Here is a 56,722-nt window from a genome sequence, read left to right as displayed (position 1 = left end):
TGCCGCAGAGTACGCTGCTGATGCTGGTGTCGGCTTTGTCCAGCCGTGAAATCATGCTGGCGGCCTATAAAAAAGCGGTGGAGGAAAAATACCGTTTCTTTTCCTTTGGCGACGCTATGTTCATCAAGGACAGCAAAAAATAACGAAGGCCGCTTGCGGCCTTTAAGCTTATAAAGGAGGCTATATGCAGCACGCAGTAACCTACGAATTAATTAAGGAATGCAGCCGCAGCGGCGCGCGTCTGGGCCGCCTGCACACGCCCCACGGGACCTTTGAAACGCCAATGTTCATGCCTGTGGGCACGCAGGCGACGGTTAAAACTCTGTCGCCGGAGGAGCTGTACGAGATGGGCAGTCAGGTGATTTTGTCCAATACTTACCATCTGTTTTTGCGTCCCGGCCACGAGCTGGTGCGCAAGGCGGGGGGGCTGCATAAATTTATGAATTACCGGCGGGGCATGCTGACGGACAGCGGCGGCTTTCAGGTGTTTAGCCTGGGAGCGATGCGCAAAATTACGGAAGAAGGCGTTATGTTCCGCTCCCACATCGACGGCAGCAGGCAGTTCCTGTCGCCGGAGGTCAGCACGCAGGTGCAGGAGGCCCTAGGCGCAGATATTGCCATGGCCTTTGACGAATGCATTCCCTATCCGGCGGATTATGATTATGCCAAGCGCTCCACCGAACGTACTACCCGCTGGGCCAAGCGCTGCCTGGAAATCCACACCCGCGAGGACCAGTCGCTGTTCGGCATAGTGCAGGGCGGCATGTATCCCGACCTGCGCCGCCTGAGCGTGGAGCAGCTGACGGAGCTGGATTTCGCCGGTTACGGCATCGGCGGCCTGTCCGTAGGCGAGCCCAAGCCCATGATGTACGATATTTTGGGTCAGACCACGCATCTTATGCCTAAGAATAAAGCGCGCTACCTGATGGGCGTGGGCACGGCGGACTGCATCGTGGAGGCGGTAAATTTGGGCGTGGATATGTTCGATTGCGTGTTCCCGACCCGCGTGGCTCGTAACGGCACGGCCATGACCCACACCGGGCGTTTGGTAGTACGCAACGCCGTTTACGCCGAGGACTTCCGCCCGATTGAAGAGGGCTGCCAATGCTACGCCTGCCGCAACTTCAGCCGCGCCTATATCCGCCATTTATTCAAGGCGGAAGAAATTTTCGGCCTGCGGCTGTTATCCATCCATAATCTGTACTTCCTGCTGCACTTTACCAGGCAGATTCGCGAGGCTATCGCTAACGATACTTTCCCCGAATTTAGAGAAAGATTTTTAGAAAACTATCGCGGATAAAGGATTTTTGGAGTATAATAGAGAATATACTATTGTTATTATAGTTAAAATGGAGGTGCGATTATGCAAGGTGGAGATACAATGGCATTGTTGAATTCCTTATGGCCGTTTTTCCTCATGGGCGGCATTTTCTACTTCATGCTGTGGCGGCCGCAAAAGAAGGAGCAGCAAAAACGCCAGAACCTGCTTAACGGCTTAAAGGAAGGCGACGAGATTATCACTATCGGCGGCATTTACGGCATGATTACTGCTATTTCTGAAAAGCGCGTGAAGATAAAAGTCGCTGAAGGCGTGGAAATAGAAATGGCCCGTAATGCTGTCAGCGGTTACCAAAATCCCGCTAAAAACGCCTAATATGGTTGCGGAAACTGAAAAAACAGAGCTGCGCAGGCGTCTGCAAAGGCTGCGTGCCCAAATGTCCGGTGAGCAGGCAGCGTCCAGCAGTGTGCAGGTTTCCCGTCATATCCTGGCCTGTGATGCGTACCGTAAGGCTAAGTGCATCATGGGCTTTTTGGCTTTTGGCAAGGAGCTGTCCGTAGATTCCGTGCTGGAGCAGGCGTTGGCCGACGGCAAAAAAGTGGCTGTGCCGCTGATTACGTCGGGCGAGGAATTTGTGCCCGTGCGCCTGTGGGATATGCAGCATTTTGCGTTGGACCGTTATGGCATCCGCACAGCGCCGCAGCCTGTGCAGCTGGTGGAGCCTGAAGAAATAGATCTGGTTTTGGTGCCGGGGGTGGCCTTTGGCCGCGACGGCAGCCGTTTAGGTATGGGCGCAGGCTATTACGACAGGTTTTTGCTCAAGGCCGGGCGGGCAGTGCGCATGGGCGTAGCCTACGACAGCCTTTTGCAGGATACATTGCCGACGGACGCTTACGACGTCGGTATGCAGCTTTTAGTAAGTGAAAGCGGTTTACAAACTCTCACGCCGCTGTAACTGATATATTAAATCCAAAATTTAAGGAGGAAGTTATTTTGCGTTGGAATGAATTCGGGAAATTCCTGATTATCGCCTTGGCGATTATCGGCGGTTTCTGCGTATACATCTCCCCCCTGGCTAATTCCATCAAGCAGGGCCTGGATTTGCAGGGCGGCACTCACGTGGTTTTGCAGGCGGTGGATACGCCTGAATTAAAAGTTGACGACGACGCCGTCAACCGCAGCGTTAAAATCATCGAACGCCGCGTTAACGAGCTGGGTCTGACCGAGCCCGTAATCCAGCGTCAGGGCAAGGACCGTATTATCGTGGAGCTGCCCGGCGTTAAGGACCCGGAAAAGGCTATCGCTATGCTGGGCCGTACCGCTATGCTGCAATTTAAGGATATGAGCGGCAAGGTGGTGCTGACCGGTAAGGACTTGAAGGACGCCAGAGCGCAGGTGTCCCAGGGCAATCAGGCCGTGGTTGGCCTGGAATTCAGCGACGAGGGAGGCAAAAAATTTGCCGACCTGACCGCGCGTAATATCGGCAAGCAAATCGCTATCGAGCTGGACGGCGAGGTGCTGACCGCTCCCGTAGTACAGGAGGCCATTACCGGCGGCCGCGCACAGATTTCCGGCTCCCGCAGTGTGGAAGAGGCCGAGCATTTGGCAATTTTACTGCGCAGCGGCAGTCTGCCGGTTAAAATCGAGGTTATGGAAAACCGCACCGTCGGCCCCACTTTGGGCCAGGATTCCAAGGATAAGAGCGTCAAGGCGTTCAGTATCGGCATCGTTGGCGTATTCGTTTTCATGCTGCTCTTCTACCGTTTGGCGGGCGTAGTGGCGGATATCGCTTTGCTGTTGTACGTTATGCTGCTGCTCCTGGTAATGCGTTACCTGGGCGCGACGCTGACGCTGCCGGGCATCGCCGGTATCATCCTGTCCATCGGTATGGCGGTCGACGCCAACGTGTTGATTTTTGAACGCTTCAAGGAAGAGGTTAAACGCGGCAAAACATTGCGCAGCGCTATGGACAGCGGCTTCAGCCGCGCTATCGTCACCATTTTGGACTCCAATATTACTACCCTGATGGCGGCGGCAGTATTGTTCTATTTAGGCACCGGCCCCATCAAGGGCTTCGCCGTTACTTTGGCTTTAGGTACTTTGCTCAGTATGTTTACCGCCGTTACCGTAACCAAATTTCTGATGCGCTTTTTGGTTTACAGCAACCTTACGAAAAACCCCGCCTTCTTTGGCGCCAGCGCGCCCAAACCGGCTGACACTCAGGAGGTGGCTAAATAATGCGTAAATTTTCCATTGTTAACCATTATAAGATTTTCTTTTCTATAACTATTATCTTCCTGTGCGTCGGCATCGGCTCCATGCTCTTCCGCGGCTTTAACCTGGGCATCGACTTTACCGGCGGCAGCATTATGGATTTGTCCTTCCAGAAGCCCGTGGCCGTAGCCGAGGTGCGCGACGTGCTCAAGGAGCATGACCTGGGCAACAGCATTATTCAGCTGGAAAACAGCGACGGCGGCCAAACTTCTAAGGGCGTGCTGATTCGTACCGGCGTTATCGACGACGAGCAGCGCCGCGTTGTGATGGACGATTTGAAAGGCAAGCTGGGCGATTTTGACATTCAGCGTGTGGAAAACGTCGGCGCTACCGTCGGCGGCGAGCTGATTCAGCAGGCGATACTGGCAATCGTGCTGTCCTGGTTCCTGATGATCGCTTATATTACCATGCGCTTTGAGTTCAAATTTGCTATTGCGGCCATTATCGCTTTGATTATCGACGTAATGGTAACGCTGAGCTATTTCTCGCTGTTCCATATGGAAATGGATTCCTCCTTTGTAGCCGCGCTGCTGACGGTAGTAGGCTATTCCATCAACGGCACCATCGTAATCTTTGACCGTATCCGTGAAAACTTAAAGATTCATCGTCGCAGCGAAAGCATGAGCGAAATGATTGACAACAGCATTTGGCAGACCATGGGACGCAGCATCTACACGGTGGGCACGTCGTTGTTCGCAGTAGTGGCTATCTTCCTGTGGGGCGGCGACACCATCCGCAACTTTGCCTTCGCTATGCTGGTAGGCTTCTCCAGCGGCGCGTATACCTCCACCTTCCTGGCGGGACCCATGTGGCTGTTCCTGCGCGGCAAAAAGGCCGGCGAATAAGAATATCGTTTTTTGGCAGTCGTTAGGCTTTGATAGCCTGACGGCTGCTTTTTGGGTTATACGGACGATTTAGTAGCGATCGCTTTCGCGCTAATCCGCGCGCAGGGGTACATAGACGAAAATGTTCGCAGGCAGGCGCGGAATTTGCTAGCCGGACTATTCGGCGAGGAAGCGGTTAAAAAGCTGGGAGAGGACTGACGCGTTTATATTCCAAACGCCTTGTCATACTCCATTGTTCCGTGCAGTTTGGTTTGGCTTTTGCTAAAACATATTGCCATAAAGCTTTCGTCGTCCACGGCAAAGGGCGCTTTTATGCCGAATTGACTTGCCGGAACATAGCCTGCTTTCGGATAATATTTAGCGTGCCCTAAAACGACGGCATATTCATAGCCTAGTTCGTTTGCTGCTTGGTGGCCAGCTTCGATGAGCGACAGGCCTATGCCCCGGTTTTGATAATCAGGCAATACCGCAAGCGGGGCCAGCGCAAGGACTTCGACGCCATGAACGAGAGCTTTGGTAAAAATAATATGTCCCACAATTTTTTCTCCGTCCACCGCAACAAGCGATAGTTCTGGAATAAAGGATTCGCTTTTGCGCAATTTGACGACTAAGTTTGCTTCATTGCCGTCCGTATGCTCGGCTTTGGCAAACGCTTCTTTTATAACGCGGTATACCGCCTCATAATCTTCGGGTCGTTCTTGTCTGATAAGCAAAGTATGCACCTCCGCAAATGTTGATTTATTGTTCTAACGTTTTCATTCTATCATAATTTCGAGAGCGTGGAAATATTTGCTTTTGCTGGCAGCTGAGGTAGATACGAGATGCGGAAATAAGTTCGGAAAAAAGCTATTTATACGCTCTCAGAATTGTGCTACAATAAAAAAGAATTTTGGAAAAATTGGACTTACTGAAAAATCCAAACCCACAGCGGGAGGGAGTATATAAGGAAAGGACAAATAAGAATTTAATGAGGTGCGCTATGACTAAGGGCAATATGTGGAATAAGTTCTTTTCCAAGGGAAAGCCATATAGAATCAACCTTTCGTAAATATTAAAATCAAAAACGAAAGGAAATGAATAAAATGGACTATGTAACATTGAACAATGGTATTAAAATGCCAATGGTAGGATTCGGAGTATTTGAAATTTCGAAAGAAGAAACGGCAAGATGTGTGTATGATGCACTGGAAGTAGGATATAGACTTATAGATACAGCACAGGCTTATTACAACGAAGAAGAAGTTGGTATAGGTATTCAGCAGGCAATGCGGGAGTTTGGTATTAAACGTGAGGATATTTTCCTTACTACAAAGGTGTGGGTGACAGAATTTGGATATGAAAAAACCAGAGCGTCCGTTGAAGAATCATTGAAGAAGTTAAAGACTGACTATTTGGATTTAGTGTTGATTCATCAATGTTTATCTGATTATTATGGTGCGTATCATGCATTGGAAGATTTATATGATGAAGGGAAAATTCGTGCAATCGGCATTTCTAATTTTTCGGCAGAACGTATGGCGGATATTGCCACTTTTAAACGTATTGTTCCGACCGTAAATCAGGTGGAAACGCATATGTTCTGGCAACAGTACTATTTGCATGAATGGATGGAAAAATATCATATTCAGCATGAGGCATGGGGACCATTGGCACAACACAGGCTGAAAGAAATCATAGCGAATCCAATCGTGAAGGAGATTGCCGAAAATCATGGGAAAACACCTGCTCAAATTGCACTCCGGCAGCAAGTGCAGAGAGGAATTGTTGTTATACCTAAGAGTACACATAAGGAAAGGATGAAGCAGAATCTGGATATTTTTGATTTTGAACTGACCGAAGATGAAATGGCACGACTAAAGCTGTTGGACGAAAACAAGTCTATGTGGGCAGAATATGATGATCCAATGATTGTGCAATACGCAATGGCGGAAGATTAACTTCCAGTTTGTCAGTGATATAGCAAAGTCAGCTGAGACAGTCAACGGCAAGATAAACGGCGCAAATGTGTCGCCGTTGACAGTTCCGCCTGCTGTCGGTCGCTTCCGGCAGTTTGTGCTCAACGATTGCCGCAAACTGGCCAATAAAACGCTTTAGCGCGCCGCTTGCGGAGATGTTAACAAGAATGTCACCGTTTATATCTTGACTTGAACGTAACTTCAGCTGTTATACTATATAAAAATTCAACAAAGCGGGTGAACCTATGTATAGAAAAATTTTAGCGCTGTGGCTGCTGGCATTGGCTATGGCGCTGCTGGGCTGCGGAGGCCAGGCTGCTGATAATAAAGAGGCGCTCGGTAGCGACAGCGCGACAGGCGTTAAATATGTACGCCAGCTGGTGGCGGAGGATAATAAAACAGGCAGGATGCTGGCGTGGCAGAGCGACGTAAAGCAGCCCTATACGGTGGAATACCGTTTGCAGGGCGGAAGCCAAAGCAATACGGTACAGGCCGAGGATTGCTCATTTACGGACGCGAAGGCAGATTACATTCAATACCGCGCCCCGCTGCGCAGCTTGCAGCCTGATGCAGTTTATGAGTACCGCATTAACACCGAAAAAAACAAAGGCGACTGGCATACCCTGCATACCGATGGCGGCGCAGGCTTTACGGCGCTGATTTTCCCGGATTCGCAAAGCAGCGATTACAGCGGCTGGCAGCAGCTGGCGCGGGAGGCCTACAAGCGTCATGGTGACGTCAACTTTTATGTCAATATGGGCGATTTAGTGGATAACGGGCAGGACGCCAGCCAATGGCGCGCCTGGCTGAACAGCGTGGAGCCCTTCAGCGCCGATATTCCCCTTGCTCCCCTGATAGGCAATCATGAGGCATATTCCTTGCAATGGCAGGTAGCGCTGCCCCAAAGCTATGTGCATCTCTTTCCAACGCCGCTGAATGGCTTGAAGGATTACCCGCATCAGTTTTACAGCTTCGATTACGGCCCGGTGCATTTTACCGTGCTGGACAGCAATTTCCCGGAGATGGAGCAGTTCCAGCCCCAGCTGTTGGAGGACGAGCTGCGGTGGTTGGAAGGCGATTTGGCTGCCAGCAAGGCGAAATGGAAGGTAGTGCTGCAGCATCGCGACGTGTTTATTTACGGCTTCGGGCCGGAGTCGGGACGCGAGCAGACGCAGACTCGTTTTCTGGATTTCAGCTACCGCTTGATACCGGTGTTTGAGAAATATCAGGTAGACGCTGTGCTGACCGCTCATTTGCATACCTATCGCCGCAGAGTGCCGCTGCGCAATTTTGCGCCTGCGGAAAACGGTATTACCTATATTTTGACAGGCGTGGCGGGCAGCGTGCGTTACCCCAGGCTGTGGGGAGATTTTGCCTGGGATGCGGCGCGGGCTCCGCAGCTGGAAACGGCAAACTATATGACGATGCAGGCTGACGAAAATAAATTGGTTTTCAAAGCCTTCCTGCCGGACGGCAAACAGTTTGACGAGGCCGTTTTAAGCAAATGATTACGCCGCAGGAGCTACTGAGGCATAATTTCTTGTAAAATTTAGCTCTAACGGCAGCAGATGTAGTAGTAAGCTCTTGCCATAGGCGCAGGATAATGTTATAATAGCAATAGAAAATATAAGTATTCTTTGAGAAAGAGTGGGTGCGATACCCGCTCTTTCCGCTTATTATGCAAAAAACTAAATATGGAGGTGAAGCTGATGCAGGCTAAAGAGGTTGAAGCGCTGATCGCCGAAATGGTGGAGCCTATTTTGCAGGATACCGAGATGACCTTGGTGGATGTGGAATATGTGCGCGAAAAGGACTGGTATCTGCGTATCTTTTTGGACAAGCCGGGCGGCGTGGAAATTGACGATTGCCAGCTGGTCAGCGAAAAGCTTACGGCTGTACTGGACGCAAAGGACCCGATTCCTGAAAAGTATTTTCTGGAGGTGTCTTCGCCCGGCATTGACAGGCCGCTGAAAAAGGATAAAGATTTTATCGCGGCGTATGGCAGCAAGGTGGACATTATGTTCTTTGCTCCGTGGGAAGGGCTCAAAAGCCTGGTCGGGGTACTGGTATCCCATGACGACGAGGCAGTTTGGGTGAAAAAAATTATTAAAGGTAAGGAATTTAAAAATCCGGACCGCATTGAACGCAGGCTGATAGCTAATATCAGACCGCATATTGATTTTTAAAAATACAAAAACTAGGAGGCGTACTAAGTGAACGCAGATTTTATCTCAGCTGTTCAAGAATTGGGAAAGGAGAAGGGCATTGAACCCGAGCTTCTGTTCCAGGCCGTTGAGGATGCTTTGGTTGCTGCTTATAAGAAAAATTCTAATTCCAACCAGAATGTCAGGGTGGATATGAATAAGGAAACTGGCGAAATTCACGTTTATGCTCAGCATACTGTAGTAGAAGGCGAGCCTGCCGACGATACGGAAATGTCCTTGACCGAAGCGCAGGTTATCGACCCGCGCTATGCCGTAGGCGATATCGTAGAGGTGGAGGTTACTCCGAAAAATTTTGGCCGCATTGCGGCGCAGAACGCCAAGCAGGTTGTTGTGCAGCGCATTCGCGAGGCGGAGCGCGGACAAGTTTACGAGCGTTTCCAGAGCCGCAATCAGGACATCGTGACCGGCATTATCCAACGTATGGAAAACAAAAACGTGTATATCGATTTGGGCAAGGTAGAGGCCGTGCTGACTCCCAACGAGCAGATTCCCGGCGAAATTTACCAGTACCATGACCGCATGAAAACCTTTATCGTAGAGGTTAAGCGTTCCAGCAAGGGACCGCAAATCATGGTTTCCCGCACGCATCCGGGTTTGCTGAAGCGTTTATTTGAGCTGGAGGTGCCTGAAATTCACGACGGCATCGTGGAAATTAAATCGGTGGCCCGCGAGCCGGGTATGCGTTCTAAAATCAGCGTGTATACCGAGGATGAAAACGTCGATCCCGTAGGCGCATGCGTAGGCCATAAGGGTATGCGCGTGCAGACCATCGTCAACGAGCTGCGCGGCGAAAAAATCGATATCGTCAAATACAGCGAGGACCCCGCTCAGTATGTGGCTAACGCTTTGAGTCCGGCAAAGGTTGTCAGCACTACTGTTAATGAAGAAGAAAAAATCTGCCGCGTGGTAGTGCCTGATTACCAGCTGTCCCTGGCTATCGGTAAGGAGGGGCAAAACGCGCGCCTGGCAGCTAAGCTGACCGGCTGGAAGATCGATATTAAGAGCGAGTCTCAGGCTAAGGAAGAGGCCGCTGTAGCGGAACAAAAGCAATGATGAAGGTAAAGAAAATACCGCAGCGCAAATGTGTGGGCTGCAATGAAATGAAGGATAAAAAGGCTTTGCTGCGCATTGTCCGTTCTCCCGAAGGTGAGATAAGCCTTGACCTGACGGGTAAGAAGAACGGCCGCGGCGCGTATGTGTGCCCCGATAAGGCGTGCATTACCAAAGCCGTAAAGGAGAAGCGTTTAGAGCGGGCTTTGGAAAAGCCTGTCAGTGAAGAAGTATATCGTCAGCTGCTGGAGGACTTGGAACATGGGCAACAATAAAGCGGCCTTTGCTTTAGGTCTGGCCCAAAAGGCGGGCAAAGCCGTTTCGGGAGATTTTGCCGTGCGCGGCGCTCTCAAGAGCGGTACTGTCGAGCTGCTGGTGCTGGCGCAAGACGCGGCGCCTAATTCCAAAAAGGATTTGTATTACCTGGCGGAGCAGGCGGGCGTTCCCGTGCTGGAGCTGCTGAGCCGCGCAGAGCTGGGCGGCGCTATCGGTAAAGCGCAGCGGGCTGCGGTGGCGATTACGGACAGTAATTTTGCCGGTATGCTGATGAAAAAATAATCCCCTTATATCTAGTCTGGAGGTGGATGCATGGGTAACAAGAGAATATACGAGGTTGCTGCCGATTACGGCAAGCATGTAAATGAAGTACTTGAATTATTAAAGAAGCATAATATTGATAAGAAAAATTTCAGCGGCGCAGACGAACAGGTAATGGCCGTTATCCGCAAGGCCTATGATAAAAAGCCGGAGGCTCCGAAGGCAGCTCCCAAGGCTGCCAAGCCGGAACCGGCAAAGCAGGCGGCTCCTGTAAAAAAGGAACAGCCGCAAAAAAATATGAAGGCTAATACTAACGGACAGAGGACTATGCAGCAAAATAATCAGAACCAACGCACCAATAATGGTCAAGGAGGCCGCGGGGACAGCCGTCCCGGCAATAACCAGCAGAACGCGCGTCAGGATAACCGTCCGCAGCAGAGCCGCGGCGGCCAGCAGAGCGCGCGTCAGGATAACCGTCCGCAGCAGAATCGCGGCGGCCAGCAGAACGGTCGCGGCGATCGTCCACAGCAAGGCCGCAGCGGCCAGCAGGGCGGGCGCAGCGATAATCGCCAGGGCGGCAGCCGTCAGGGCGGCAACCGCCAGGGAGGCATCTTCATAGGACCGAAGGGACAGCAGCCGGGACAGTCAGCACATGGCGAAAGCCGTTCCATGGCTTCGGCGCGTCCGGCAGGCGGCAGCAGCCGCAGCGAGAGCGCTCGCGGCGATAACCGTCAGGGCAGCCGCAACGCAGGCAAGAGCCGCAAGGAAAAGCCGCAGATTAAGGGCTCCTATGCTACGAAGGAAAGCCGTCCTAACCGTAGCGCAGGCCATCAGATGCCGGTTAACCGCAACCGTAAGCCGACCAATGCGCCTAAGGCTCCCGCCGCTCCGGTAGAAATTGTGCGTCCTACCTATGTAGAGGTGGGCGAGTCCATCAATGTACAGGAATTTGCTAAGCTGATTAAGCGCGAGGTCAACGAGGTTATTAAGGCTCTCTTTATGCTGGGCATGATGGTTACCATCAATCAGGATATTGATTTTGATACGGCGCAGCTCATCGGCGATAATTTCGGCGTTGAGGTAGGCCAGAAGGCGCCCGAAGAAGACCCGACGGAAATTCCGGAGGTAGAGGATCCGCCTGAAAAGCGTCTGCCGCGTCCGCCCGTTATTACGGTTATGGGCCACGTAGACCACGGCAAGACCTCTCTGCTGGACGCTATTCGCAAAACCAATGTTACGGCGCGCGAGGCCGGCGGTATTACGCAGCATATCGGCGCTTATAAAGTAAATTATCAGGGCAAGCAAATCGTTTTCCTGGATACTCCCGGTCACGAAGCCTTTACCGCTATGCGCGCCCGCGGCGCTCAGGTTACCGACGTGGCTATTCTGGTAGTAGCAGCCGACGACGGCGTAATGCCCCAAACCATCGAAGCAATTAACCACGCCAAGGCCGCTAAGGTGCCCATTATCGTGGCTATCAATAAAATGGACCGTCCGGGCGCTAACCCCGACCACGTTAAGCAGCAGCTGGCAGAGCAGGAGCTGATTCCTGAGGATTGGGGCGGCGACACCATTATGGTGCCGGTTTCCGCTCACCAAAAAACAGGCATCACCGACTTGCTGGAGATGATCCTGCTGGTTGCCGAAATGCAGGAGCTGAAGGCTAACCCCAATCTGCCCGCTCACGGCACCATCATCGAAGCGCAGCTGGATAAGGGTCGCGGCCCCGTCGCTACCGTTTTGGTACAGCGCGGCACGCTGCATATCGGCGATACCATTATCGCAGGTACGTCCTACGGTAAGGTGCGCGCTATGATCAACGACCGCGGCGAAAAGGTGAAGAAGGCGCTGCCGTCCACTCCTGTTGAGGTACTGGGCTTGAACGATGTGCCCCAGGCCGGCGATATTTTGGACAGCACGGACGAAAAAATCGCCCGCAGCGTTGCTGAAAAGCGTATCGCTAAGAAGAAAGAAGAGGAAATCAAGCTCAACGCCAAGGTTTCTCTGGACGATTTGTTCCAGCGTATCCAGGAGGGCGAGCTGAAGGAGCTGGACATCGTCGTTAAGGCCGACGTACAGGGCACTATCGAGGCTTTGAAGGCTTCTCTGGAGAAGATTAAAAACGACGAGGTTAAGGTAGTTGTCGTTCATGCCGGCGTAGGCGCTATCACAGAGTCCGACGTTATGCTGGCTTCCGCCGCTAACGCACTGATTATCGGCTTTAACGTGCGTCCCGATGCCAACGCCCGCAAGGCCGCTGAAATGGAAAAGGTCGACGTACGCACCTACCGTGTAATTTACGACGCTTTGAACGATGTAGAAGCGGCTATCAAGGGTATGCTGGCTCCTAAATTCAAGGAGGTCGTACAGGGACGCGTAGAGGTACGCCAGCTGATTACTATTTCCAAGCTGCTTATCGCAGGCTGCTATGTACTGGAGGGCAAGGTTACCAACAGCTCCAAGGTGCGTATTGTGCGCGACGGCATCGTGCTGCATGAGGATGTAATTGAATCTCTGCGCCGCTTTAAGGACGACGTTAAGGAGGTTGCCCAGGGCTTTGAATGCGGTATCACGTTGGAAAAATACCGCGATATCAAAGAGGGCGACGTCTTTGAGGTCTACGACATGGAAGAGGTTGCAGTAGAATAGCTTGAGGATATAAATATGGCAAGATTAAGAGTAGAGAAGGTTCAGGAGGCCATCCAGCATGAAATCAGCAAGATGCTGCTGCATGACGTTAAGGACCCGCGCATCCAGTTCGTTACCGTTACCGGCGTAGAGCTGACTGACGATATGAGCTATGCCAAGGTTTTTATCAGCCTTTACGGACCTCAGGATAAACAGGAGGCAACCTGGCAGGCACTGAATAAGGCGCTGGGCTTTATGCGCACGGAAATCGCCAAACGCATCCGCCTGCGCTTTGCGCCCACGCTGATATTGCAAAAGGATACCTCCATGGAATACAGCGCCCATATCCAGAGCATCCTGGACAAGATTAAAAAAGAAGAAAAGCCTGCGGCTGAGGAAGGGCAAGATGAGTAAAAACCTTTCTTTGCAGGAAACAGGCGCGCTGCTTTTGCAGGCTGAAAAAATAGTTCTGTGTACCCATGTGAGCCCGGACGGCGATACGCTGGGCTCCGCCTTGGGCCTGGCGCGTTTTTTGCGGCAGCAGGGCAAGGAAGTAACCGTATACTGCGACGACCAGATTAACGCCAGCTTCGGCTTTTTGCCGGGAATAAAGCTGGTGCAGCGTCCTGCGGCCGACGTTGTGGCAGAGGCCGATATGCTGGCCGTAATCGACGCCAGCTCCTTTGACCGCATTGGTCTGGCGGCGACGCAGGTGCGCTATAAAACTCTGCTGAATATCGACCATCACATTTCCAATACCCGCTTTGCCGATTATCTTTATCTTGACGCGGAGGCTGCGGCCACGGGCGAGGTAATGTGCGATTTATTCGCGGCTATGGGCTGGCAGCTGGATCATGAGATGGCGGTATGCTTTTACACTGCTATAACTACGGACTGCGGCTCCTTCCGTTACGGCAATACTACGCCCAAAACCATGCGCCAGGCGGCTATGCTGTTGGAGTACGGCGTGCACCCTGACGAAATCAGCGACTGTCTGGATATGCGTTCGCGGGCCACGGTGGAGCTGCTGGGCAAGGTGCTGCCGTCGCTGACCTTTGAGCATGACGGCAGGATAGCGTACCTGACAATCACCAACGATTTATACAATAAGGAAGCCAATACGGACAGCTTTGTATCCTATCCGCGCTATATTGAAGGCGTAGAAATTGCCGTGATGTTTAAGGCGGTGGAGCCGGAGGTGACCCGCGTCAGCATGCGCTCCCAAAGCGTGGACGTAGCGCAGGTAGCGGTGCGCTTCGGCGGCGGCGGCCATCTGCGGGCCGCAGGCTGCACGATTTACGCGCCGGTGGAGGAGGCTCGGCGGCAGCTTTTGACTGAACTGGGCAGGCTGGTGTAATGGACGGGATTTTTAATGTGTTGAAGCCGCCCGGCATGACCAGTCACGATGTGATCGGCTTTTTGCGCCGGGCGCTGCAAACGAAAAAAATCGGACATGGGGGAACTCTTGACCCTGACGCGGCAGGAGTTCTTCCTGTTTTTGCAGGCACGGCTACCAGACTGCTGGAATTTGCCGTGGAGGGACGCAAGCAGTATATTGCCGAATTTACCCTGGGCCAACAAACTGACACCGGCGATGACAGCGGCAGAGTGATTAAAGAGCTGCCTGTGCCGCAATTAACACAGGCAGGCTTAGAAGCGCTGTTGGCGCGGTTTACCGGACCGCAGCTGCAGCTGCCGCCCATGTACAGCGCCTTGAAGGTCAATGGCCATAAGCTGTACGAGCTGGCACGGCGCGGCGTGGAGGTAGAACGCCGGCCGCGGCCTATCGAAATCTATAAGCTGGAGCTGCTGCACTTTACGCCTGCTTCCTTTACTGTGGCGGTGGAATGCAGCAAGGGAACCTACATCCGCGTCTTGGGCGAGGATATGGCGGCGGCGTTGGGAACCTGCGGCACGATGAGCTTTTTGCTGCGTACCCAGGTGGGCGCTTATACACTGAACCAGTCCCATACCTTGCAGGAAATTGCGGCTGACCCGGAGGGCTGCGCTGCCGCGCCGGTGACGGCGGTGGCGCATTTGCCGCGTTTGCCGCTGAGCGCCAGACAGGCGGCGCGCATTACCAACGGCGTGCGCACCACTATGGCGGGTGTTGCTGCAGGGCAGTATGTGCTGCTGGGTCCAGCGGAGGAGTTTTTAGGTATCGGCCGCTGTCTTGAGGGAAGGGTACAGGCGGAAAAAATTTTTGCTCACTATAAAATGCCAGAGGATTGCTGATGGAAATAATCACTGCTTTAGGACAATTACATAAATTTAATGTTCCCTGCGTAGTGGCTTTGGGTACCTTTGACGGGCTGCACCGCGGCCATGTGGACGTTATCCGCACGGCCAGGGAGCAGGCGCTGAAAACGGGGGGCAAGCTGGCTGTGTTTACCTTCAGCAACCACCCCTATGCCTGCTTTCGTCCGGACAGGGTGCCGCCGGCCTTGATTACGCCCCAGCAGAAGCAGGAGCTGCTGCGGGATTTAGGCGTCAACGTGCTGGTGGATATTCCCTTTGACCTAAGCGTAGCGCGGTTGGAGCCGGAGCAGTTTTTGCAGCGCCTGCAAGCATTGGGCTATAGCTGCCTGGTTGTGGGCAGCAATTTTACCTACGGCATCAGGGGCGAGGGTACGGTAGCTACGCTGAGAGCGTCCGCCGCTAAGCTGGGCTTTACGCTGCTGGTGCGCAGTCTGGTCAGCGACGGCGCAATGGTTATCAGCAGTACGGCCATCCGCCGTTTGATTGCCGAAGGCGATATCGTGGAGGCCAACAGAATGCTGGGCCGTAGCTACAGTATCAGCGGCACGGTGGCTCACGGCAACGAACGCGGCAGGCTGTTGGGGTATCCTACGGCGAATCTGGAGCTGGAGGACAACCGTTTGGCTGTTCCCTTGGGCGGGGTTTATGTGGTGCGTGTGCTGCTGGGCGATAAAATCTACGGCGGCATGGCGAATATCGGCAAAAATCCTACCTTTGGCGATGTGGAAAAGCCGCGGCTGGAAACGCATATTTTTGACTTTGCAGGAGATATTTATGGACGGCAGCTGACGGTGCAGTTTGTGCAGCGCGTGAGAGGCGAGGTTAAATTTACTTCTTTAGCTGCGCTGAAAGCGCAGCTTGCTCAGGATAAGGCTGCCTGCCTGGAATGCCTGCAATCCTTTTGAGGTTATTTTCAAGAAAGCTCTTGCCTTGAGCGCGGGAGTATGATATACTATCACAGTATGTGAACCAAGGCTTGGTGGTGCGCCTCTCCAGCGGCTACTATGCTTTTGGCAATTTAAAATTTAGGAGGAAACAACAATGTTAACTAGCGAAGCTAAAACTGCCGTAATTCTTGACAATGCCCGTCACGAGGGCGACACCGGTTCTCCGGAGGTACAAATCGCCGTTCTGACCGAGCGCATTAAATACTTGACCGAGCATCTGAAAGAGCATAAAAAAGACCATCATTCCCGTCGCGGCCTGCTGAAAATGGTAGGTAAACGTCGCGGTCTGCTCAACTACCTGCAAAGCAAGGACATCGAGCGTTATCGTGCCATCATCGCTAAACTGGGTATCCGTAAATAATAAGCGACAGCTTTCAGAGCGCATCCGGAAGGGTGCGCTCTTTTTGTATGCTTTGACAGCGTTCAGCGTTCGGGGTTTTGCTGGCTTTAGTTAAGGCAGCCAGCGCGTGAGCGCTGCAACACAAAAGTCGCTCGACACGACTTTTGTTTGACAGGGGGGGGACAAGCGTATATAATGGAATTGATATTAAGCTGTTGTTATAAGTATCGCTTAGGCGTTAAACATTTGTCAGAAAGCAGGTGTTTTAAAAATTACCGATGCTTGGCAAAGCGGCGGCTGGCGGTAAGTACAGCGGCAGCAAAAAAGAAAGGCGGAGGCTTATGAAAAAGACGGTGTTGAAAAGAAGTTTAGCTTTAGGCGCGCTCATGGCGTTTGTGATTACGGGCAATGCGTTGGCGGCAACAGCAACTCATTATTATTTTCAAGGAGATCTTGCGAATGGTTTTGAAATAATTACAACGATGGATCATTCTAATCATTTAATTAACGGGCAAAATTATAGTTGCTATAGCGTTGGTGGATATTATTATAATGGGGAGAAAGTTATTGATAATGATGTAAATTACAAATTTACTATTAATAGTGGTACATATACTACTAATTCAGGCATTAGTGGATTAATGATTAATAGTAATACTGCTGACTTAACTTTCAACAAAAGTGTAGGAATTAGCGTATCTACAGATTTGACTGGTACAGGTAATAACGCTATTAATGGCTTAGCCATGGATAATGGTAAAATTACTTTTAACGATAATCTTTTGGTGGATGTTACTACGACTAATGAAAATGGTAAAGCCGCATACGGCATATCTGCTGGCGGAAATACTTTAACAAGTTTTAATGGTTCTTTTGTTGATATTAATGTCAATACTGCTACGACAAGAAATGAACAAAAACTTCGTACTGAGACTATGGGTTTAACTACTTATACTGAGAATGCTAAAATTGTTGCTTCTGCAAATACCGTGGTTGATATTGACGTAATTGGTAGCGCTACTGGGGATTATGCTTCGCCTGTTTATGGTATAGTAGCGGAGATGGGTAATATTGATATTAAAGGTACTGCTGATATATATGTAGAATCTAACGGTAATATTAGTAAACCTTTATTGAAAGATAATAAAGATAATCTTAATGGTGATCAATTCGGCCTTGCTGTGGGTATAAAAGCTATTGATGGTTACTCTAATTCTTCTGTGACTGATGAAGGTATAGCTAATATTAAAATAAATAATAGCAATATTGTAGTAAAAAATAATGCTATTGGTGGTAAAGCTGTAGGCATTATGACTAATGATTTTGATGGTACGACAGCTAATACAACACTTGTAAACACAGAAGGAGATTTATCTATTGACGTTATTGCAGATATTGCTAGAGGTGTAGAAGTAAAAAATGGTACGTCAGTAAAACTTGGTAGTGATAAAACGGAAAATATTATCATTAATACTGCTTCTAATAATCCTGATAATAAAGAAACAATAAATGTAGGTATTTGTGCTGTAAAAGGTTCTACTGTTGATATCAATACCAAAAATTTAACAGTTAATACGAGTGCTACTGGCGCAGGATGGGCTTATGGTATTTCTGCTCAGAACAATAGCGTTCCTGCTGATAATGCTGAAAAATTTGCAACAATAAATATTAAGGCAGATAATATTTTGGTCAATAGCACAGCAGAACAAGAAGGGCATTCGACTGGCTTAGTGACTATGAGCCAAGGGCGAATGAATGTCGACGGTAATATTGAAGTTAACGCTGATGACGCTATTTCTGCTCGCGGTGATTCTGTATTAAAAGTTAATACTGGTGCAGACAATACTAATGTTACTAAATTGAATGGCGATATTAATTTCTCTTATGATGGCAATACTTCTGGGACACGTATTGATACGACCGTAGAAGTTAAATTAACTGGTGCTGAATCTGTATGGAATGGCAATACTAAGGTTACATGGGATGCTAAAACTGATAAAAACGGAAATGTAACTCATCGCCCTGACGCTGAAGAACTAAAAATTGAAAACTTTAGTTTAACACTTGCCGATAACGCTCAATGGAATGCTCAAAAAGTTTCAATAGAAGGCGAATATAATGAAGATGGCAGTTCTAAGAGCGATTCTGGCGTTCAATCTACTGCTCTAAACAATTTGACTTTGGACAAAGGTATAGTAAATTTAACCGATGCAGAAGAACAAGCTGTACAAGTAGAAAATATTTCTGGTGAAGGCACTGTTATTGTTAACGATACCGAGAATAAAATGCAAATTATCGAAAAGAACGATTTGCAAAAATTGAATGTTGCTACAACAAGAGCTTATGCTGAACGGTTGGTACAACAGTACGATATGAATGACGCCTTGCAATTGATAGCAGACCAGGTAAGTGATGAAACTGTTGATAGAGCAAAAGATTCTGCTGCAACTGATGTTGAGATGGCAGAAACTGCTGTTACCGGTTTAGCTACAGCGAGTGTAAAAGATGGTTTAGTTGTACTGAACACAATTAAAGAAGCCGTCAACACCTCCAACGCAGGTATCAGCAACATGGGCGCTATTGCGCTGATGACTTGGCGTCAGGAAAATAACGATATGAACAAGCGCTTAGGCGAGCTGCGCGACAGCAGCGGCGAGCACGGCGTGTGGGTGCGCATGACCCGCGGCGAAGGCAAGTACAAGAGCATTAAGAACCAGTACAACAGCTACCAAATCGGTTACGACGAAAAGTTGAGCGTGAATAAGAACTGGACGGTGGGCGCGGCCTTCACCTATACTGACGGCGAAAGCAGCTTTAATAAGGGCACTGGCGAAAACACTCATAAGGGCCTGGCTCTGTACGGCAGCTACTTGGGCGACGACGGCAGCTTTATCGATTTAATCGCTAAATATGCGCGTTTGGACCATGAATTTGACGTAACCGGCGGCGCAGGCAAGGGCGATTATGATACCAACGGCTACAGCTTGAGCGCGGAATATGGCAAACGCTTTACGAAGGACAACGGGCTGTGGATTGAGCCACAGGTAGAACTGACCTACGGCAAAGTAGGTAGCGCCGATTATCTGACCTCGAACGGCGTCAGAGTGCGCCAGGACGGTATGGACAGCTTCGTAGGTCGTTTGGGCTTTGCGCTGGGCAAGGATTTGGCAAAGGATAAGGGCAATGTATATCTGCGCGCATCCTATTTGTACGACTTTGACGGCGATACCAGCATGAGCTTCGCTAAGGGCAGAGTAAGCAGAACCATCGAGCAAGACCTCGGCGGCGGCTGGTGGGAGGTTGGCTTAGGCACCAACATCAACTTCAGCGACGCGGCGCATTTGTACTTTGACGTAGAAAAGACCTATGGCGGCGACGTGGCTACGCCGTGGCAGTGGAACGTGGGCATGCGTTGGAGCTTCTAATTTAATATTTGCAGGGCGGCGTCTTTCTTTGGAGGGGCGCCGCTTTTGTTTTGCCCAATAAAAATGGCCAGCGTCAAGCTGACCATAAGAGCGGTAAGAGCATTAGCGCTTGCCGGTAAAAAGCAGGCTTAATGTATGGCTGCGCCGGAACATTTTTTGCAGCAGCAGGCTTGCCAGCAGCGAAGCGGCCAGCAGCAGCACATAGGACAGGCAGACTTTTTTCACGGTCATCACGATGCCGAATTTATTATAAAAGCTTGTCAGCCAGTCCAGCAGCAGGGGATGGATAAAATAAATGAGCATGGAATTGGCGGCTAAAAGCTCGACGCCGCGCTGTAAATAAACGGCAGCTTTAGGGGCGCCGCCGCTTTGCACACGGCGCTCCAGCCAATCCAGCAGCAGGCAGAAGCACAGCAGGGAGGCTATGGTGTACAATAATCCTTGGGGGCTGAGCTGATGATAGGTGTTAGCCAAATCGATGAGGGTATAGCCCTGATAGTGAAAGGCGTAGTAGGCGCTGCCCGCGTCGTAAACGACGCTCGCCAGGTAAAGAGCGAACACCGGCAGAGGATAAGCGCGCAGCCAGACTATGAATTTATCCCAATAGACGGCAGCTAGAGCGCCGCCCATAAAAATCAGCAGGTAATGCAGGGGCAGGTAGTTTAAGCGGTAAACGAAAAAGTTCTTCGCCAGCGGGCTCCATTGGCTGGGGTCGACGCCGGGATGGGTGGTCCACCAGTTGAAGGCCAGCTGGAAAAGCAGGAGCAGCGCCAGTCCCGCAGTCGCGCCGTGCTTGATGATGACGCGCAGCAGGGAGCGCCATAAGGGATAGGAAGCGTAGAACCACAGCAGGATAACCATAAAGTACAAATGGTAGCAGCCCAGGCCGAAGAAAAGCACGAAGGCCACATGCAGCGGCTGCCAGCTGACGAAGCCCGGCGGCAGAATAAGCCAGAAGTACAGCATATAGAATAGCGACCAGCTCAAATAGGGCAGCCCTGCGCCGCGCAGCCGTTTCTGCATAAAGTTCGCATAGGGCAGAGCGCCGCCGCTGAGTAAAGTTTTATCCGTATAGCACAACCCGTAGCCGGAAATAAAAAAGAAGGCGGGGACGCTGTAGCGGCTTAAAATTTCCAGCAGGCAGTAGAGGGTGAAATCGTTGGGGGTCAGCGCCAGGCTGCCGGTGTGGATGCCGATAACGCCCAGCATACAAAGCGCCCTGATATTATCTATTATCGTATTTCTCATATTATTATCCTTTCGGAAGCTTGCGTTAATAAGGGAAGATAATGTTTATTATACACCTAAAGGCTGCGTTAAGGCCAGTCCGTCTTTATGATTAAAAAGGCGTAAAATTTTGCGCGAAATATTTGACGGATAGTGCGCGTGGGTGTAAAATATATACAATCAAATGCACCTTTAAATTGGTCCCGTGAGACTGCAAGGTTAAGCTACTGTTGACAAGCAAGGGCCTTCTTGTACCTACATGGGACGAGAAGGCTTTTATTTTTTATTCATTCAAGAGCATATATTATACAGGAGGTAAAGCTAATGGCTAAATCAAATGTATCTCTGGGAGGCAGAGATATACTGGATCTGGAAAGCCTCAGCGTGGAAGAAATCGAATTGATTTTAAAGACAGCTGAGGAAATGAAGAAGGTTATGAAGAGGGATATTAAGAAGCTTCCTTCTCTGCGCGGCAAATCCATCATCAATTTGTTCTATGAGCCCAGTACCCGTACCCGCACTTCCTTTGAGCTGGCAGGCAAGTACCTGGGAGCCGACGTGGTTAACGTTACCACCAGCAGCTCCAGCGTGGTTAAAGGCGAATGCCTGCGCGATACTATTCTGACATTGCAGTCCATGGCTTGCGACGCTATCGTTATGCGTCATCCCATCGAAGGCGCTGCCGCTTACGCTGCGCAGGTTGCCGACCCGGTAATCATTAACGCCGGCGACGGCGCTCACGCGCATCCGTCCCAGGGCCTGCTGGATATGTTCACCATCCGCGAGCAGGGCAAAACCCTGAAGGGCTTGAAAATGGCTATTATCGGCGATATTCTGTACAGCCGCGTGGCGCGCACCAATATTGCCGCCTGGACTAAAATGGGCGCCGAGGTGCATGTGGCCGGCCCCATGACCTTGCTGCCCCATGATGTGGAATCTCTTGGCGTAACCGTACATAAACGTGTAGAGGACGCTATTGCGGACGCTGACGTTGTCGATATTCTGCGTATTCAGCTGGAACGCCAGAAAAAGGGCTTGTTCCCGTCTCCCCGCGAGTATGCCCGTATTTTCGGCATCAACGAGAGCCGCTTGAAGCTGGCTAAGCCCGATGTAACCGTACTGCATCCGGGCCCCATGAACCGCGGCCTGGAAATCTCCTGGGAGGTTGGCTACTGTGATAATGCCGCAATTCGTACCGAGGTACAAAACGGCGTGGCAGTACGTATGGCGCTCTTATTCTTGACTTTGACAGGAGGTAAACACATTGAAAACGTTGATTAAAAACGGCAGGGTCGTTGACCCCAGCCAAAAGCTGGACGCTGTAATGGACATCCTGGTAGAGGATGGTAAGATTAAGGCTTTGAGCGCAAATATCGCCGAAGCTGCCGACGAAGTATACGACGCTACCGGTCTTGTGGTAACGCCTGGTTTGATCGACGTACATACCCATATGCGCGAGCCCGGCCTGGAAGCGAAGGAAGATATTATTTCCGGTACGATGGCTGCCGCTGCCGGCGGCGTGACCACCGTGGCCTGCATGCCTAATACCAAGCCCGTTATCGATACCTCCATCGTAGTAAGCGGCATTAAGCAGCGCGCTGCGGAGGAAAGTTACGCTAACGTAGAGGTTATCGGCGCTATCAGCAAGGGCGAAAAGGGCGAGGAGCTGGCCGAGATGGGCGATATGGCGGAAAAAGGCGCTATGGGCTTTTCTGACGACGGCCATTATGTAAAGAGTTCCCGCTTGTTTACGCTGGCGGCTAAATATATTACGGCTTTCGACAAGCCGCTGCTGTGCCATGCCATCGACCCGGAGCTGAACGCCGAAGGCTATATGCATGAGGGCGCTGTTTCCGCGCGTATCGGCGTGCCGGGCATTCCGGCTATTTCCGAGGATATCGCCGTGGCCCGCGACTGCATTATTGCCGAATACACCGGCGCGCATGTGCATATCTGCCATGTAGCCTCCAAGGGCGCCATCGATATTATCCGTCAGGCCAAGAAGAAGGGAGTTAACGTTACCAGCGAGGTAACGGTGCATCATCTGACGCTGACTGACGAAGCCTGCGCCGGTTATAATTCCGCTACCCGCGTCAGCCCGCCGCTGCGGAGCTGGGACCATGTACAGGCTATGCGCGAAGCTGTGCTGGACGGCACGGTAGACTGCATCGTTACCGACCATTCTCCCCACGCGCCGGAGGAAAAGGATGTGGAGTTCCGCTATGCTCCCTGCGGCTTCTGCGGTTTGGAAACATCTCTGGGCGTGATGTTGACCGACCTGTATCATAAGAATATTTTCGACCTGAATATCATCATCAGTAAGATGAGCTGCGAGCCTGCCAAGCTGTTCAAGCTGCAAGGCGGCACCTTGAAAGAGGGCGGCGTAGCCGATATTACGATTATGGATTTAAATAAAGAATGGACTGTTGACAGCTCCAAATTCTATACCCGCGGCAAGTTCACCCCCTACGAGGGCAAGGCCTGCAAGGGCAAAGCCGTCGCAACTATGCTGCATGGTAAATTTGTGATGAGAGATGGTGTAGTATGCACAAAACAATGAGAAAAGGCAAATTAGTGCTCAAGGACGGCAGCGTGTACGAGGGAACGCTTTACGGCAAGCGCAACGCCGTGGGCGAGGTCGTTTTTACCACCGGTATGAGCGGCTACCAGGAAACGCTGACGGATCCGTCTTTTTGCGGGCAGATAGTAGTTATGACCTATCCGCTGGTAGGCAACTACGGCTGCAGCCCGTTGTTCAACCAAGGGCGTAAATGCTTCTTCCAGGGCTATGTTATCGGCGACCTGTGCGATTGTCCCAGCAACTGGCGCAACGAGCAAAGCCTGGAGGCGTTTTTGGAGCAGCAGGATATTCCTACGCTGGTAGGCGTGGATACCCGCGCTATTACGCGCAAGCTGCGTAATTACGGCGTTCTGCAGGGCGTTATCGTTCCGGCGGAAATGCCTCAGGACGAGGTGGAGGCGCTGCTGGCTACTCCCGACGTTCACGACCAGGTGCAGCAGGTCACGACCAAGGAAGTATATTCCATGGGCGAGGGCAAGCTGAACGTCGCCGTTATGGATTACGGTATTAAGCAAAATATTCTTAATTACCTCGTAAGCTTCGGCTGCCATTTGACCGTTTTCCCCGCCGATACCAGCGCCGAAGAGGTGCTGCGCTATAATCCGGACGGCATTTTCCTGTCCAACGGTCCCGGCGACCCCAAGGATTTGCCGGAGGTCATCGAAAATGTTAAGAAAATGATTGGCCGCCGTCCTATTTTTGGCATCTGCCTAGGGCATCAGCTGATGGCTTTGGCCAACGGCGCCGATACCTATAAAATGAAATTCGGCCATCGCGGCATCAATCAGCCGGTTAAGGATCTGCGCAGCGGACGCATTTATATCAGCTCGCAGAATCACGGCTACGCGGTGGACGAAAAATCGCTGGAAGGCAAGGGCATTACCGTAACGCATATTTCCATGAACGACGGTACTATCGAGGGCGTAGAATACGCTAACCACCCGACGTTTACCGTGCAGTACCATCCGGAAGCCTGCCCCGGCCCCGGCGGTCATGAATATTTGTTTAAGCATTTTATTGATATGATGGAGGGTCGTTAATCATGCCGAAGCTCAGCAATATTAAAAAGGTTCTCGTGATCGGTTCCGGCCCCATCATCATCGGTCAGGCTGCGGAATTTGACTACGCCGGTACGCAGGCCTGCCGCGCTTTGAAGGAAGAAGGGCTGGAGGTTGTGCTGGTCAACAGCAACCCGGCGACGATTATGACCGATGTGCATATCGCCGACCGCGTCTATGTAGAGCCTATCAGCATTGAATTTTTGGAAAATATTATTAAACGCGAGCGTCCCGATTCCCTGTTGGCAACCCTGGGCGGCCAGGTGGGCTTGAATATGGCTATGGCGCTCGAAGAAAAGGGCATCCTGAACGAATACAAGGTGCGTCTTTTGGGTACGCAGATTTCCGCTATTAAACGCGGCGAGGACCGCGAGCTGTTTAAGGAAACGATGGAAAAAATACATCAGCCCATTCCCGAATCCACCATCGTAGAAACCGTTATGGCAGCCTGTGCCTTTGGCCGCCAGATCGGGTATCCTTTGATTGTACGTCCGGCCTATACCTTGGGCGGTACCGGCGGCGGCATTGCCGACAACGAGGACGAGTTGGTAGACATTGTGCAAAAGGGCCTGGGCTACAGCCCCATCGGCCAGTGCCTCATCGAGCGCAGCATTGCCGGCTGGAAGGAAATCGAGTACGAGGTTATCCGCGACGCCGCCGATAACTGCATTACCGTGTGCTCCATGGAAAACCTGGACCCCGTGGGCGTACACACCGGCGACTCCATCGTTGTGGCTCCGGCGCAGACCTTGAGCGACCGCGAGGTACAGCTGCTGCGTCAGGCTTCCATCGACATCGTGCGCGAGCTGGGCGTAGTAGGCGGCTGCAACGTGCAACTGGCCTTGGACCCCTATTCGGAAAACTATTACGTTATCGAGGTAAATCCCCGCGTAAGCCGCAGCTCCGCGCTGGCCTCCAAGGCGACGGGCTATCCCATCGCTAAAGTAACCAGTAAAATCGCCGTGGGCTATAATCTGGACGAGATTGAAAACGCCGTTACCAAAAAGACCAAGGCTTGCTTCGAGCCCACGCTGGACTACATCGTACTTAAATTCCCGCGTTGGCCCTTCGATAAATTCGTGACCGCCGACCGCACGCTGGGTACGCAGATGAAGGCTACCGGCGAAGTTATGGCGATCGAGCGCTCCATGGAAGCGTCCATGTTGAAGGCCGTGCGTTCTTTGGAAATCGGTTTGACCCATCTGGAGATGCCCGAACTCAAAGCCTTGAGCGACGAGGAAATCCACGACCGCATTAAGCTGATCGACGACGAGCGCTGCTTCGTTATCGCCGAGGCTATGCGCCGCGGTATTACCATCGACGAGATTCACAGCATTACCAAGATAGATAAATGGTTCCTGTCCAAAATTCAAAACATCGTCAAGATGGAGCGTGCTTTGGAAACGCACGAGCTGACCGCCAGCCTGCTGCGTAAAGCCAAGAAAATGGGCTTTGCCGACAGCGTTATCGGCGCGCGCGTAGGCAAGAGCGAATTTGCCATCCGCGACCTGCGCAAGAGCTGGGGCATTATCCCCACCTATAAAATGGTTGATACCTGCGCCGCAGAATTTGAAGCCGCTACGCCGTACTACTATTCCTGCTATGAAACGGAGGACGAGGTAGAGGTAACGGATAAGAAGAAGGTAGTCGTACTGGGCTCCGGTCCTATCCGCATCGGGCAGGGCGTGGAATTCGACTACTGCTCCGTGCATTGCGTTTGGGCGTTGAAAGAGCTGGGCTACGAAACCATCATCATCAATAATAACCCGGAAACCGTTTCCACCGACTTCGATATTTCCGATAAGCTGTATTTTGAGCCGTTGACGGTGGAGGATGTGCTCAATGTTATCGATAAGGAAAAGCCGGAGGGCGTTATCGTGCAGTTCGGCGGCCAGACGGCCATCAATCTGGCAGGCCCCTTGTCCAAGGCTGGCGTGCAGGTTTTGGGCAGCAGCGTCGACAGCATCGACCGCGCCGAGGACCGCGAGCGCTTTGACGAGCTGCTGACCAGCTGCAATATTCCCCGTCCGCAGGGTCATACCGTATTCGACACCGAAGGCGCTTTGGCTGCGGCTCACGACGTAGGCTATCCTACCATGGTGCGTCCTTCTTACGTATTGGGCGGCCGCGCTATGGAAATCGTTTATAACGACGAGGAATTAAAGCACTATATGTCCAGCGCGGTAAAGGCTTCCCACGAGCATCCTGTGCTGGTCGACCATTATCTGCAGGGTACCGAGGTGGAGGTCGACGCTATCTGCGACGGCAAGGAAGTGCTTATCCCCGGCATTATGCAGCACGTAGAACGCGCGGGCGTGCATTCCGGCGACTCCATTGCCGTATATCCGCCGCGCACCCTTTCCGAAGCCGTAATCAAAACGATTATCAACTATACCAATAAAATGGCTTTGGGTCTGGAAGTCAAGGGCATGATTAACATTCAATACATCGTGCGCGACGAGCATGTTTACGTTATCGAGGTTAACCCGCGTTCCTCCAGAACCGTGCCTTTCCTGAGCAAGGTAACGAGCGTTCCCATGGTCAATGTGGCTACGAAATGCGCTATGGGCAAGAGCATCCGCGAGCAGGGCTTTAAGCCGGGCCTGCGCCTCTTCCCAGACTATTATGCCGTTAAGGCTCCCGTGTTCTCCTTCAATAAAATGTCCAACGTCGATATTACCTTGGGGCCGGAGATGAAATCCACCGGCGAGGTTATGGCCTGCGATTATCAGTTCAGCCGCGCGCTGTACAAGGCCTGCCTGGCGTCCGGCATCAACGTGCCGCACGAAGGCTCCATTCTTATTACCGTGGCCGATATGGATAAGCCGGAAGCGATAGAAATCGCCAAGGGCTTTGAAGATTTGGGCTATATTGTCACCGCTACCGGCGGTACCGCCCAATACCTGCAGGAGCAGGGCGTCAATGTTAACGTAGCTACAAAGGTCAGCGAAGGTCATCCCAATATTTTGGACGACATCAAAGCGGGACGCATCAGCATGGTTATCAATACGACGAACCATGGCCGCGACGCCGAGCGCGACGGCTTCAAGATTCGCCGTTCGACGGTAGAACACGCAATTCCCTGCCTGACCTCCATGGATACGGCGCGTGAATTGCAGCGCGTTATGAGCGCTATGCGCCGCCGCCGCGTAGTCAGCGTTGTCGCTTTGCAGGATTTAAGCTTAAGCTGGGAGGATTGATTATGGCTAAGACCATAGCGTCGGCCAAGGTTATTGGCCAGCGTATTCTCAACAGTACCACTAAATTGATAGACGTATATGCGCCTGAAATTGCTGCGCAGGCTGTTCCCGGACAGTTTGTCAACGTGCAGGTGTGTAAAAATACCGCGCCGCTGCTGCGCCGTCCCTTTGGCGTAGCGGGCGTGCACCGGGAGCAGGGTACGTTTACTATGATTTACCGCATTATCGGCGAGGCTACGCATATTCTAGCGGACGTCTGCGCCGGCGATGTGCTGAGCATTGTAGGCCCCTTAGGCCATGGCTTCGATATGAGCGCGCAAAAGCCGCTGCTGGTAGGCGGCGGCCTGGGCCTGGCCCCGCTGCTCTTTTTAGCGGAGGGCTTTGGTAGCGGCCACACCGATATCCTCATGGGCGGCCGCACGGCGGAGGAACTGTTTTGGACGAAGCTGTACGAGGGCTTGTGCCAGAATGTTTATTTGACAACCGACGACGGCAGCGCAGGCGCTAAGGGCACGGTTATGGCCTTGTTGCCGGAGCTGCTGGCTAAGGGCGGCTACGACTGCGTTTATGTGTGCGGCCCCGTGCCCATGATGCGCGCTGTGGCGGGCGCTTGCCTGGAGGCGGGCGTTAAATGCCAGGTGTCGCTGGAAAAATATATGGCCTGCGGCTTGGGCGCGTGCCTGTCCTGCGCTTGCGAGGGCATTGGCAAACGCATCAAGGTGTGCAAGGACGGTCCCGTATTTTGGGCGGAGGAGGTAGGCGAATGGTAAATTTGTATGATGGACGTCTGGCAGTGGATATTGCCGGGCTGAAAATGCAGACTCCCGTTACTACCGGCTCCGGCACCTTTGGCTTTGGCCTGGAGTTTACCGATTTTCTCGATTTGGAAAAGGTGGGCGCTGTGACCGTCAAGGGCACGTCGCTGCTGCCGGCGGCGGGCAATAAGGGCCAGCGCGCGGTGGAAACGCCCTCCGGTATGCTTAACTGCATCGGCTTGGAAAATCCCGGCAGCGATTTCTTTTTGCAGCATACCCTGCCGGAGCTGCGCAAGTACGACGTGCCGGTAATCGTCAATATCTACGGCCATTCGCCTGAAGAATACGGCGAGGTGGCGAAAAAGCTGGACGTGGACGGAGTGGACGCCGTAGAAATCAATATTTCCTGCCCCAACGTAAAAGAGGGCGGTATTGTCTTCGGCACTTGTCCCGACGCTGCCGCCGAGGTTGTGGCGCAGGTAAAGAAAAACACTTCGAAAATGGTTATCACCAAGCTGTCGCCCAATGTGACGGATATCGTCGTGATGGCGAAAGCGGCGGAGGCGGCAGGAACGGACGCTATTTCCATGATTAACACGCTTTTGGGCACGAAGATCGATATCGAGCGTCAGCGTCCGGTGCTGGGCAATATCACCGGCGGCTTGAGCGGCCCGGCAGTGCGTCCGGTGGCAGTGCGTCTGGTGTATCAGGTAGCGCAGGCTGTGCGCGTGCCCATTATTGGCATGGGCGGCATTATGTGCGCCGAGGACGCTATTGAATTTATGCTGGCCGGAGCCAGCGCTGTAGCTGTCGGCACGGCTAATTTTGTGCAGCCCGATATTGCCGAAACTATTGCGCACGGGATGCTGGCTTATCTGGACCGCCATAAGCTGGAGAAGATTACCGATATTGTTGGCTTGGCGCTGCCAGAGGGCAAGCAGAGTATGCCGCTGTATAAATTATAAATTAAACTCCCCCAGTCGCTTTCAGCGACAGCCCCCTCGAAGAAGGGGCAATTCACTTTAGCATTACGCGGTCGTTTTGTCCTCCCTCTTGGAGGGAGGTGGATGCGAGCTTGCGAGCAGACGGAGGGAGTAACGCTTTTGGAGTGCTAACGATTAGGATAATACAACGAAACATAACGACACTTCTAACGCATTTCGGGAGAAATAATTATTATGACTATAAAATCTGACGATAGACTAATTGTCGCCTTAGACTTTCCTACACTGGAGCAGGCTAAATCCTGCGTGCTGGAGCTGGGCGACGCGGTAAGCTATTACAAGGTGGGCATGGAGCTGTATTACGCCGTGGGCAGCGAGATTATTCGCTTTTTGAAGGCTCAGGGCAAGCACGTGTTCCTGGATTTGAAATTGCAGGATATTCCCAATACTGTGGCTCATGCTTTAACGGTGCTCAGCGATTTGGGCGCCGATATGATGAACGTTCATGCCGTGGGCGGCAAAAAAATGATGGCCGAGGCTGTCAAGGCTGTGCATGAAGCGGCAGCAAAAGCAGGCCGTCCTGCGCCGAAGCTGATTGCCGTAACCATTCTGACAAGCATGGACGACGAGCAGTTTGCCGGTCTGAACTATAAAAATACTATTGCCGAGCAGGTTATCGCTCTGGCTAAATTGTCTAAGGAAGCGGGCATGGACGGCGTGGTCGCTTCTCCCCGCGAGGCTGCGGCTATCCGCGAAGCCTGCGGCAGCGACTTTTTGATTGTAACGCCCGGCGTGCGTCCGGCAGGCGCGTCCCTGGACGACCAAAGCCGCGTTGCCACTCCGGCGGGCGCGTTCCAAAACGGCAGCAGCCATATCGTCGTCGGCCGTCCCATTACCAAAGCTGAAAACAGGCAGGCTGCGGCTTTAGCCATCGTGGAAGAAATTCAGGCGTAATTTACGCAGAAGGAGATATAGCAAATGGCAGTTTTAGAAGAAAAAGACGTTTTAAAAATGCTCGAGGAAACCGAAGCTGTGTTGCACGGCCACTTTTTGCTGACCAGCGGCCTGCACAGCCCTATGTATGTAGAAAAATTCAACGTGCTGCAGCATCCGAAATATACTGAGCGCCTGTGCCAGGAAATCGCCCGCCGTTATGCAAACGATAACGTGGAGCTGGTTGTAGGCCCCATGACCGGCGGTATTTTGCTGGCGCACGAGGTGGGCAAGGCTTTGGGAACCCGCGCTATTTTCACCGAGCGTGAAAACGGCAAGATGACCCTGCGCCGCGGCTTCCAGATTCCCGCAGGCACTCGCGTGCTGGTGGTAGAGGATATCGTTACTACCGGCGGCAGCGTAAAAGAGGTTATGGAGGTCGTTAAGGAGCACGGCGGCGAGCTGGTAGGCGTGGGCCTGCTGGTTGACCGCAGCGGCGGTAAGGTGGACTTTGGTGTGCGCACCGAAGCTTTGTTGCATTTGAATGTAGAAACCTTTAATCCCGACAGCTGTCCTCTGTGCGCTAAGGGTACTCCTTTTACGAAACGCGGCAGAACCGGTAAATAATTACAATAATTGCAGCGCCCGGCTTACTTTAGGAAGTAGGTCGGGCGTTTTTTGCGTGCTACTTGTGTAATTATATATTATTAATGACAATGTATTGACAATAACCGAGTTTTTAAGTATATTAATAAGTGAATGGAGGTGTTCTATATGACGACAACTAATTTAAATATTAGGACTGATAAAATGGTTAAAGAGCAGGCTGAACAGATTTTTAATGAACTTGGGTTGACTATGACTACGGCTATTAATATGTTTTTGAGAACAACGATTAGAGAACATGGCATTCCTTTTTCTTTGAAAATAGATGTTCCTAATGCAACGACGGCGGCTGCTATAGAGGAAGGCAAAAAACTTATAGCTGATACTTCTGCTCCAAGATATTCCAGTATGAAGGCGCTTAGGGAGGCTCTTGAAGTATGAAATATGATGTTCAGTTTACGAGTCGGTTTAAACGCGATTTGAAGCTGGCTAAAAAGTAGAATAAAAATCTTGATAAGTTATTTACAGTAATCGATATTTTGGCTAATGGCGGAACATTGGATGCAAAATATAAGGATCACGAACTTGTCGGCAATTATAAAGGAACTCGTGAGTGCCATGTAGAGCCAGATTGGATATTGATTTATGAAATTCATAATGACGTTCTTGTTTTAATGCTTTATAGATTGGGCTCGCATGCAGAGCTATTCAAAAAATGATTAATAATTAACTATAATTTTATAATTAACGATAGGTAATAGGCTGTTGACTGGCTGCTGTGGAAGCTGCTGTCCGACAGCTTTTTTGTATTGTAAAAGCGGCAGGCGTATGTGAAGGGAGCGGTAGAACGCGGCGGTAAAACTATTTGCAGTGTGAATCAGCAGCAGCCAGCGCGTCAGCGCTGCAAGACAAAAGTGCTCGATGCACTTTTGCTTGACTGGGGGGGACAACGGTGTATAATAAAGCTGATATCGAGCTGCTGTTATAAGTTTGACTTCTGCTTCGGACTTCTGTCAGAAAGCAGGTAGTGTATGCGAAAAAACATTACCGGTGCTGGGCAAAGGTTGGCAGCGATAGCGGCAGCAGCGAAAAAAGAAAGGTGGATATGTATGAAAAAGATAATGTTGAAACGAAGCTTGGCTTTGGGTGCGCTGATGGCCTTTGCGATTACGGGAAGTGCGCTGGCGGCGGATATGGTGATAGGAGCGCCATCGGAAAATAAAAATGGTGGTGGCGAGTATCAGTATGTTGGCCTATTTGTAAGTGGTGAAGAAAGAAATCTAGAAGCAGATACTTTGACTTTTGAAAGTAAAAATCCGGCTACAAACGATGCTAGTCAGGCATTAGGTACTGGGCATAACGCAGCAGTAGTAACTAACGGCGGTAAATTAACTATTAATGTGACGGATTTAAATATAGGCACTAATGAAAATGGCGGTGGCGACCGAGGAATTCGTTTGGTTGGTGCTAATAATGAACTTGTAATTAACGCTAAAAATATTGTGGCTTATGTAGGCGACGAATTTGTACATGTTCGTAATAATGCCGCTAACTCTAAGGCTACAATTAATACGGAAACTTTTTACGGAAAAACTGGTTGGGGAAAAGACGATTATGGTGTAGCTTTGTTGCAAGCTAACGAAGGCGCAACCATTAATTTTATTGCTAAAGATGCTACCTTCGATGGACCTACTAATGATGAAGGCGGCGTAATGGGTTCCGGTGGCTGGGGAACTATCAATGCAACCGTTGACAATTTGAATATTGATGGTAATCTTTGCGGCAGTTATGGTTCTTTAGGTGGCTCACAATATGAAGATAAAGTATTTTCTTTAAATGTAAATGCTGGCAAGTTGGTAATGAATGGCAATGTTAATGCAGGTTCTATGAATACGGAGCATTCTAAAATGTCTAGAACGACTAACGTTGTCGTTAGTGCAACTGATAGCGCTTCAATAATTACAGGCGATTTAAACGCATACGAAAAAGGAAATATTAGTGTTAGTGGTACTAGTTTAAAAGGCTCTTCTAAAATTGTTGATAATGGTATTGTGAAATTAAATTTTAATGATGGCAACACTTGGGAGATGCAAGAAGCTAGTACGGTTACTGACGTAACCTTTGGCGCAGGCTCTACTTTAAAGATTAAAGGCAGCGATTTTGTGGAAGCAAGTGGGCAATATGCTTTAAACGGCAGCGGTACTTTGGTTGTTGAAGAGGGCGCTAAATTAGTTATCGAGGGTATGGATAAGAATACCTATAATATTGCAACCGGATTTGCGACTAACCAAGGTGAAACCTTTACGGTAGTTAATGATAACGCGCTGATGCAGACGGAAATGAAGCTTACGGACGATAATTTGCAAGCGGTAGTTTCCGCCAAAACTGCGGACGAAATTGCTTCCAGCGGCATCGTTACCAGTTCCGGCGTTAATATGCTGGCAGAAATTGCCGGTGATATTGCCAGTGGCAACGTCGCTGCGGAAAGTCAGCCTGCGGCCGAGTTCATTACGACGGCTATGGGCGGGCAGGCCAGCGGCAACACTACGCAGGCAGCCGCCGCCGCAGTAAATTCTGCGTTGCAGTTGGCTGAAGCTGGCGGCAATAGCGCTACGGCTATTTCCGTGGTGAATAATGTGGCAAGCCTGACCACGCAGCGTTTGTCCTTTACACAGTTAAGCACCACGCCTACAGGCGGCTTTGGCAGAGTAGTACGCAAGGACAGCAGCGGTGCAGGCGTATGGGCTCAATATGTTCATGGCAAGGATAAGGTTGACGATATGCCGATGGACGGTATGCGCAGCTCTTACGACAGCCAGTATAACGGAGCTTTGCTAGGCTTTGATTTCAAGAAAATTGGCAAGTATCAGGGCGGCGTAGCGTTCAGCTACGGCGAAGGCGACAGTAATAGTAAAAACAGCGCTATCAGAACCCGCAGCGATTATAAGTTCTATGGCGTAGGTTACTACGGCAATATTATGAATGACGATAGCAATGTGATGTTTGACATAAACTTTAGTAAATCGGAAAGCGATGTGGAACAGCACAACGCAGGCTATAAATTGGAGGCCAGCCCCGATACGACGACTATTTCCGCAGGCGTGAAATTAGAAAAGCTCATTCAAAATAACGAAGTGCAAATCGTGCCGTATGCAGGGTTACGCTTCCTGAGCGTGGATACTGACGAATACAAAGCCAATATAGCAGGTAAGACGGCATTTATGTATGCGCCTGACAGACAGAATATCTGGCTACTTCCTGTAGGCGTAAGCTTGCGTCAGGAAAATGTATATGACAGCGGTTGGAAAGTAACTCCGAAAATCGATTTGTCGTATATTTGGGCTTTAGGCGATACGGACAGCAGCATGACAGTTTCTATTCCGGGAGTAAGCGCAGTGAGCGATTTGGGTTATACCGTTATGGATAACGGCAGTTTCCTAGGCACTATCGGTTTGGAAGCCAGCAAGGGCAATTGGAGCTATGGCTTGAACTACAGCTACCAAAAAGGCGAGTACCAACGCAGCGATAAGTGGTATGTAGACGTTCACTACAGCTTCTAAAAAATAAATAATTAAGTTTTGTAAAGCGTAAGCGGCAGTCATTGGCTGCCGCTTATATGTTTAGAACGACGATATTTTTATAAGCAAAACAGCCGCACTCCCTTGCGGAAGCACGGCTGCTTATTATGTTGTATTTACTTTTTCAGCGCAGGCTTTTAGTCCTGGCCGGGAACCTTCAGCACGGCGCCGGTAGCGGCGGAGGTAACTAGCGCTGCGTAGCGCGCCAGATAACCGCTCTTAACCTTCGGTTCGGGGCAAACCCATTTAGCGCGGCGTGCCGCCAGCTCTTCGTCGGAGACTTTGACGTTCAGGGTGCGGTTCGGAATATTGATTTCGATAATATCGCCGTTTTCAATTAAAGCGATATTGCCGCCTTCGCGGGCTTCCGGAGAAATGTGGCCGATGCAGGCGCCGCGGGTTGCGCCGGAGAAGCGGCCGTCGGTGAGCAGGGCAACGTCCTTATCGTGGCCCATGCCTGCCAGCACGGAGGTGGGGTTGAGCATTTCGCGCATACCGGGGCCGCCTTTGGGGCCTTCGTAGCGGATAACTACAACGTCGCCGGATTGAACTTCTTTACCGCAGATAGCGGCAATGGCTTCGTCCTCGGAATTGTAAACCTTGGCCGGGCCGCTGAAAACCTTCATGGAGGGGTCGACGGCGGATTCCTTGACAACGGAGCATTCGGGAGCGATATTGCCTTTCAAAACGGCGATGCCGCCGGTCTTGTTGTAGGGGTTTTCGATGCTGTGAATAACGTCGGGACGTTGGATTTCAGCATGCTCAATGATTTCGCCGATGGTTTTGCCGCTGACGGTTTGGCAATCCTTATTGATAATGTTGAGACGGTCCAGCTCGTGCATTACTGCCGGGATGCCGCCTGCTTCGTTCAGGTCGATGATGTGGTGGCTGCCGCCGGGGCTCAGCTTGGTCAGATAGGGAGTGTGCTTGGAAATTTCGTCGAACAGCTCCAAGGGCAGCTGAATACCTGCTTCGTGAGCGATAGCGGGCAGGTGCAGCGCGGTGTTGGAGGACCCGCCGATAGCCATATCCACGGTAATAGCGTTTTTGAAGGCTTCCATAGTCATAATGTCGCGCGGGCATTTGTTTTCAGCGACCAGCTTCATTACGGCCATGCCTGCGTGCTTAGCCAGGGCGATACGCTTGCCGTTATAGGCGGCGGGGATGGTGCCGTTGCCGGGCAGGCCCATGCCCAGAACCTCCGTCAGGCAGTTCATGGTATTGGCGGTAAACAGGCCGGAGCAGCTGCCGCAGCCGGGGCAGGCGCAATGTTCGATTTCGCTGAGCTCGCAAGCGTCGATTTGACCGGATTCAAAACGGCCTGCGGCTTCAAAAACGGTGGATACGCTGATATCCTTGCCATGCAGGCGACCGGGCAGCATGGGGCCGCCGCTTACTACTACGGTCGGAATGTTCAGGCGGGCTGCCGCCATCAGCATACCGGGAACGATTTTATCGCAGTTGGGGATGAGCACCAGGCCGTCGAAGGCGTGGCCGTTGGCAACTGCTTCGATGCTGTCGGCAACCAGCTCGCGGCTGGCCAGAGGATACTTCATGCCGTCGTGGCCCATGGCGATACCGTCGCAGATACCGATGGCGGGGAACTCGATAGGAGTGCCGCCTGCTTCCAGTACGCCGTATTTTGCTGCCTGGGCAATGGTATCCAGGTGCATATGGCCGGGGATGATTTCATTAGCGGCACAGCAAATGCCGATTAAAGGTTTTTGTAATTCTTCTTCAGTATAACCCATAGCGTAAAATAAGGAGCGATGGGCTGCGCGGGTAGAACCCTTTTTTACTTCTGTACTGCGCATAATTTTTAGACCTCTTTCCCTTTAACAAAATCCATACTGCCTGATTGGGCAGCGTGCGCCCCTAAGGGGGTACTTAAAAAATTTTACATTTTTTGCGGACAAAAGTCAAATATTATGCGTGGAAAATGCCCGCTTAGCGCAGCTTCTGACAAACAGCGCCGCAGTTTAGTTACAATAATTACATTCTGCGCAGATTTTCCAAATATTTCACTATCAGGCGGGGAAAGTTAGGATATAATAAGAGCGATAAATAATTTCATGCAGCGCTGTGCTTTTGGTAGGCTGTGAGAAAGAGGTGCTTTGTATTATGAAAACAAGAATCACGCAATTATTAGGTATTAAATATCCCGTTATCCAGGGCGGTATGGCATGGACCAGCGACGCCGTTCTGGCGGCGGCAGTTTCTAACGCAGGCGGCGCTGGCATTATCGGCAGCGGCGGTCGTACTACCGAATGGACCCGCGAGGAGGTTCGCAAGGCTAAGACTCTGACCGACAAGCCCTTTGGCGTTAACGTCATGCTGATGGCGCCTAATATTGGCGAGATTATCGATATGCTGTGCGAGGAAAAGGTGGCTTTCGTTACCTTGGGCGCAGGCAATCCGGTGCCTCATATCGCTAAATTCCATGAAGCAGACATTAAGGTTATTCCCGTTGTTCCCAATGTTAAGCTGGCTAAGCGCATTGAAGCTGCCGGAGCCGACGCTATGGTTATCGAGGGCATGGAGGCCGGCGGCCATATCGGCAAGCAGACCACTATGGCGCTGATGGAAAATGTTCTGCCCAATGTTACCAGCGTACCTGTTTTGGTGGCCGGCGGCATTAGCGACGGCCGCGCACTGGCTGCGGCGCTGCTGATGGGCGCCGACGGCGTGCAGATGGGCAGCCGCTTCCTGCTGACTACCGAATGCCCGGCACACCCGGCGGCTAAAGAGGCCATCGTTAAGGCTACGGATACGGACAGCGTGGCTACCGGCTACAGCCGCAATTTAGGCGTGCGCTGCCTGGCTAACGCTTTTACCGACGCTTATACGGCTAAGGAAATTGCCGGAGCGCCCAAGGAGGAGCTGATGGCTATGGGCACCGGCACTAACCGCAAGGGTATTTTGGAGGGCGACACTGTCAACGGCACGGTGATGTGCGGGCAGAGCCTGAACGTGCTGAACGACGTGCTTCCCTGCCAGGAGGTTATGGAACGCCTCATTGCCGAAGCTAAGGCGGCTATTGAGCGTGTGAAAAGTATCGAATTATGATAAAGTATAATTTGCTTTTTTTCGCAAAATAGGATAAGATAGATAAAGTACGGTATATTTTGTACTATTATTTGACGAAGAGAGGTATTTTCTTAATGAAAAAATATGTATTGACTTTAATCATGACCCTAGTGCTGGCTTTGGGCTGCATGGCTTCTGCGTTCGCCGCTGAAAACGATTTGGGCTGCGTCAATGTGGACCGCGTGTTCCGCAGCCATCCCAGCTTTCAGTCCGCTATGAGCGCGCTCGATTTGGAACGCCAGAAAGCGCAGAACGAATTTAACGAAAAGGCTCCGAGCCTGGACGATAAAGGCAAACGCGACTTGGGCGAAAAGCTTTCCCAACAGGTTGGCAAAAGGGAAGAAGCTTTGATTAATCCTATCCGTAATGAGATTCGCAAAGCCATCAGCGCCGTCGCTAAGACCCATGGCATTACTAACGTAGTGCAAGCAGACGTTATGGTTTTGGGCGGCGTGGATTTGACCGATGAGGTTATCGCCTACGTATCTAAAAACCAATAAGCTTTACGCATAATTTTTCAACCCGGCTTACTTTTGAAGCCGGGTTACTTTTTGCCCGCTGTTGAATAAAGACGGCGGACATTGTACAATAAGAGTAACTATAAGTCGGCGTCGCCGACGATTATTGAGAAACGAGTGAAATTTTATTATGACGATAGAAAATAAATTAGGCTTAACGGATGCGTCGGAGCTAGCTAGGGCGGAGGAACGCCTTAGCAAAATGCGGGCGCTAGAACTGTTTGAAAAAAATCTTTTGCAGCCTTTCACGGCGGGAAGTTTTAAAACTTTAGCGTTCATTCACGGGCATCTTTTTCAGGACGTGTACGCTTTTGCCGGGCAAATACGCAAGGTGAATCTGGCTAAGGGAAATTTTCGCTTTGCGCCTTTACTGTATTTGCAGGAGGCTCTGAAAAATGTGGATCAAATGCCGCAAAGCACTTTCGATGCCGTCGTGGAAAAATATGTGGAGATGAATATCGTCCATCCTTTTCGCGAAGGCAATGGGCGCAGTATGCGCATCTGGCTGGACGACATGCTGAAAAAAGAATTGGGGCAATGTATCGATTGGCGTTTGGTGGATAAAGAAGATTATCTTCTGGCTATGGAGCGCAGTCCGATTCGTGATATCGAAATCAAGCATATTTTGCGTCTTGCTTTGACAGAGGATATTTTTAACCGGCAGGTCTATATGAAAGGCGTCGATATCAGTTACCATTTTGAAGGCTATAATACGTTTAGAACGGAAGATTTGTAATTTGCGATGGGAGCTAGTGACATTATTTTCGATGGCAAGAGAGTTTTAGATATTCTTGACGAAGTAAAAGGAAGAAAATTAACTTAGTCGCTTCGCCGACCAAGATGAGCGACCAGGATAGCGACTAGGATGTATGGATAAAGATACGGGAAAGGCGGCGCTGTATGCGGGATTGTCCCTGGGGTTTTTTACGCGACGGAAAAAAACATATTATTTCTTTAGTCGGCGGCGGCGGCAAAACGACGATCATGTACGAGCTGGCGGATTTTTTCGCCGCGCGGGGTAAGCGGACGGCGGCGACAACGACGACGCATATTTGGCGGCCCGCGGCAAATTACGCCGCAGATATGGAGCAGGTCCGCGCTTTGTGGCGGCAGGGGCGTTACGCGGTTGTCGGCGAGGAAGAAGCCGGCAGCGGTAAGCTGGTCGCGCCGCAGGAAAATTTTTGGGCGGCGCTTTTAGCCTGCGCCGAGATAATTTTAATCGAAGCCGACGGCGCAAGGCATATGCCGTGCAAGTTACCGGCCGCGCACGAGCCGGTTTTGCTTCCGCAATGCGATATCGTTATCGGTGTGGCGGGTCTGGACGCTTTGGGACGCACGCTGGAGGAAGCGTGTTTGCGTTGGCAGCTGGGGAGCGAGCTATTCGCGTCCGGCTGCAACGTGCTGCTGGACGAGCGGCGTTTGGCTGCTCTTTTGCTGAGCGAGCAGGGGACGCGCAAGGCGGTGGGCGAACGCGGTTATTATGTGGCGCTCAATAAATGCGACGCGGCGGACGCGGCGCAGGCGCAACGCGTGCGGGAACTGCTGCTGGCGGCGGGGATGCCGCCGGAACGTATCTGGCTGCGAGGCAGGGAAACGGGGTGTGACGATGCAAACGGAATCTAAATTATTTTGCAAGGGCGGCGGCTGCACCGCCAAGCTGGGCGCGGGAATTTTGAGCCGCGTGCTGGAACGCTTGCCCAAAGGGCCTGCGGATGATGCTCTGCTGGTGGGCTACGACAGCCACGACGACGCCGCCGTTTATAAATTATCGGACGATATCGCTTTTGTACAAACGCTGGATTTCTTCCCGCCGATGGTGGAAGATCCGTATATCTTCGGGCAGATTGCGGCGACCAACGCCTTGAGCGACATTTACGCCATGGGCGGTACGGTGAAAACGGCTCTGAATATCGTCTGCTTTCCCGAAAGTATGGATTTGAATATTTTAGGAGAGATTATGCGCGGCGGCGCGGAAAAGGTGCACGAGGCCGGAGGTAATCTGGCAGGCGGGCATTCCATTGCCGATAGCGACGTTAAATACGGCCTGAGCGTGACGGGCGTTGTCGACCCGCGCAAGATGTACCAAAATAATACCGGGCGCGCGGGCGATAAATTAGTGTTGACGAAAAAATTAGGCGTGGGCTTGATTTGCTGCGCCAATAAGGTGGGAGCGGCTTCGGCTGCGGCCATGGAGCAGGCTATCGCTTCGATGACGACGCTGAATAAATACGCTGCGGAAATTTTGGCGCAATACCCAGTACACGCCTGCACCGACGTTACGGGGTTCGGCCTGTTGGGGCATTTGCACGAAATGCTGGACGGGCGCTTGGGCTGCGTGCTGGAGCAAGGTAGCATACCTGTTTTCGACGAAGCGCTGTCTTATGCCGACGAATTTTTGCTGACGGCAGCGGCGCAGCGCAACCGCAATTATGTGGGTGCTAACGTGCGCTTTGAGGGCGTACCCTTCGCCCTGGAGGAGGTTTTGTTCGACCCGCAGACCAGCGGCGGCCTTTTGGCGGCAGTTAGCCCGGAGGCGGCGAGCACGCTGGTCGTCGAACTGCAGCGGCGGGGCTTGCCAGCCGCCGTTATCGGCGAACTGACGGAGAAGCAGGGGACGCATGAGATAATAGTTAGGTAATTTTGGAATAAACGGGAGGACTGTTTAATGGCAGATAAGACGAACGCTTGAAAAATTTGGGCGGAGACGGATATTTTAAGGAGTTGCTGGAACGTATCCGGGATATTCGCTCATCGGAAAAAGTATTTTATCGAGAGGAGATAATGGCTTATGTATAGGGATTGTTTAGAAAGTGATTGGAAGTTGTTCAGAAAGCGCATAGGTGGTTGGCAAGAAGCTTATATGGGGCGGCTCCTGCAAGAATATATTCAATTATTGAATGCTCATGAAAAAGCAGCGTCTGAAAAATTTTGGGAATTAAATGCGCGAATAAAAAAAGATAAAAGGCATCCTGGAGTACTGATTGATTTAAGAAGGAGCAGTATGGTTTATGATATTGCGGTTCTAGTAAATGACGGAGCTATTACCGTTGTAGATTTGGACGGCTTTAGTGACGAGCTAAAAGATAAAGTAAAAAATTTGACTCGTAGAGTTTAGCTTATTAGAATATTCCACAAGGAGGCAACACCATGTTAGTAAACGCTATGGGCGACGCATGCCCGATTCCGGTAGTAAAAACGAAAAACGCGATTAAAGAATTGCAGGGCGCAGGCCAGGTTGAGGTGTGGGTGGATAACGAAATCGCCGTGCAGAATTTGACGAAGATGGCACAGCAAAAGGGTTACGGCGTGAACAGCGCCAAGTTGGAAGAAGGGAAGTTCCAGGTGCTGCTGACTGTCGGCGACGCGGCGGCAGTGGAAGAAAGCGCGCCGCAGGTTGAGGAGTGCCGCATGGACGCGCGTAGCGGCAAGGTAGTCGTTATCAGCAGCGAAACCATGGGCGAGGGCGACCCTGTTTTGGGCAAGCTGCTGATGAAGGGCTTTATCTTCGCTTTGACGCAGCAGGACGTGCTGCCGCAGACGATTTTGTTCTATAATGGCGGCGCGCATTTGACCTGCGAAGCTTCGCCTGCGTTGGAGGATTTGCGTTCTTTGGAGGCGCAGGGCGTAGAGATTTTGACCTGCGGCACCTGCCTGAACCATTACGGTATTGCCGATAAGCTGCAGGTGGGCGGCGTGACTAATATGTACGTGATTTGCGAAAAAATGCTGCAGGCCAGCAGCGTAATCAAGCCCTAAGCAGAGAGCGGGGAGGTATGGCAAGTGCTGTATTTTGATAATGCGGCGACCAGCCTGCAAAAGCCGCCGCAGGTAGCTGCCGCCGTTATGGAGGCTATGGGCGTTTTGGGCAACCCCGGACGGGGCGCTTATGAGCCTGCCTTGCAGGCGGCGCGCAGGCTGCATGCTGCCCGGCAGCTGCTTGCGGAGCTGTTCAATGCGCCCGGTGCGGAGCGCATTGCCTTCGCGTATAATGCTACGCAAGCGTTGAACACGGTTATTTTCGGCCTGCTGCAGCCGGGCGACCATGCGATTACGACAGTGTGCGAGCATAATTCGGTGCTGCGGCCCTTGTACGCGCTGGAGCAGCGGGGCTTGCAGGTGACGCGGCTGGAATGCGACGCCTGCGGGCGTATCGATTACGACGAGTTGGAGCGCAGTTTGCGAAAAGATACTAAAGCCGTTGTTTTGGCTCACGCTTCTAACGTGACGGGCAACGTCGTCGATTTAGCGCGCGTCGGCGCTTTTACACAGGCCAACGGCTTGCTGCTTATTGTGGATGCGGCGCAGACCGCCGGGTGTTTGCCTATAGACGTGCAAAAGCTGGGCGTCAACGTCTTGTGCTTTACGGGGCATAAGGGCCTCCTGGGGCCGACGGGGACGGGCGGCTTGTACGTGCGGCCTGGGCTGAAAGTTGCGCCGCTCGTTGTGGGCGGCAGCGGCGTGCAGAGTTTTGCGACCGTGCATCCGCAGCAAATGCCTACGGCTTTGGAGGCCGGCACGCCTAACGTGCAGGGGATCGCGGGGCTGCACGCCGCTTTGCTGGCGCGTAAGGATAACGCCGCTTTAGAGCCTGCGGCTGTGCATTGCCATGAGCTGCAATTGGCGCGACGTTTTATAGAAGGCGTGCGCGATATCCCCAATATTAAATTGTACGGCGATTATCGCGAAGATAGCGCGCGTGTGGGCATTGTTAGTCTTAATTTAGGCGACGAGGATGCAGGCGCAGTCAGCGACGCCTTGTGGGAGCAGTACGGCATCTGCACCCGCGCAGGCGCTCACTGTGCGCCGCTGCTGCATAAAGCCCTGGGTACGGAGCGTCAGGGCGCCGTGCGCTTCAGCTTCGGCCCCTACAACACCTTAGCGGAAGTGGATGAGGCGGTAAAGGCTTTGCGGGAGCTGGCAGAAACATGAGAAAAAAACGGAAGTATATTATTTTAACTTTCGCTACTACGGAAGCGGCGCTGGCGGTGGAGTCTGCCTGCGCAGAGCAGAATTTGCCGGGGCGGCTGATACCTACGCCGCAAAGCGTCAGCGCGGGCTGCGGTTTGGCCTGGCGCGTGCCTGCTGAGGAAGCGGGGCCGCTTTTGGCGCAGCTGGACAGCTTTGCAGTGGAGCGCGTAGGCGAAGCGGAAATGTGAGGTATATATGGAAAAATTGCGTAAACCGAAAATTATTGTGCGCGGGGGCGGCGACCTAGCGACCGGCGTTATTCACCGTTTATGGAGCGCCGGTTTTGCGCCCTTGGTGCTGGAATGCCGTTACCCGGCGGCTATCAGGCGGCAGGTAGCGCTGTGCGAGGCCGTTTATCAGGGGCAAGCGGTTGTCGAGAATATGACGGGCGTGCTTATCCGTAATTTGGACGAGGCCGCTGCGGTTTGGGATAAGGGCGCGGTGCCGGTGCTGGTGGATGAGGAAGCCCGCTGCGTGGATGCCTTTGCGCCGGATATTTTAATCGACGCCATCATCGCCAAGCGCAATTTAGGTACGCGCAAGGATACGGCGGCGCTGACCATAGCGCTGGGCCCCGGCTTTGCGGCAGGGCTTGACGTGGACGCGGTGGTGGAAACCAAGCGCGGGCACAATTTGGGCCGCATTATCCGGCAGGGCTGTGCCGCGCCGAACAGCGGCGTGCCCGGCAACATCGGCGGCTATACTAAGGAGCGGGTGCTGCACGCGCCCTGCGCCGGTTCGCTGCATATCGTGCAGGATATCGGCGCGGTGGTGGAAAAGGAGCAGCTGATTGCGGAAATTACCGGCGCTGACGGCAGGGTGACGCCAGTTTTAGCGACGCTGAGCGGCGTTATCCGCGGCATGATTCGCGATGGCTATCCTGTGACGGAGGGCTTTAAAATCGCCGATATCGACCCACGGCGTGAGGAGCTGGCCAACTGCTTTACTATTTCCGACAAGGCGCGCTGTATTGCCGGTTCGGTGCTGGAGCTGGTGTCCGCTTACGCCCGCAGCCATGAGTAGCGCGGCGATGGAGGCCATATGAAAAATTTGTTTCAAGCTATAAAAAAGGCCGCCGTAGAAAATAAAGCCTGCTATCTGGCGGCGCTTATTGAAAGCGAGGGCTCGACGCCGCGCAGCGGCGGCGCATATATGCTGGTGGACGCAGGCGGCCTGGTTTACGGCACTATCGGCGGCGGCGCTATGGAATATGCTGCCGTAAAGCAGGCGCAGCAGCGTTTGCAGAGCGGGCAGGCGGAAAGCTTTGAGCAGGCATACGATTTGTCGCCTGCTGCCGGTATGGCCTGCGGCGGCAGCTGCCGTGTGAAGTTCTGCTATCTGGCGGCGGGGGAGAGTACCCTGCGGCTGGCCGATACCGTTTTGCGCGCTGCGTCCGGCGATAGGCCATGGTGGCTGCTGCTGCCGTTAGGAAAAGGCTCCTTGCGAATTATAAACGCTTTGCCGCTCGATGGCAGACGCGGTAAAATTACGCTGGACGGCGGTGATTATTACGCCGAGCAGTATGGCTACGACGGCCTGGTATACGTATTCGGCGCTGGGCATGTGGCGCGGGAGCTGGTTCCCTTACTGGGGCGTTTGGGATTTGGCTGCGTCGTGCTGGACGACAGGGCGGAATTTGCTGACCCGGAGGTTTTTCCTATGGCGGAGCGCGTACAGAAGGTCAGCTTTGACGCTTTAGCGCAGGCCTGCGATGTGCAGGCGCGGGATTACGCAGTGGTGATGACGCGTGGGCACGTGTACGACGCGCAGTGCGAGCGCTATTTGCTGAATACTCCTGCCTGCTACATCGGTATTATGGGCAGCAAAAATAAAGCGCGCCTGGCGCGGGAGGCGCTGCTGGCCGAAGGCTATACGGAAGCGCAGCTGGCGCGTATTGTGACGCCCATAGGTTTGGATATCGGCAGCGAAACTCCGGCGGAGATTGCCGTGAGCATTGCGGCGCAGCTGATTCAGGTGCGCGCCGCTAAAGGTAAATAAAGAAAAGAAGATGCCTCTTACTGTAAAAGATTTTACGTTCTTGACTAAATAGCTTTACAGTAAGAGGCATTATGCGTTAAAATATGTGTATCCAAAGCAAATGAGGGGTGTTTGTATGGCAAAATATGTTAATTTATCCAAGGCGGCCTATCAATTTGAAGGGAAGATGCCTTTAGGTCAGGCTATTCCCTTAGGCCTGCAGCATGTGCTGGCCATGTTTGTCGGCAACCTGACGCCGCTTTTGATTATCGGCGGCGCCTGTGGTATTATGGGGGACAACGCCTTTGTCGAGCTGCAGATCAGCCTGCTGCAGAATGCTATGATTATCGCCGGCATTGTGACGCTGGTACAGCTGTACGCTATCGGCCCCTGCGGCGGCAAGGTGCCCATTATTATGGGTACCAGCTCCGGCTTTATCGGCGTGTTCAGCAGCGTTGTCGCTACTATGGGCAGTGGCGTTGCCGCCTACGGGGCGATTATGGGCGCGTCCATTTTAGGCGGTATTTTTGAAGGCATTCTCGGTTTTTTCCTGAAGCCGCTGCGGCGCTTTTTCCCGGCTGTCGTAACCGGTACCGTCGTGCTTTCCATCGGCCTGTCGCTGATTTCCGTAGGCATTGGCTCCTTCGGCGGCGGTTTTAAGGCCAAGGATTTCGGCTCGCCGGAAAATTTACTGCTGGGCCTGTTCGTATTGGTGGTAATTTTGGTATTTAAGCATGGCACCAAGGGCTTTTTCAGCTCTTCGTCCATTTTGTTCGGCATCATTGCTGGTTATTTCGCCGCTATACTTATGGGGCTGTTCCTGCCCACTACCGGCGTAACCGCTCAGGGCGTGGAATATACTAAATCCTGGGCGCTGAACTGGGATAAGGTGGCGAACGCCGGTTGGTTCGCCGTGCCGGAATTCATGCCCGTGGATATCGTTTTTGATATGCGCGCCATCGTTCCCGTAATGATTATGTTTATCGTTACGGCGGTAGAAACCGTCGGCGATATTTCCGGCGTTATGGAGGGCGGCCTGAACCGCGAAGCTACCGATAAGGAATTATCAGGCGGCGTTATCTGCGACGGCCTGGGCTCCAGCTTTGCGGCGATTTTCGGCGTGCTGCCCAACACCTCCTTCAGCCAGAACGTAGGCCTGGTAGCTATGACTAAGGTTGTCAACCGCTTCGCGCTGGCAACCGGCGCGGTCTTTCTGATTCTGTGCGGCTTGATTCCCAAGCTGGGCGCACTCGTATCCATTATGCCCCAATCCGTTTTGGGCGGCGCTGCCGTGATGATGTTTTCCAGCATTGTGGTCAGCGGTATTTTGCTGATTACGAAGGAAAAATTGACGCCGCGCAATCTGACCATTGTGGCCGTCGCCTTAGGCGTGGGCTACGGCATGGGCGCTAACCCCGGCATTTTAGTCAGCGCGCCGGAAGCTGTAAAGCTTATTTTCGGCGGCTCCGGCATTGTGCCCGCGGCGCTTGTGGCTATTGTTCTGAATATCTTGCTGCCGCAAGATTAAGCCCCTGGCGCAGGTCGCGCACCGTATCGATATCAAAAAGCTCATACTTATCCTGAACCTGTACCAGGCGTACTCGTTCAGGATATTTTTTTGCTATGGCGCTGCCTCCCTTGTCCTGGGGCAGCGACTTTAATTCTTCGGCCAAGTCCTGGGGAAAGAGCATGGGGTTGCCAGGCGAGCTGCCGTAGGCCAGCCGTTCGATGGCGTAGGGCGCAGATAGAAAGCTGGCGCATAATTGGCGCAGGCTGTCCTGCTGCAAAAAGGGCTGGTCGCTGGTGCAGAACAGATAGCCGAGCGGGTTCTGCGGCTCCAGATAAGCCATGCCTAAACGAATGGTATCGTTGAGATAGGGCTTGTTGTGCAGAATATAGGGGATGGCCTGCCGCTGGCAGATTTGGGCAATTTTGTCGTAACGGGTAACGACGACGCGCTTAATAAACAGGCCGCCTGTAATATCGAGGATATGCTGGATAAGGGGCTGGCCGTTAAAGCTTGTCAGCAGCTTATTGCTGCCGAAGCGCAGAGCGTTGCCCGACGCCATGATAATGCAGCCGATGGGATAGAGCGTATTTTTTTTCATCATAAACACCTGTCAAGGCCGCGCAGTACCAGCCTTGCCCAATAAAAGATATAGTTATTATTCTAGCCGTCGGGAGCAAAATCCTTTTAAAAGCGCGCGGCTTATGATAAAATGTAGTAGTAATTTAAAGAGCAGATAATGAGAGAAAAGAGAATTGATAAGATTAGTATTTTTGTAAAATGTTGAGAGCGAGGTAGTATCGAGAATGTTGATGAATTCAACAGAGTATATCTCTGTCGTGGATAATATCAAAAAAGAGATACAGAAGGCGCAGTATAGAGCGATAGTTCGTACAAATGCTGAACTGCTGTTGCTATATTATGATATTGGTTGCGTTATTAATGACCATAAGGTTTGGGGCAATAAGTTCATAGAGAATTTGGCGCGAGATATTCGTTTGGAGTTTCCAGATAAAAAAGGATTTTCCGTAAGAAATTTAAAGTATATGGCAAAATTTGCTTCTACTTACAAGAATTACCAATTTGTGCAACATGCTGTTGCACAAATTCCTTGGGGACACAATACCGTATTGATGGATAAAGAATCAAGTAAATATTCTGAAGGAAAATAGTAACTATGATAGAAATATTAGTTGACAAGGTGATAAATTAGACATGATTGTAAGTATTTTTCAGGAGGATTTTTTATGCTGACAGTTCGTGAATTCAAAAAAGCGGCGACGCTGGAGGAGGCGTGGCAGCTGAATCAAAAGCGTCCTAACCGCGTTATGGGCGGTATGATGTGGATGCGTTTAAGCAAGGGCAATGTGGCGACGCTTATCGACTTATCCGCTTTGGGGCTTGATAAAATAGAAGAAAGCGATACGGAATTTCGTATCGGCGCTATGGTAACGCTGCGGCAGCTGGAGCTGCACGCGGGCTTGGCCGCTTACACCGGCGGCGCGATGAAGGAAGCGTTGCGCCATATCGTGGGCGTGCAGTTCCGCAATCTGGCTACGGTGGGCGGCAGCGTGTTCGGCCGCTTCGGCTTCAGCGACGTGCTGACTATTTTGCTGGCTTTGGACGCCAGCGTGGAGCTGTATAAGGCGGGCGCGATTCCGCTGAGCGATTTTGTAAATATGAAATATGACCGCGATATTCTGACGTATGTGATTATTCCTAAGCAAAGGCTGAAGTGCTGCTATCAGTCAGTGCGGATATCCAAAACTGATTTTCCCGTGCTGACATGCGCGGCGGCGCTGACCGACGCAGGCGTGCAGCTGGCAGTGGGCGCACGTCCGGCCAGGGCTGCGCTGCTCAAGGATACGCAGGGGCTTGCTACGCTGCCGATTACGGAGGAAAAGGCGCGGGCTCTGGCCGATTATGCCGCCGCTCAGCTGCCCACCTCCAGCAATCCGCGTGGCAGCGCTGCTTACCGCACGCATTTGATTCGCGTATTAGCTAGGCGCACGGTTTTAGCCTTGGGAGGTAACGACTGATGGAGATTACGCTGACTTTAAACGGTAAAAAAATTACCCGCTCTGTTGAGGCGGATACGATGCTGCTGGATTTTGTCCGCAGCGAGGGCTGCTACAGCGTTAAGCGCGGCTGCGATACCAGCAACTGCGGCTTGTGTACGGTTTTTTTAGACGATCTGCCGGTGCTGTCCTGCTCGGTTTTGGCTGCCAGAGCCGACGGGCATAAGGTAGTGACTATGGAGGGCCTGCAGCAGGAGGCGGCGGAGTTTGGCGCGTTCATTGCCGACCAGGGAGCGGAGCAGTGCGGCTTCTGCAATCCCGGCATGATTATGAACGCTTTGGCGCTGCTGCGGGATAATCCCGACCCGACGGAAGCGGAAATTAAGGAATATCTGGCCGGGAATTTGTGCCGCTGTTCAGGCTATGAAGGCCAGCTGCGCGGCATCCAGGCCTTTATCGACTGGAAAAAGGCGCAGGCGGAGGAGGTGTAAGGCATGAAGATAGTTAATCAGTCTTATCGTAAAAAGGACGCTATGCAGCTGGTAACCGGTCAGCCGGTATACACCGACGATCTTGCGCCTAAGGACTGCCTGATCGTTAAGGTGCTGCGTTCGCCCCACGCCAACGCTATTATCGAAAGCATCAATAAGGCAGCCGCGTCCAAGGTGCCGGATATCGAAGCTGTTTTTACTTATGAGGATGTGGACCAGGAGGGACGGCGCTGCACCTATGCCGGCCAGACCTATCCGGAGCCCAGTCCCTACGACCGTTTGCTGCTGGATCGCCATGTGCGCTTTGTGGGCGACGTGGTGGCCATCGTTGCCGGTAGAACGGAAAAGGCGGTGGATAAGGCGTTGTCGCTTTTGAAAGTAAAGTATCAGGTGCTGGACGCCGTACTTGACTTCCATACCGCGTTGGATAACCCGGTCTTGGTGCATCCTGAGGCGACCTGGGAATCCCTGGCGCCGGTAGGAGCGGATAATAAACGCAATTTATGCGCTCACGAAGTTTGCGGCGACGGCGATGTGGACGCCGTGCTGGCGGAGTGCGACGTTATTATCGACCGTACCTGCCGCGTGAAGGCCGTGCAGCAGGATATGATGGAGCCCTTTACTACCTTTTGTACTATCGATACCTATGGACGCTTGCATGTGGTCAGCTCCACGCAGATTGTTTTCCATGCGCGGCGCATTATCGCCAACGCTCTGCATCTGCCTAAAACTAAGGTGCGCGTGACCAAGCCCCGCATCGGCGGTGGCTTCGGCGCTAAACAGAGCTGCGTCAGCGAGCTGTACCCGGCATTCGTTACCTGGCGTTTAAAGAAACCTTCGAAAATGATTTATTCCCGCGAGGAATGCCATATTGCGGCCAGCCCCCGCCATGAAATGGAGGTCAGGGTGCGTTTGGGCGCGACTAAAGAAGGTAAGATTCGTGCTATCGACCTTTACACGCTTTCCAATACGGGCGCTTACGGCGAGCATGGCCCCACCACGGTAGGCTTGTCAGGACATAAATCCATTCCCCTGTACCGCACGGAGGCGTTCCGTTTTGCCTACGATGTGGTTTATACCAATTTGCAGGCTGCCGGAGCGTACCGCGGCTACGGCGCGCCCCAGGGCATCTTTGCTGTGGAAACGGCGGTCAACGAGCTGGCTCATAAGCTGCACATAGACCCCATTACCCTGCGCGAGATGAATATTACTCGCGAGGGCGATATGATGCCCGCGTATTACGGCGCGCCCAATACCAGCTGCGCCCTGGATAAATGCCTGGCGCAGGTACGCGAGATGAGCGGCTGGGATGAAAAATTCCCGAAGCGCGTGCTGCCCAACGGCAAGGTGCGCTCCATGGGCGTGGCTATCGCTATGCAGGGATCGTCCATTCCTTATTGCGACGTGGGCGGCGCTACGATTAAGCTGAACGACGACGGCAGCTACACGCTGCTCATTGGCGCGGCAGATATGGGCACGGGCTGCGATACGATTCTGGCGCAGATGGCCGCAGAGGCATTGGACTGCTCCATGGACGATATTGCGGTTTTCGGCGCGGATACGGATGCGTCTCCTTACGATTCCGGCTCTTATGCCTCCAGTACGACTTACATTACAGGCAACGCCGTTTATGCCTGCGCCCATAAGCTGCGGGAGAAAATCTGCGCTTTGGGAGCTAAAAAGCTGGGCTGCGCTGCGGAGGACGTGGTTTTCGACGGCAGGCTGGTGCGCAACGCGTCTGACGGCAAGTCTATTTCCCTCGTGGATATAGCTACGGCTTCCCAGTGCGATAACGATATTGCGCTGGAGGAAACGGTACAGATGAACAGCGTGCTGTCGCCGCCGCCGTTTATGGCCGGCGTAGCCGAAATGGAAACAGACCTTTTGACCGGTGAGACGGAAGTCGTCAATTATTATGCCTCCGTGGACTGCGGTACGCCTATCAATCCGCATCTGGCGCGGGTGCAGACGGAGGGCGGCATTTTGCAGGGCATCGGTATGACGCTGATGGAAAATGTTACTTACAGCCCTGAGGGCCGCGTCTGCGAAAATTCTTTGATGCAGTATAAAATACCCTGCCGCGAGGATATCGGGCACATTCATGTGGACTTTGCCTGCAGCTATGAAAGCAGCGGTCCCTTCGGCGCTAAGTCCATAGGCGAACTGGTAATCAATACGCCTGCTCCCGCTATTGCCGACGCCATTTACCAAGCTACGGGACACCGTATTTGTACGCTGCCGCTGACTCCGGAAAAAATAGCGTTGGGTGAATAAGTTTTGATGTACGATCAATTTCAGCGCAGAATAAACTATCTGCGCGTTTCTATAACCGACCGCTGCAATTTGCGCTGCCGCTATTGTCGGCCGCCTGAGGGCAGCGGAACGGCGGGCAGCGAAGCCTTGTCCTATGAGGAGCTGCTGCGTATTTGCCGCTGTGCCGCCGCTTTAGGCGTGGACAGATTTAAGATAACCGGCGGCGAGCCCCTGGCGCGTGCGGGGGCCGCCGCTTTTATCGGCGCGTTGAAAAAGCTGCCGGGAGTGCGGCAGGTAACGCTGACGACTAACGGAAGCTATTTTGCCGCTAATTTGCCGCAGCTGCTGGCGGCGGGACTGGACGGCGTAAATTTCAGCCTCGATACGGTGGATGCGGCGCTTTATAAAGAGCTGACGGGTGGAGAGCTGGCGTTGGCTTTGCAGGGCGTCAAGGCGGCGGTGCGGGCGGACCTCTCCTGCAAGCTGAACTGCGTGCCTTTGGCTGAGCGGACGCCGCGGGAGCTTTGGGACCTGCTGCGCTTTGCCGACAGCTGCGGTACGCCGCTGCGTTTTATCGAGCTGATGCCGCTGGCCTGCAACCAGGGCCTGCAAGGGTTTGCCGGAGCGCAGGTACGCGCTTTGCTGGCGCAGGCAGGCGTTGCCTGGCGGCGGGACGGAGCGTCCTACGGCAACGGCCCGGCGGTTTATTATCGCGCTGCGGGCTGCGGCGTGCCCATCGGCTTTATCGAGCCGCTGCACAATAAATTCTGCGCCGCCTGCAACCGGGTGCGGCTGACCAGCGGCGGGCTGTTGAAGGGCTGCCTGTACCAGCCTGCGGCTTTGGATATGAAGAAGCTGCTAAGTGACGGGGCTGACGACGCGGCCTTGCAGCAGGCGCTGCGGCAGGCCATATATCATAAGCCTGCGGGACACGGCTTTGACGCCCGTCCGGCAGGTTTCGCCATGAATGAAATAGGAGGCTGAGCTATGGGTGAGCTGACGCATTTTGACGGCGAGGGCAACGCCGTAATGGTGGACGTGTCCGCTAAGACGGTAACGGAACGCGAGGCCGCAGCCAGCGGAAAAATTATCGTCAGTCTGGAAATTTACAACAGGCTGGCCGCCCATACGGTGGCTAAGGGCGACGTGCTGGGCGTGGCGCGTATCGCCGCTATTATGGTCGCTAAAAAGACCAGCGACATTATACCCTTGTGCCATCCGCTGCCTTTGAATAAGGTAACGGTGGATTTTGCGTTGCTGGAGGAAGCGGGGCGGTACGCCGTGGAAGCTACCTGCCTGGTTAAAACCAGCGGCAGGACGGGCGTGGAAATGGAAGCGCTGACGGGAGTGTCGGCCGCGCTGCTGACGATTTACGATATGTGCAAGGCCATCGATAAGTCCATGGTGCTGACGGATATACATTTGCTGCGCAAAAGCGGCGGAAGGAGCGGTGAGTTTACGTGGAAGCAACAGGAGCAATAACGGGCGTGATTAAGGCGCTGTGCATCAGCGAAGCTAGAGGCACGGCCAAGCATACGGTGTCCTCCGTGCGCTGTCTGGCCGGGCATGGGCTGGAGGGCGACGCTCACGCCGGGAACTGGCACCGTCAGGTCAGCCTGCTGTCCGACGAACAGGTGCAGGCCTTTAACGCCGCGGGAGGCGCAGCACAGCCGGGCGATTTCGGCGAAAATATTTTGGCCTGCGGCATCGATTTCAGCGCCTTGCCCGTGGATACATTGCTCATGGCAGGCGAGGTGGTGCTGAAGCTTACGCAAATCGGCAAGGAATGCCATCGCCATTGTCAGATCTTCCGGCGCGTGGGCGACTGCATTATGCCGCGCGAGGGCGTGTTCGCCACCGTGGAGCATGGCGGCGAGCTGCGGCCGGGTATGGTAATGACGGCGCAGCTGCCTGCTGCGGACGCTCTCTTGCGGGCGGCGGTAATGACTCTTTCGGATAAAGGGGCGGCCGGACAGCGGCAGGATACCAGCGGTCCCAGAGCGGCGGAGCTTTTAGCGGCTGCCGGTTACGAAATAGTGGAGCAGGTGCTGCTGCCGGACGCGCAGCGGCAAATAGAGCAGGAATTGAAGCGTTTGGCCGACAGCCGTCAGGTTGATTTAATTATTACTACCGGCGGTACGGGCTTTTCCCTGCGCGACGTAACGCCGGAGGCGACGCTGGCTGTGGCCACGCGTCTGGCTCCGGGCATTGCCGAGGCCATTCGCGTGGAATCGCTAAAAATTACGCGCCGGGCCATGCTCAGCCGCGGCGTTTCCGTATTGCGTAATTCTACGCTGATTGTGAACCTGCCGGGCAGCAAAAAGGCTGTGGAGGAAGCATTGGCTATAATTTTGCCGGAGCTGGAACACGGGTTGCGCATTTTACGGGGAACGGCGAGGGAGTGCGGCAGGGCATGAGCGGAGCTATAGACTTTTCTCCCCTGTGGATCAGCCTGCACACGGCCTGCGCTACTATTGGCATTGTGTTTTTCTTAGGCGTGGTCGCTGCCTGGTGGGTAGAAGGGCTGCGCAGCGAAGCCTTGAAGATACTGGTGGACGGGGTTTTTACCCTGCCCATGGTGCTGCCGCCTACGGTAGCAGGCTTTTTTTTATTGTTTTTCTTTGGCAATAATCGCCTTGTGGGGCACTTTTTTATTGATACCTTCGGCGTGCAGATAGCCTTTACCTGGCCGGCGACGGTGCTGGCGGCGGCGGTCATCTCCTTTCCGCTGATGTACCGTTCGGCGCGCGGCGCGTTGGCCCAGGTGGATAAGGGGATGCTGGAGGCGGCACGTTCGCTGGGCATTCCTGAATGGCGCATCTTTTGGCGCATTCATCTGCCCAACGCTTTGCCGGGCATCATCTCCGGCGGGCTTCTGGCCTTCGCCCGCGGCTTAGGCGAATTTGGCGCGACGGCCATGCTGGCGGGCAATATTGCGGGCAAAACGCGGACGCTGCCCCTGGCGGTTTATTCGGCGGTGGCGGCGGGCGATTGGGACGCGGCGAGCGTGTACGTAGCGGTTATCGTAGTTATTTGTTTGCTCGTAGTTATCGGCTTAAACTGCTATCTCTATTATTGCAAAAAAAGACAGGAGAGATGAGTATGAAAAAAATAATTTGCTTATTCTGCGCTTTAGTCTTGCTGCTTGCCGCAGGCTGCGGCGACGCGCCTGAGAAGGAAGCTGCTCAAGAGCAAACAACGGTGCATGTGGCTGTGGCCGCCAGCTTAGAAAAGGTTTTTGAGCAGCAGCTGCTTCCTATGTTCACGAAAAAGCATCCGGAAATTAAAATTCAGGGCGTGTACGACGCCAGCGGCAAGCTGCAAGCTCAGATTGAAAACGGCCTGGCCGCCGACCTGTTTATTTCCGCCGCCAACAAGCAGATGCAGGCTCTCGATAAGAAGGGCTATATGGAAAGCGCCAGCGTGAAGCCGCTGCTGGAAAATAAGCTGGTGCTGATCGTGCCCGTGAAGAACGACGGCTTCATCAAGGAATTTAAGGATATAGCCAAAGCCAAGCATCCCGCCATCGGCGACCCGGCCAGCGTGCCCGCAGGTCAATATGCGCACGAAGCGCTGAGCAGCCTGGGTCTGTGGCAGCAGGTCGAGGGTAAGGCCAGCCTGGGCACCAATGTAACGCAGGTGCTTAACTGGGTTGGCGAGGGCAGCGCCGACGCCGGTTTGGTTTACGCTACCGACGCCGCCTTGATTAAGGATAAAGTAACGGTTGTTGCCGAAACTCCGCAGGGAACTTTGAAAAAGCCGGTGATTTATCCTATCGGCATATTGAAGAAAGCGCCGCAGCCTGAAGCCGCTAAGGAGCTGGCTGCCTTTTTGCAGACTGACGAGGCGATGCAGGTTTTTGAAAAGTACGGCTTTGCCCGCGTAAAGAAATAGGAGGCTGCTTGTATGAAGCTGATAAAAACAGAGGACGCGGTGGGCAGCGTTCTTTGCCATGATTTAACCCAAATCATCAGGGGCGTAACTAAGGACGCCGTGTTCCACAAGGGGCATGTGGTGCGGGAGGAGGATATTCCCGTGCTGCTTTCCATCGGCAAGGAGCATCTTTACGTTTGGGAGGCCGACGAAAACATGCTGCACGAGAACGATGCGGCGCGCATTTTGTGCGCTATGTGCAAAAACGACGGCATGACCGAATCTGACATTAAAGAAGGTAAGATAGAGCTGTCCGCAGCGCACGACGGCTTATTCAAGCTGGACGGCGCGCGGCTCAGGCTGGTCAACGGCTTTGGTCAGATGATGATCGCGACGCGGCACGGCAATACGCCTGTGAAAAAGGGCGACAAGCTGGCAGGTATGCGCATCATTCCGCTGATTATTGAAAAAGAGAAAATGGCGCAGGCGCAAAGTTTGTGCGGCGCAAAGCCGCTTTTGCAGCTGCTGCCCTACAAATTAAAAACAGCTGCCGTTATCGCGACTGGTAGCGAGGTTTTTACCGGACGCATTAAGGATACCTTTACGCCGGTTATTGTCGATAAGCTGGCGGAATACGGCGTAGAGGTGATTTACCGCGAGGTGCTGGGCGACGATCCCGACGCCGTTACGACGGCCGTCAAGCGCGCTATTGAGGAAAAGGGAGCGGAGCTGGTGTGTTGTACCGGCGGCATGAGCGTCGACCCGGACGACCGTACGCCCCTGGCTATCAAAAATACGGGCGCCCGCATCGTATCATACGGTTCGCCTGTTTTGCCAGGAGCAATGTTCCTGCTGGCCTATTACGGCGAGCGGCAAACGCCTGTGATGGGCTTGCCCGGCTGCGTCATGTACGCCAAAAGAACAATTTTTGACCTGGCGCTGCCGCGCGTGCTGGCCTGCGACCCGATTACCGCCGACGAGCTGGCGTCCCTGGGCGAGGGCGGGCTGTGCCTTAACTGCCCCGTCTGCACCTATCCTGCCTGCGGCTTTGGCAAGGGTTGGTGAAAATAATGAATATACAAGTCTATCAATCCTTTTTGACCGTGGTGCAGTGCCGCAGCTTTACCCAGGCGGCGCGCTTTTTAAACTTTACGCAGCCGACTATCAGCAATCATATCACGGCGCTGGAGGAGGAATACGGCGTAACGCTGTTTGCGCGCGACGGCAAAAATGTTTACCTGACGCAAGCCGGTAAGAGCTTCGTGCCCATGGCTCAGCAAATATTGGAAGATTACCAAAAGAGCCGCGATAATATGCGCCAGTTCCAAAAGAAGAATTATAGCTTGAAAATAGGCGTGTCGACGCAGGGCATAAATTTTTATTT

The 56,722-nt window shown here is 52.6% G+C and carries 57 protein-coding genes and 2 pseudogenes (2 of these 59 cut by a window edge); 55 read left to right on the top strand and 4 right to left on the bottom strand.

Translation table 11 applies throughout. The annotated features are described in order from the left end of the window. The 7 genes from queA to Q4E64_RS07135 all read left to right on the top strand — a co-directional run. On the top strand, positions 1-143 hold the 3' portion of the coding sequence (gene queA / locus Q4E64_RS07165; RefSeq protein WP_303167087.1) for a tRNA preQ1(34) S-adenosylmethionine ribosyltransferase-isomerase QueA. It extends 886 nt beyond the left edge of the window; 143 of the gene's 1,029 nt are visible here — the last part of the coding sequence; the start codon falls outside the window, past its left edge; its stop codon occupies positions 141-143. Positions 144-184: 41 nt separating this feature from the next. Continuing rightward, a complete protein-coding gene (gene tgt / locus Q4E64_RS07160) occupies positions 185-1,300 on the top strand; it encodes a tRNA guanosine(34) transglycosylase Tgt (RefSeq protein ID WP_303167086.1) in 1,116 nt (371 codons plus the stop codon). Between the two features lie 81 nt (positions 1,301-1,381). Continuing rightward, positions 1,382-1,654 carry a preprotein translocase subunit YajC gene (gene yajC / locus Q4E64_RS07155; protein WP_303167085.1) on the top strand — a complete coding sequence of 91 codons (273 nt, stop codon included), beginning with the start codon at positions 1,382-1,384 and terminating at the stop codon, positions 1,652-1,654. A 1-nt stretch (position 1,655) separates the two neighbouring features. After that, entirely contained in the window at positions 1,656-2,234 is a 579-nt protein-coding gene (locus Q4E64_RS07150) for a 5-formyltetrahydrofolate cyclo-ligase (protein ID WP_303167084.1), read from the top strand. A gap of 38 nt (positions 2,235-2,272) precedes the next feature. Next, positions 2,273-3,517 carry a protein translocase subunit SecD gene (secD, locus tag Q4E64_RS07145; RefSeq protein ID WP_303167083.1) on the top strand — a complete coding sequence of 415 codons (1,245 nt, stop codon included), beginning with the start codon at positions 2,273-2,275 and terminating at the stop codon, positions 3,515-3,517. Beyond that, positions 3,517-4,398, top strand: a complete 882-nt coding sequence (secF, locus tag Q4E64_RS07140) for a protein translocase subunit SecF (protein ID WP_303167082.1) — start codon at positions 3,517-3,519, stop codon at positions 4,396-4,398. Before secD ends, secF begins: the two co-directional genes overlap by 1 nt. 51 nt (positions 4,399-4,449) lie before the next feature. Then, on the top strand, positions 4,450-4,596 hold the full coding sequence (locus Q4E64_RS07135; protein ID WP_303167081.1) for a hypothetical protein: 147 nt from the start codon (positions 4,450-4,452) through the stop codon (positions 4,594-4,596). Between the two features lie 5 nt (positions 4,597-4,601). Here Q4E64_RS07135 and Q4E64_RS07130 read toward each other — a convergent pair whose 3' ends face one another. Then, entirely contained in the window at positions 4,602-5,120 is a 519-nt protein-coding gene (locus Q4E64_RS07130) for a GNAT family N-acetyltransferase (protein WP_303167080.1), read from the bottom strand. Between the two features lie 351 nt (positions 5,121-5,471). On the opposite strand from Q4E64_RS07130, the gene Q4E64_RS07125 reads away from it, so the two are divergent. The 13 genes from Q4E64_RS07125 (at position 5,472) to Q4E64_RS07065 (ending at position 19,764) form a co-directional block, all read left to right on the top strand. Then, complete coding sequence (locus tag Q4E64_RS07125) at positions 5,472-6,335, top strand: aldo/keto reductase (protein ID WP_303167079.1); 864 nt, start codon at positions 5,472-5,474, stop codon at positions 6,333-6,335. A gap of 263 nt (positions 6,336-6,598) precedes the next feature. Further along, positions 6,599-7,861: a metallophosphoesterase family protein gene (locus Q4E64_RS07120; protein WP_303167078.1), complete on the top strand. Its 1,263-nt coding sequence runs from the start codon at positions 6,599-6,601 to the stop codon at positions 7,859-7,861. Between the two features lie 201 nt (positions 7,862-8,062). After that, complete coding sequence (gene rimP, locus Q4E64_RS07115) at positions 8,063-8,539, top strand: ribosome maturation factor RimP (protein ID WP_293729155.1); 477 nt, start codon at positions 8,063-8,065, stop codon at positions 8,537-8,539. A 27-nt stretch (positions 8,540-8,566) separates the two neighbouring features. Continuing rightward, entirely contained in the window at positions 8,567-9,631 is a 1,065-nt protein-coding gene (gene nusA, locus Q4E64_RS07110) for a transcription termination factor NusA (protein ID WP_303167077.1), read from the top strand. Further along, positions 9,631-9,903, top strand: coding sequence for an RNase P modulator RnpM (gene rnpM / locus Q4E64_RS07105; protein ID WP_303167107.1), 273 nt, complete (start codon positions 9,631-9,633; stop codon positions 9,901-9,903). The genes nusA and rnpM overlap by 1 nt, the downstream gene beginning before the upstream one ends. Next, entirely contained in the window at positions 9,890-10,186 is a 297-nt protein-coding gene (locus Q4E64_RS07100; protein WP_303167076.1) for a ribosomal L7Ae/L30e/S12e/Gadd45 family protein, read from the top strand. Before rnpM ends, Q4E64_RS07100 begins: the two co-directional genes overlap by 14 nt. A gap of 30 nt (positions 10,187-10,216) precedes the next feature. After that, complete coding sequence (gene infB, locus Q4E64_RS07095) at positions 10,217-12,814, top strand: translation initiation factor IF-2 (protein ID WP_303167075.1); 2,598 nt, start codon at positions 10,217-10,219, stop codon at positions 12,812-12,814. A gap of 15 nt (positions 12,815-12,829) precedes the next feature. Next, a complete protein-coding gene (gene rbfA, locus Q4E64_RS07090; RefSeq protein WP_303167074.1) occupies positions 12,830-13,207 on the top strand; it encodes a 30S ribosome-binding factor RbfA in 378 nt (125 codons plus the stop codon). Then, positions 13,200-14,150 (top strand): bifunctional oligoribonuclease/PAP phosphatase NrnA, encoded by a 951-nt coding sequence (locus tag Q4E64_RS07085; protein WP_303167073.1) that lies wholly within the window; start codon positions 13,200-13,202, stop codon positions 14,148-14,150. The genes rbfA and Q4E64_RS07085 overlap by 8 nt, the downstream gene beginning before the upstream one ends. Next, on the top strand, positions 14,150-15,028 hold the full coding sequence (gene truB / locus Q4E64_RS07080; RefSeq protein ID WP_303167072.1) for a tRNA pseudouridine(55) synthase TruB: 879 nt from the start codon (positions 14,150-14,152) through the stop codon (positions 15,026-15,028). Before Q4E64_RS07085 ends, truB begins: the two co-directional genes overlap by 1 nt. Further along, entirely contained in the window at positions 15,028-15,957 is a 930-nt protein-coding gene (locus Q4E64_RS07075; RefSeq protein ID WP_303167071.1) for a bifunctional riboflavin kinase/FAD synthetase, read from the top strand. The genes truB and Q4E64_RS07075 overlap by 1 nt, the downstream gene beginning before the upstream one ends. 136 nt (positions 15,958-16,093) lie before the next feature. Then, positions 16,094-16,360, top strand: a complete 267-nt coding sequence (gene rpsO / locus Q4E64_RS07070) for a 30S ribosomal protein S15 (protein WP_293729219.1) — start codon at positions 16,094-16,096, stop codon at positions 16,358-16,360. A gap of 257 nt (positions 16,361-16,617) precedes the next feature. Continuing rightward, complete coding sequence (locus tag Q4E64_RS07065; protein ID WP_303167070.1) at positions 16,618-19,764, top strand: autotransporter outer membrane beta-barrel domain-containing protein; 3,147 nt, start codon at positions 16,618-16,620, stop codon at positions 19,762-19,764. 102 nt (positions 19,765-19,866) lie between these two features. Here Q4E64_RS07065 and Q4E64_RS07060 read toward each other — a convergent pair whose 3' ends face one another. Continuing rightward, positions 19,867-21,012 carry an acyltransferase gene (locus tag Q4E64_RS07060; protein WP_303167069.1) on the bottom strand — a complete coding sequence of 382 codons (1,146 nt, stop codon included), beginning with the start codon at positions 21,010-21,012 and terminating at the stop codon, positions 19,867-19,869. 303 nt (positions 21,013-21,315) lie between these two features. On the opposite strand from Q4E64_RS07060, the gene Q4E64_RS07055 reads away from it, so the two are divergent. The 11 genes and pseudogenes from Q4E64_RS07055 to Q4E64_RS07005 all read left to right on the top strand — a co-directional run bounded on the left by Q4E64_RS07055 (position 21,316) and on the right by Q4E64_RS07005 (position 34,628). Then, the gene (locus tag Q4E64_RS07055) at positions 21,316-22,272 is read left to right on the top strand and encodes an aspartate carbamoyltransferase catalytic subunit (protein WP_303167068.1); all 957 of its coding nucleotides are present in this window, start codon (positions 21,316-21,318) and stop codon (positions 22,270-22,272) included. Continuing rightward, positions 22,256-23,551, top strand: coding sequence for a dihydroorotase (locus Q4E64_RS07050; protein WP_303167067.1), 1,296 nt, complete (start codon positions 22,256-22,258; stop codon positions 23,549-23,551). Before Q4E64_RS07055 ends, Q4E64_RS07050 begins: the two co-directional genes overlap by 17 nt. After that, positions 23,548-24,612, top strand: a complete 1,065-nt coding sequence (gene carA / locus Q4E64_RS07045; protein ID WP_303167066.1) for a glutamine-hydrolyzing carbamoyl-phosphate synthase small subunit — start codon at positions 23,548-23,550, stop codon at positions 24,610-24,612. The genes Q4E64_RS07050 and carA overlap by 4 nt, the downstream gene beginning before the upstream one ends. A 2-nt stretch (positions 24,613-24,614) precedes the next feature. Further along, positions 24,615-27,830, top strand: a complete 3,216-nt coding sequence (gene carB, locus Q4E64_RS07040) for a carbamoyl-phosphate synthase large subunit (RefSeq protein ID WP_303167065.1) — start codon at positions 24,615-24,617, stop codon at positions 27,828-27,830. A 2-nt stretch (positions 27,831-27,832) separates the two neighbouring features. Next, positions 27,833-28,600: a dihydroorotate dehydrogenase electron transfer subunit gene (locus Q4E64_RS07035; protein ID WP_303167064.1), complete on the top strand. Its 768-nt coding sequence runs from the start codon at positions 27,833-27,835 to the stop codon at positions 28,598-28,600. Then, on the top strand, positions 28,594-29,550 hold the full coding sequence (locus tag Q4E64_RS07030) for a dihydroorotate dehydrogenase (protein ID WP_303167063.1): 957 nt from the start codon (positions 28,594-28,596) through the stop codon (positions 29,548-29,550). The genes Q4E64_RS07035 and Q4E64_RS07030 overlap by 7 nt, the downstream gene beginning before the upstream one ends. Before the next feature lie 213 nt (positions 29,551-29,763). Then, the gene (pyrF, locus tag Q4E64_RS07025; RefSeq protein WP_303167062.1) at positions 29,764-30,483 is read left to right on the top strand and encodes an orotidine-5'-phosphate decarboxylase; all 720 of its coding nucleotides are present in this window, start codon (positions 29,764-29,766) and stop codon (positions 30,481-30,483) included. Between the two features lie 24 nt (positions 30,484-30,507). Continuing rightward, the gene (gene pyrE / locus Q4E64_RS07020) at positions 30,508-31,089 is read left to right on the top strand and encodes an orotate phosphoribosyltransferase (RefSeq protein ID WP_303167061.1); all 582 of its coding nucleotides are present in this window, start codon (positions 30,508-30,510) and stop codon (positions 31,087-31,089) included. Positions 31,090-31,236: 147 nt separating this feature from the next. Further along, positions 31,237-31,509: a type II toxin-antitoxin system RelB/DinJ family antitoxin gene (locus Q4E64_RS07015; RefSeq protein WP_303167060.1), complete on the top strand. Its 273-nt coding sequence runs from the start codon at positions 31,237-31,239 to the stop codon at positions 31,507-31,509. Further along, positions 31,506-31,787 (top strand): annotated as a pseudogene (locus Q4E64_RS07010) (type II toxin-antitoxin system YafQ family toxin). Before Q4E64_RS07015 ends, Q4E64_RS07010 begins: the two are co-directional and overlap by 4 nt. Positions 31,788-32,177: 390 nt before the next feature. After that, complete coding sequence (locus tag Q4E64_RS07005; RefSeq protein ID WP_303167059.1) at positions 32,178-34,628, top strand: autotransporter domain-containing protein; 2,451 nt, start codon at positions 32,178-32,180, stop codon at positions 34,626-34,628. Positions 34,629-34,783: 155 nt separating this feature from the next. Here the strand turns inward: Q4E64_RS07005 and ilvD are convergent, their stop codons facing one another. Next, the gene (gene ilvD, locus Q4E64_RS07000) at positions 34,784-36,460 is read right to left on the bottom strand and encodes a dihydroxy-acid dehydratase (RefSeq protein WP_303167058.1); all 1,677 of its coding nucleotides are present in this window, start codon (positions 36,458-36,460) and stop codon (positions 34,784-34,786) included. Between the two features lie 307 nt (positions 36,461-36,767). On the opposite strand from ilvD, the gene Q4E64_RS06995 reads away from it, so the two are divergent. The 13 genes and pseudogenes from Q4E64_RS06995 (at position 36,768) to Q4E64_RS06935 (ending at position 46,724) form a co-directional block, all read left to right on the top strand. Next, positions 36,768-37,712: a nitronate monooxygenase gene (locus Q4E64_RS06995; RefSeq protein WP_303167057.1), complete on the top strand. Its 945-nt coding sequence runs from the start codon at positions 36,768-36,770 to the stop codon at positions 37,710-37,712. 95 nt (positions 37,713-37,807) lie between these two features. Then, positions 37,808-38,233, top strand: coding sequence for an OmpH family outer membrane protein (locus Q4E64_RS06990; protein ID WP_303167056.1), 426 nt, complete (start codon positions 37,808-37,810; stop codon positions 38,231-38,233). A 148-nt stretch (positions 38,234-38,381) separates the two neighbouring features. Next, positions 38,382-38,987 carry a protein adenylyltransferase Fic gene (fic, locus tag Q4E64_RS06985; RefSeq protein WP_303167054.1) on the top strand — a complete coding sequence of 202 codons (606 nt, stop codon included), beginning with the start codon at positions 38,382-38,384 and terminating at the stop codon, positions 38,985-38,987. Between the two features lie 164 nt (positions 38,988-39,151). Further along, on the top strand, positions 39,152-39,874 hold the full coding sequence (yqeC, locus tag Q4E64_RS06980) for a selenium cofactor biosynthesis protein YqeC (protein WP_303167052.1): 723 nt from the start codon (positions 39,152-39,154) through the stop codon (positions 39,872-39,874). Then, complete coding sequence (selD, locus tag Q4E64_RS06975) at positions 39,858-40,889, top strand: selenide, water dikinase SelD (RefSeq protein WP_303167051.1); 1,032 nt, start codon at positions 39,858-39,860, stop codon at positions 40,887-40,889. The genes yqeC and selD overlap by 17 nt, the downstream gene beginning before the upstream one ends. Positions 40,890-40,927: 38 nt before the next feature. Then, positions 40,928-41,026, top strand: a pseudogene (gene rhuM / locus Q4E64_RS06970) (RhuM family protein); the annotation flags it as partial. 13 nt (positions 41,027-41,039) lie between these two features. Then, a complete protein-coding gene (locus Q4E64_RS06965) occupies positions 41,040-41,366 on the top strand; it encodes a hypothetical protein (protein WP_303167048.1) in 327 nt (108 codons plus the stop codon). A 32-nt stretch (positions 41,367-41,398) separates the two neighbouring features. Beyond that, positions 41,399-42,007: a sulfurtransferase-like selenium metabolism protein YedF gene (yedF, locus tag Q4E64_RS06960; RefSeq protein WP_303167046.1), complete on the top strand. Its 609-nt coding sequence runs from the start codon at positions 41,399-41,401 to the stop codon at positions 42,005-42,007. Between the two features lie 24 nt (positions 42,008-42,031). Beyond that, positions 42,032-43,180 carry an aminotransferase class V-fold PLP-dependent enzyme gene (locus Q4E64_RS06955; protein ID WP_303167044.1) on the top strand — a complete coding sequence of 383 codons (1,149 nt, stop codon included), beginning with the start codon at positions 42,032-42,034 and terminating at the stop codon, positions 43,178-43,180. Continuing rightward, positions 43,177-43,407 (top strand): DUF3343 domain-containing protein, encoded by a 231-nt coding sequence (locus Q4E64_RS06950; protein ID WP_303167043.1) that lies wholly within the window; start codon positions 43,177-43,179, stop codon positions 43,405-43,407. The genes Q4E64_RS06955 and Q4E64_RS06950 overlap by 4 nt, the downstream gene beginning before the upstream one ends. A gap of 7 nt (positions 43,408-43,414) precedes the next feature. Then, entirely contained in the window at positions 43,415-44,242 is an 828-nt protein-coding gene (gene yqeB, locus Q4E64_RS06945; RefSeq protein WP_303167042.1) for a selenium-dependent molybdenum cofactor biosynthesis protein YqeB, read from the top strand. 18 nt (positions 44,243-44,260) lie between these two features. Beyond that, complete coding sequence (locus Q4E64_RS06940; RefSeq protein ID WP_303167041.1) at positions 44,261-45,217, top strand: XdhC family protein; 957 nt, start codon at positions 44,261-44,263, stop codon at positions 45,215-45,217. Positions 45,218-45,332: 115 nt separating this feature from the next. Beyond that, a complete protein-coding gene (locus Q4E64_RS06935) occupies positions 45,333-46,724 on the top strand; it encodes a uracil-xanthine permease family protein (RefSeq protein WP_303167040.1) in 1,392 nt (463 codons plus the stop codon). Here Q4E64_RS06935 and Q4E64_RS06930 read toward each other — a convergent pair. Continuing rightward, complete coding sequence (locus tag Q4E64_RS06930) at positions 46,690-47,307, bottom strand: nucleotidyltransferase family protein (RefSeq protein ID WP_303167039.1); 618 nt, start codon at positions 47,305-47,307, stop codon at positions 46,690-46,692. The genes Q4E64_RS06935 and Q4E64_RS06930 overlap by 35 nt on opposite strands. A gap of 202 nt (positions 47,308-47,509) precedes the next feature. On the opposite strand from Q4E64_RS06930, the gene Q4E64_RS06925 reads away from it, so the two are divergent. The 11 genes from Q4E64_RS06925 to Q4E64_RS06875 form a co-directional block, all read left to right on the top strand. Next, positions 47,510-47,875, top strand: a complete 366-nt coding sequence (locus Q4E64_RS06925; protein WP_303167038.1) for a DUF1016 N-terminal domain-containing protein — start codon at positions 47,510-47,512, stop codon at positions 47,873-47,875. A gap of 75 nt (positions 47,876-47,950) precedes the next feature. After that, on the top strand, positions 47,951-48,742 hold the full coding sequence (locus tag Q4E64_RS06920) for a xanthine dehydrogenase family protein subunit M (protein WP_303167037.1): 792 nt from the start codon (positions 47,951-47,953) through the stop codon (positions 48,740-48,742). Next, positions 48,742-49,212, top strand: a complete 471-nt coding sequence (locus Q4E64_RS06915) for a (2Fe-2S)-binding protein (RefSeq protein WP_303167036.1) — start codon at positions 48,742-48,744, stop codon at positions 49,210-49,212. The genes Q4E64_RS06920 and Q4E64_RS06915 overlap by 1 nt, the downstream gene beginning before the upstream one ends. Positions 49,213-49,215: 3 nt before the next feature. Then, the gene (locus Q4E64_RS06910) at positions 49,216-51,486 is read left to right on the top strand and encodes a xanthine dehydrogenase family protein molybdopterin-binding subunit (RefSeq protein WP_303167035.1); all 2,271 of its coding nucleotides are present in this window, start codon (positions 49,216-49,218) and stop codon (positions 51,484-51,486) included. Between the two features lie 6 nt (positions 51,487-51,492). Continuing rightward, positions 51,493-52,449, top strand: coding sequence for a GTP 3',8-cyclase MoaA (gene moaA / locus Q4E64_RS06905; protein WP_303167106.1), 957 nt, complete (start codon positions 51,493-51,495; stop codon positions 52,447-52,449). Between the two features lie 3 nt (positions 52,450-52,452). Continuing rightward, complete coding sequence (gene moaC, locus Q4E64_RS06900; protein WP_303167034.1) at positions 52,453-52,947, top strand: cyclic pyranopterin monophosphate synthase MoaC; 495 nt, start codon at positions 52,453-52,455, stop codon at positions 52,945-52,947. Beyond that, a complete protein-coding gene (locus Q4E64_RS06895; protein ID WP_303167033.1) occupies positions 52,926-53,882 on the top strand; it encodes an MOSC domain-containing protein in 957 nt (318 codons plus the stop codon). Before moaC ends, Q4E64_RS06895 begins: the two co-directional genes overlap by 22 nt. An 8-nt stretch (positions 53,883-53,890) precedes the next feature. Next, positions 53,891-54,565 carry a molybdate ABC transporter permease subunit gene (gene modB, locus Q4E64_RS06890; RefSeq protein ID WP_368501540.1) on the top strand — a complete coding sequence of 225 codons (675 nt, stop codon included), beginning with the start codon at positions 53,891-53,893 and terminating at the stop codon, positions 54,563-54,565. 2 nt (positions 54,566-54,567) lie between these two features. Then, positions 54,568-55,359, top strand: a complete 792-nt coding sequence (gene modA, locus Q4E64_RS06885; RefSeq protein WP_303167031.1) for a molybdate ABC transporter substrate-binding protein — start codon at positions 54,568-54,570, stop codon at positions 55,357-55,359. Between the two features lie 12 nt (positions 55,360-55,371). Then, entirely contained in the window at positions 55,372-56,403 is a 1,032-nt protein-coding gene (locus tag Q4E64_RS06880) for a molybdopterin-binding protein (protein ID WP_303167030.1), read from the top strand. A gap of 5 nt (positions 56,404-56,408) precedes the next feature. Further along, positions 56,409-56,722, top strand: the beginning of a protein-coding gene (locus tag Q4E64_RS06875) for a LysR family transcriptional regulator (RefSeq protein ID WP_303167029.1). It continues 568 nt past the right edge of the window; only the first 314 of its 882 coding nucleotides appear in the window; the start codon lies at positions 56,409-56,411; its stop codon lies off the right edge, out of view.

Source organism: Phascolarctobacterium sp., from assembly GCF_030531065.1.
Classification (GTDB): Bacteria; Bacillota; Negativicutes; order Acidaminococcales; family Acidaminococcaceae; genus Phascolarctobacterium_A.
This window is presented reverse-complemented; position numbering and strand designations above follow the sequence as displayed.

Excerpts from the sequence above, each read along its gene's own strand:
- tgt (WP_303167086.1), top strand. The coding sequence starts at position 185 with ATGCAGCACGCAGTAACCTACGAATTAATTAAGGAATGCAGCCGCAGC.
- yajC (WP_303167085.1), top strand. The coding sequence starts at position 1,382 with ATGGCATTGTTGAATTCCTTATGGCCGTTTTTCCTCATGGGCGGCATT.
- Q4E64_RS07150 (WP_303167084.1), top strand. The coding sequence starts at position 1,656 with ATGGTTGCGGAAACTGAAAAAACAGAGCTGCGCAGGCGTCTGCAAAGG.
- secF (WP_303167082.1), top strand. The coding sequence starts at position 3,517 with ATGCGTAAATTTTCCATTGTTAACCATTATAAGATTTTCTTTTCTATA.
- Q4E64_RS07125 (WP_303167079.1), top strand. The coding sequence starts at position 5,472 with ATGAATAAAATGGACTATGTAACATTGAACAATGGTATTAAAATGCCA.
- Q4E64_RS07120 (WP_303167078.1), top strand. The coding sequence starts at position 6,599 with ATGTATAGAAAAATTTTAGCGCTGTGGCTGCTGGCATTGGCTATGGCG.
- rimP (WP_293729155.1), top strand. The coding sequence starts at position 8,063 with ATGCAGGCTAAAGAGGTTGAAGCGCTGATCGCCGAAATGGTGGAGCCT.
- rnpM (WP_303167107.1), top strand. The coding sequence starts at position 9,631 with ATGAAGGTAAAGAAAATACCGCAGCGCAAATGTGTGGGCTGCAATGAA.
- Q4E64_RS07100 (WP_303167076.1), top strand. The coding sequence starts at position 9,890 with ATGGGCAACAATAAAGCGGCCTTTGCTTTAGGTCTGGCCCAAAAGGCG.
- infB (WP_303167075.1), top strand. The coding sequence starts at position 10,217 with ATGGGTAACAAGAGAATATACGAGGTTGCTGCCGATTACGGCAAGCAT.
- rbfA (WP_303167074.1), top strand. The coding sequence starts at position 12,830 with ATGGCAAGATTAAGAGTAGAGAAGGTTCAGGAGGCCATCCAGCATGAA.
- Q4E64_RS07085 (WP_303167073.1), top strand. The coding sequence starts at position 13,200 with ATGAGTAAAAACCTTTCTTTGCAGGAAACAGGCGCGCTGCTTTTGCAG.
- truB (WP_303167072.1), top strand. The coding sequence starts at position 14,150 with ATGGACGGGATTTTTAATGTGTTGAAGCCGCCCGGCATGACCAGTCAC.
- Q4E64_RS07075 (WP_303167071.1), top strand. The coding sequence starts at position 15,028 with ATGGAAATAATCACTGCTTTAGGACAATTACATAAATTTAATGTTCCC.
- rpsO (WP_293729219.1), top strand. The coding sequence starts at position 16,094 with ATGTTAACTAGCGAAGCTAAAACTGCCGTAATTCTTGACAATGCCCGT.
- Q4E64_RS07065 (WP_303167070.1), top strand. The coding sequence starts at position 16,618 with ATGCTTGGCAAAGCGGCGGCTGGCGGTAAGTACAGCGGCAGCAAAAAA.
- Q4E64_RS07060 (WP_303167069.1), bottom strand. The coding sequence starts at position 21,012 with ATGAGAAATACGATAATAGATAATATCAGGGCGCTTTGTATGCTGGGC.
- Q4E64_RS07055 (WP_303167068.1), top strand. The coding sequence starts at position 21,316 with ATGGCTAAATCAAATGTATCTCTGGGAGGCAGAGATATACTGGATCTG.
- carA (WP_303167066.1), top strand. The coding sequence starts at position 23,548 with ATGAGAAAAGGCAAATTAGTGCTCAAGGACGGCAGCGTGTACGAGGGA.
- carB (WP_303167065.1), top strand. The coding sequence starts at position 24,615 with ATGCCGAAGCTCAGCAATATTAAAAAGGTTCTCGTGATCGGTTCCGGC.
- Q4E64_RS07035 (WP_303167064.1), top strand. The coding sequence starts at position 27,833 with ATGGCTAAGACCATAGCGTCGGCCAAGGTTATTGGCCAGCGTATTCTC.
- Q4E64_RS07030 (WP_303167063.1), top strand. The coding sequence starts at position 28,594 with ATGGTAAATTTGTATGATGGACGTCTGGCAGTGGATATTGCCGGGCTG.
- pyrF (WP_303167062.1), top strand. The coding sequence starts at position 29,764 with ATGACTATAAAATCTGACGATAGACTAATTGTCGCCTTAGACTTTCCT.
- pyrE (WP_303167061.1), top strand. The coding sequence starts at position 30,508 with ATGGCAGTTTTAGAAGAAAAAGACGTTTTAAAAATGCTCGAGGAAACC.
- Q4E64_RS07015 (WP_303167060.1), top strand. The coding sequence starts at position 31,237 with ATGACGACAACTAATTTAAATATTAGGACTGATAAAATGGTTAAAGAG.
- Q4E64_RS07005 (WP_303167059.1), top strand. The coding sequence starts at position 32,178 with ATGAAAAAGATAATGTTGAAACGAAGCTTGGCTTTGGGTGCGCTGATG.
- ilvD (WP_303167058.1), bottom strand. The coding sequence starts at position 36,460 with ATGCGCAGTACAGAAGTAAAAAAGGGTTCTACCCGCGCAGCCCATCGC.
- Q4E64_RS06995 (WP_303167057.1), top strand. The coding sequence starts at position 36,768 with ATGAAAACAAGAATCACGCAATTATTAGGTATTAAATATCCCGTTATC.
- Q4E64_RS06990 (WP_303167056.1), top strand. The coding sequence starts at position 37,808 with ATGAAAAAATATGTATTGACTTTAATCATGACCCTAGTGCTGGCTTTG.
- fic (WP_303167054.1), top strand. The coding sequence starts at position 38,382 with ATGACGATAGAAAATAAATTAGGCTTAACGGATGCGTCGGAGCTAGCT.
- yqeC (WP_303167052.1), top strand. The coding sequence starts at position 39,152 with ATGCGGGATTGTCCCTGGGGTTTTTTACGCGACGGAAAAAAACATATT.
- selD (WP_303167051.1), top strand. The coding sequence starts at position 39,858 with ATGCAAACGGAATCTAAATTATTTTGCAAGGGCGGCGGCTGCACCGCC.
- Q4E64_RS06965 (WP_303167048.1), top strand. The coding sequence starts at position 41,040 with ATGTATAGGGATTGTTTAGAAAGTGATTGGAAGTTGTTCAGAAAGCGC.
- yedF (WP_303167046.1), top strand. The coding sequence starts at position 41,399 with ATGTTAGTAAACGCTATGGGCGACGCATGCCCGATTCCGGTAGTAAAA.
- Q4E64_RS06950 (WP_303167043.1), top strand. The coding sequence starts at position 43,177 with ATGAGAAAAAAACGGAAGTATATTATTTTAACTTTCGCTACTACGGAA.
- yqeB (WP_303167042.1), top strand. The coding sequence starts at position 43,415 with ATGGAAAAATTGCGTAAACCGAAAATTATTGTGCGCGGGGGCGGCGAC.
- Q4E64_RS06940 (WP_303167041.1), top strand. The coding sequence starts at position 44,261 with ATGAAAAATTTGTTTCAAGCTATAAAAAAGGCCGCCGTAGAAAATAAA.
- Q4E64_RS06935 (WP_303167040.1), top strand. The coding sequence starts at position 45,333 with ATGGCAAAATATGTTAATTTATCCAAGGCGGCCTATCAATTTGAAGGG.
- Q4E64_RS06930 (WP_303167039.1), bottom strand. The coding sequence starts at position 47,307 with ATGATGAAAAAAAATACGCTCTATCCCATCGGCTGCATTATCATGGCG.
- Q4E64_RS06925 (WP_303167038.1), top strand. The coding sequence starts at position 47,510 with ATGTTGATGAATTCAACAGAGTATATCTCTGTCGTGGATAATATCAAA.
- Q4E64_RS06920 (WP_303167037.1), top strand. The coding sequence starts at position 47,951 with ATGCTGACAGTTCGTGAATTCAAAAAAGCGGCGACGCTGGAGGAGGCG.
- Q4E64_RS06915 (WP_303167036.1), top strand. The coding sequence starts at position 48,742 with ATGGAGATTACGCTGACTTTAAACGGTAAAAAAATTACCCGCTCTGTT.
- Q4E64_RS06910 (WP_303167035.1), top strand. The coding sequence starts at position 49,216 with ATGAAGATAGTTAATCAGTCTTATCGTAAAAAGGACGCTATGCAGCTG.
- moaA (WP_303167106.1), top strand. The coding sequence starts at position 51,493 with ATGTACGATCAATTTCAGCGCAGAATAAACTATCTGCGCGTTTCTATA.
- moaC (WP_303167034.1), top strand. The coding sequence starts at position 52,453 with ATGGGTGAGCTGACGCATTTTGACGGCGAGGGCAACGCCGTAATGGTG.
- modA (WP_303167031.1), top strand. The coding sequence starts at position 54,568 with ATGAAAAAAATAATTTGCTTATTCTGCGCTTTAGTCTTGCTGCTTGCC.
- Q4E64_RS06880 (WP_303167030.1), top strand. The coding sequence starts at position 55,372 with ATGAAGCTGATAAAAACAGAGGACGCGGTGGGCAGCGTTCTTTGCCAT.